The sequence below is a fragment of the Pseudomonas sp. E6002 genome, assembly GCF_013385565.1.
In the GTDB taxonomy this organism is placed as follows: Bacteria; Pseudomonadota; Gammaproteobacteria; order Pseudomonadales; family Pseudomonadaceae; genus Aquipseudomonas.
On the sequence record NZ_JACAPT010000029.1, the window covers coordinates 55,492 to 96,396 of the forward strand.

42 protein-coding genes (1 of these 42 only partly in view) are annotated in these 40,905 nt (G+C 61.1%); 16 read left to right on the forward strand and 26 right to left on the reverse strand.

From position 1 onward, the window contains the following. A protein-coding gene (locus HX815_RS23705) for a DEAD/DEAH box helicase (protein ID WP_177028971.1) crosses the window boundary here: on the reverse strand, positions 1-2,646 show its 5' portion. The gene continues 1,635 nt to the left of window position 1, outside the view; 2,646 of the gene's 4,281 nt are visible here — the first part of the coding sequence; it begins with the start codon at positions 2,644-2,646; the stop codon falls past the left edge of the window. 443 nt (positions 2,647-3,089) lie between these two features. Here HX815_RS23705 and HX815_RS23710 point away from each other — a divergent pair, with 443 nt between their 5' ends. From HX815_RS23710 to HX815_RS23725, 4 genes are all read left to right on the forward strand, one after another. Continuing rightward, positions 3,090-3,980 (forward strand): sugar nucleotide-binding protein, encoded by an 891-nt coding sequence (locus tag HX815_RS23710; protein WP_008436463.1) that lies wholly within the window; start codon positions 3,090-3,092, stop codon positions 3,978-3,980. A 243-nt stretch (positions 3,981-4,223) separates the two neighbouring features. Beyond that, the gene (locus tag HX815_RS23715) at positions 4,224-5,348 is read left to right on the forward strand and encodes a PAS domain-containing hybrid sensor histidine kinase/response regulator (protein WP_177028972.1); all 1,125 of its coding nucleotides are present in this window, start codon (positions 4,224-4,226) and stop codon (positions 5,346-5,348) included. 90 nt (positions 5,349-5,438) lie between these two features. Continuing rightward, complete coding sequence (locus tag HX815_RS23720; protein ID WP_177028973.1) at positions 5,439-6,881, forward strand: ATPase domain-containing protein; 1,443 nt, start codon at positions 5,439-5,441, stop codon at positions 6,879-6,881. Between the two features lie 24 nt (positions 6,882-6,905). Continuing rightward, entirely contained in the window at positions 6,906-7,268 is a 363-nt protein-coding gene (locus HX815_RS23725) for a response regulator (protein WP_102605740.1), read from the forward strand. 98 nt (positions 7,269-7,366) lie between these two features. On the opposite strand, the gene HX815_RS23730 is transcribed toward HX815_RS23725, so the two are convergent. The 5 genes from HX815_RS23730 to HX815_RS23750 form a co-directional block, all read right to left on the reverse strand. Continuing rightward, positions 7,367-8,065, reverse strand: coding sequence for an OmpW family protein (locus tag HX815_RS23730; protein ID WP_102369992.1), 699 nt, complete (start codon positions 8,063-8,065; stop codon positions 7,367-7,369). 96 nt (positions 8,066-8,161) lie between these two features. Then, a complete protein-coding gene (locus HX815_RS23735; RefSeq protein WP_008436468.1) occupies positions 8,162-8,683 on the reverse strand; it encodes a DUF3299 domain-containing protein in 522 nt (173 codons plus the stop codon). An 11-nt stretch (positions 8,684-8,694) separates the two neighbouring features. Next, positions 8,695-9,960, reverse strand: a complete 1,266-nt coding sequence (locus HX815_RS23740; protein ID WP_003210004.1) for an ABC transporter permease — start codon at positions 9,958-9,960, stop codon at positions 8,695-8,697. Between the two features lies 1 nt (position 9,961). Further along, a complete protein-coding gene (locus HX815_RS23745; RefSeq protein ID WP_008436477.1) occupies positions 9,962-10,672 on the reverse strand; it encodes an ABC transporter ATP-binding protein in 711 nt (236 codons plus the stop codon). A 148-nt stretch (positions 10,673-10,820) separates the two neighbouring features. After that, a complete protein-coding gene (locus HX815_RS23750; RefSeq protein WP_177028974.1) occupies positions 10,821-11,432 on the reverse strand; it encodes a DUF2796 domain-containing protein in 612 nt (203 codons plus the stop codon). 135 nt (positions 11,433-11,567) lie between these two features. Between HX815_RS23750 and HX815_RS23755 the strand changes: the two genes are divergently transcribed. Beyond that, positions 11,568-11,915, forward strand: coding sequence for a hypothetical protein (locus HX815_RS23755; protein ID WP_003209997.1), 348 nt, complete (start codon positions 11,568-11,570; stop codon positions 11,913-11,915). Between the two features lie 3 nt (positions 11,916-11,918). On the opposite strand, the gene trxA is transcribed toward HX815_RS23755, so the two are convergent. From trxA to HX815_RS23775, 4 genes are all read right to left on the reverse strand, one after another. After that, on the reverse strand, positions 11,919-12,791 hold the full coding sequence (gene trxA / locus HX815_RS23760; protein ID WP_003209995.1) for a thioredoxin: 873 nt from the start codon (positions 12,789-12,791) through the stop codon (positions 11,919-11,921). A gap of 72 nt (positions 12,792-12,863) precedes the next feature. Then, positions 12,864-13,865, reverse strand: a complete 1,002-nt coding sequence (locus tag HX815_RS23765) for an Abi family protein (protein ID WP_177028975.1) — start codon at positions 13,863-13,865, stop codon at positions 12,864-12,866. A gap of 269 nt (positions 13,866-14,134) precedes the next feature. Further along, positions 14,135-14,788, reverse strand: a complete 654-nt coding sequence (locus tag HX815_RS23770) for a methyltransferase (RefSeq protein ID WP_177028976.1) — start codon at positions 14,786-14,788, stop codon at positions 14,135-14,137. Further along, on the reverse strand, positions 14,785-15,243 hold the full coding sequence (locus HX815_RS23775; protein WP_003209991.1) for a YbaY family lipoprotein: 459 nt from the start codon (positions 15,241-15,243) through the stop codon (positions 14,785-14,787). Before HX815_RS23775 ends, HX815_RS23770 begins: the two co-directional genes overlap by 4 nt. A 139-nt stretch (positions 15,244-15,382) precedes the next feature. Here HX815_RS23775 and nrdR point away from each other — a divergent pair, with 139 nt between their 5' ends. The 10 genes from nrdR to HX815_RS23825 all read left to right on the forward strand — a co-directional run bounded on the left by nrdR (position 15,383) and on the right by HX815_RS23825 (position 22,801). After that, positions 15,383-15,853: a transcriptional regulator NrdR gene (gene nrdR / locus HX815_RS23780; protein WP_003209990.1), complete on the forward strand. Its 471-nt coding sequence runs from the start codon at positions 15,383-15,385 to the stop codon at positions 15,851-15,853. Then, positions 15,850-16,986, forward strand: coding sequence for a bifunctional diaminohydroxyphosphoribosylaminopyrimidine deaminase/5-amino-6-(5-phosphoribosylamino)uracil reductase RibD (gene ribD, locus HX815_RS23785; RefSeq protein ID WP_003209989.1), 1,137 nt, complete (start codon positions 15,850-15,852; stop codon positions 16,984-16,986). Before nrdR ends, ribD begins: the two co-directional genes overlap by 4 nt. A 34-nt stretch (positions 16,987-17,020) precedes the next feature. Then, entirely contained in the window at positions 17,021-17,698 is a 678-nt protein-coding gene (locus tag HX815_RS23790; RefSeq protein ID WP_003209988.1) for a riboflavin synthase, read from the forward strand. Positions 17,699-17,714: 16 nt separating this feature from the next. Continuing rightward, positions 17,715-18,806 carry a bifunctional 3,4-dihydroxy-2-butanone-4-phosphate synthase/GTP cyclohydrolase II gene (ribBA, locus tag HX815_RS23795; RefSeq protein WP_003209987.1) on the forward strand — a complete coding sequence of 364 codons (1,092 nt, stop codon included), beginning with the start codon at positions 17,715-17,717 and terminating at the stop codon, positions 18,804-18,806. A 90-nt stretch (positions 18,807-18,896) separates the two neighbouring features. Then, entirely contained in the window at positions 18,897-19,373 is a 477-nt protein-coding gene (ribE, locus tag HX815_RS23800) for a 6,7-dimethyl-8-ribityllumazine synthase (RefSeq protein WP_003209986.1), read from the forward strand. Continuing rightward, positions 19,370-19,870 carry a transcription antitermination factor NusB gene (gene nusB, locus HX815_RS23805; protein WP_003209985.1) on the forward strand — a complete coding sequence of 167 codons (501 nt, stop codon included), beginning with the start codon at positions 19,370-19,372 and terminating at the stop codon, positions 19,868-19,870. The genes ribE and nusB overlap by 4 nt, the downstream gene beginning before the upstream one ends. A gap of 18 nt (positions 19,871-19,888) precedes the next feature. Continuing rightward, complete coding sequence (gene thiL, locus HX815_RS23810) at positions 19,889-20,842, forward strand: thiamine-phosphate kinase (protein WP_177028977.1); 954 nt, start codon at positions 19,889-19,891, stop codon at positions 20,840-20,842. A gap of 128 nt (positions 20,843-20,970) precedes the next feature. Then, positions 20,971-21,588 carry a GTP cyclohydrolase II gene (ribA, locus tag HX815_RS23815; RefSeq protein ID WP_003209983.1) on the forward strand — a complete coding sequence of 206 codons (618 nt, stop codon included), beginning with the start codon at positions 20,971-20,973 and terminating at the stop codon, positions 21,586-21,588. Then, a complete protein-coding gene (locus HX815_RS23820) occupies positions 21,585-22,004 on the forward strand; it encodes a nuclear FMR1 interacting 1 family protein (RefSeq protein WP_003209980.1) in 420 nt (139 codons plus the stop codon). The genes ribA and HX815_RS23820 overlap by 4 nt, the downstream gene beginning before the upstream one ends. Further along, positions 22,004-22,801, forward strand: coding sequence for a cobalamin-binding protein (locus HX815_RS23825; RefSeq protein WP_177021479.1), 798 nt, complete (start codon positions 22,004-22,006; stop codon positions 22,799-22,801). Before HX815_RS23820 ends, HX815_RS23825 begins: the two co-directional genes overlap by 1 nt. 107 nt (positions 22,802-22,908) lie before the next feature. Here HX815_RS23825 and HX815_RS23830 read toward each other — a convergent pair whose 3' ends face one another. The 7 genes from HX815_RS23830 to HX815_RS23860 form a co-directional block, all read right to left on the reverse strand. Next, positions 22,909-24,804 carry a TonB-dependent receptor domain-containing protein gene (locus HX815_RS23830; RefSeq protein WP_003209975.1) on the reverse strand — a complete coding sequence of 632 codons (1,896 nt, stop codon included), beginning with the start codon at positions 24,802-24,804 and terminating at the stop codon, positions 22,909-22,911. Positions 24,805-24,946: 142 nt separating this feature from the next. Beyond that, the gene (dxs, locus tag HX815_RS23835) at positions 24,947-26,845 is read right to left on the reverse strand and encodes a 1-deoxy-D-xylulose-5-phosphate synthase (RefSeq protein ID WP_087692354.1); all 1,899 of its coding nucleotides are present in this window, start codon (positions 26,843-26,845) and stop codon (positions 24,947-24,949) included. Between the two features lie 110 nt (positions 26,846-26,955). Beyond that, entirely contained in the window at positions 26,956-27,843 is an 888-nt protein-coding gene (ispA, locus tag HX815_RS23840; RefSeq protein ID WP_177028978.1) for a (2E,6E)-farnesyl diphosphate synthase, read from the reverse strand. Then, positions 27,840-28,082 carry an exodeoxyribonuclease VII small subunit gene (locus tag HX815_RS23845; RefSeq protein WP_003209964.1) on the reverse strand — a complete coding sequence of 81 codons (243 nt, stop codon included), beginning with the start codon at positions 28,080-28,082 and terminating at the stop codon, positions 27,840-27,842. Before HX815_RS23845 ends, ispA begins: the two co-directional genes overlap by 4 nt. Positions 28,083-28,170: 88 nt before the next feature. Continuing rightward, the gene (locus tag HX815_RS23850; RefSeq protein ID WP_177028979.1) at positions 28,171-29,310 is read right to left on the reverse strand and encodes a Fic family protein; all 1,140 of its coding nucleotides are present in this window, start codon (positions 29,308-29,310) and stop codon (positions 28,171-28,173) included. A gap of 416 nt (positions 29,311-29,726) precedes the next feature. Continuing rightward, positions 29,727-30,119: a MerR family transcriptional regulator gene (locus tag HX815_RS23855; protein WP_177028980.1), complete on the reverse strand. Its 393-nt coding sequence runs from the start codon at positions 30,117-30,119 to the stop codon at positions 29,727-29,729. Beyond that, on the reverse strand, positions 30,058-30,702 hold the full coding sequence (locus HX815_RS23860) for an NAD(P)H-dependent oxidoreductase (RefSeq protein ID WP_177028981.1): 645 nt from the start codon (positions 30,700-30,702) through the stop codon (positions 30,058-30,060). The genes HX815_RS23855 and HX815_RS23860 overlap by 62 nt, the downstream gene beginning before the upstream one ends. Before the next feature lie 399 nt (positions 30,703-31,101). On the opposite strand from HX815_RS23860, the gene HX815_RS23865 reads away from it, so the two are divergent. Beyond that, positions 31,102-31,413 carry a DUF6124 family protein gene (locus HX815_RS23865; protein WP_003219377.1) on the forward strand — a complete coding sequence of 104 codons (312 nt, stop codon included), beginning with the start codon at positions 31,102-31,104 and terminating at the stop codon, positions 31,411-31,413. A gap of 123 nt (positions 31,414-31,536) precedes the next feature. On the opposite strand, the gene fic is transcribed toward HX815_RS23865, so the two are convergent. The 9 genes from fic to eat all read right to left on the reverse strand — a co-directional run bounded on the left by fic (position 31,537) and on the right by eat (position 40,814). Then, positions 31,537-32,658: a protein adenylyltransferase Fic gene (gene fic / locus HX815_RS23870; protein WP_008436517.1), complete on the reverse strand. Its 1,122-nt coding sequence runs from the start codon at positions 32,656-32,658 to the stop codon at positions 31,537-31,539. A 506-nt stretch (positions 32,659-33,164) separates the two neighbouring features. Further along, positions 33,165-33,941: an XRE family transcriptional regulator gene (locus tag HX815_RS23875; RefSeq protein ID WP_177021485.1), complete on the reverse strand. Its 777-nt coding sequence runs from the start codon at positions 33,939-33,941 to the stop codon at positions 33,165-33,167. A 214-nt stretch (positions 33,942-34,155) separates the two neighbouring features. After that, on the reverse strand, positions 34,156-34,683 hold the full coding sequence (gene ppa, locus HX815_RS23880) for an inorganic diphosphatase (protein WP_003219382.1): 528 nt from the start codon (positions 34,681-34,683) through the stop codon (positions 34,156-34,158). Positions 34,684-34,776: 93 nt separating this feature from the next. After that, positions 34,777-35,607, reverse strand: coding sequence for a zinc-dependent peptidase (locus tag HX815_RS23885; RefSeq protein ID WP_177028982.1), 831 nt, complete (start codon positions 35,605-35,607; stop codon positions 34,777-34,779). Positions 35,608-35,613: 6 nt separating this feature from the next. Further along, positions 35,614-36,270 carry a DedA family protein gene (locus tag HX815_RS23890; protein WP_177008861.1) on the reverse strand — a complete coding sequence of 219 codons (657 nt, stop codon included), beginning with the start codon at positions 36,268-36,270 and terminating at the stop codon, positions 35,614-35,616. 240 nt (positions 36,271-36,510) lie between these two features. After that, positions 36,511-36,969 carry an N-acetyltransferase gene (locus HX815_RS23895; RefSeq protein WP_003219389.1) on the reverse strand — a complete coding sequence of 153 codons (459 nt, stop codon included), beginning with the start codon at positions 36,967-36,969 and terminating at the stop codon, positions 36,511-36,513. 92 nt (positions 36,970-37,061) lie between these two features. Then, positions 37,062-37,910, reverse strand: a complete 849-nt coding sequence (gene eutC / locus HX815_RS23900) for an ethanolamine ammonia-lyase subunit EutC (protein WP_134327368.1) — start codon at positions 37,908-37,910, stop codon at positions 37,062-37,064. Next, complete coding sequence (locus tag HX815_RS23905) at positions 37,907-39,301, reverse strand: ethanolamine ammonia-lyase subunit EutB (protein ID WP_003219393.1); 1,395 nt, start codon at positions 39,299-39,301, stop codon at positions 37,907-37,909. The genes eutC and HX815_RS23905 overlap by 4 nt, the downstream gene beginning before the upstream one ends. 64 nt (positions 39,302-39,365) lie before the next feature. Next, positions 39,366-40,814, reverse strand: coding sequence for an ethanolamine permease (gene eat, locus HX815_RS23910; RefSeq protein ID WP_008436523.1), 1,449 nt, complete (start codon positions 40,812-40,814; stop codon positions 39,366-39,368). Positions 40,815-40,905: the final 91 nt, after the last annotated feature.

Here is a 40,905-nt window from a genome sequence, read left to right on the forward strand (position 1 = left end):
GGCATCCAGCGCGCCAAGGTCATCGGTGCTTTGCGGGTCGCTCCAGCGCCGGTTGAGCACGGCCTGGGTGCGGCGCTCCTCCAGCGGAGCGTCGTCGAGAAAGGTGTAGGGGCGGGCGCTGAGAATCTCTGCTGCCAGTGGCGACGGCGCCGGCAGATCACGGCTGATCAGGCGGATTTCGCCGCGCTCCATGCGCCGCAACAGGGCCAGCCAGCCTTCGCTGTCCATGGCTTCGTGCAGGCAGTCGTCGAGGGTTTGCTCCACCAGCGGATGCTCGGGCACTTCGCGCTCGCCGGCGAGGTTTTCCAGGCAAGCGATCTGGTCGGGGAACACACTGGCGATCAGGTCTTCACTCTTCATGCGCTGGATCTGCGGCGCCACCTTGCGCCCACCGGTGTAGCGCGGCAATGCCAGGGCCACCCCGGCATTCCAGCGCCAGCGCACGCCGAACAGCGGTGCATCCAGTACCGCCTGGATCAGGATGTGCTCGGCCGTGTTGCTGTTCAGGTAGCGCCACACTTCGTCCAGCTCAAAGCTGTGACTGGTGGACAGCGACAACACGATCGCATCCTCGCTGGCGGCGGCTTGCAGTTCGAAGTTGAAGGTGCGGCAAAACCGCTTGCGCAGCGCCAGGCCCCAGGCGCGGTTGATGCGACTGCCGAACGGCGTGTGGATGATCAATTGGGTGCCGCCGGACTCGTCGAAAAACCGTTCCATGATCAACGTGTCCTGGGACGGCAGCGCGCTCAGCGCCAGCCGCGCCCGCGCCAGGTAATCCAGCAGTTGTTCGGCGCTGGCCAGGTTCAGGCCGAGGGTACCGGTGAGCCAATCGAGCGCCGGTTGCAGGTTACCCGGCGTGGCGCCCAGCAGCGCGTCCAGTTGCCCCTGAAAACGCGCCACGGCAAACGACAACTCGGCACTGCGCCCCGGTGCTTCGCCGAGCCAGAACGGAATGGTCGGCGGCTGGCCGTGGGCATCCTCGACCCGCACCTTGCCGGGCTCCACTCGCAGGATGCGGTAGGAGGTGTTGCCCAGCTGGAAGATATCGCCGGCGATGCTTTCCACCGCGAAGTCTTCGTTGACGCTGCCGATGTTCAGGCTTTGCGGCTCAAGCAGCACGCTGTAGTCGGCGTTGTCGGGGATGGTGCCGCCGCTGGTCACGGCGGTGAGCTTGGCGCCCCGCCGGCCACGCAGGGTGCGGGTGATGGCGTCGCGGTGCAGGTAGGCGCTGCGCAGGCCCTGGCGCCCGTTGTAGCCTTCGGCGAGCATTTGCAGCAGCGCCTGATAATGACGTTCATCCAGCTCGGCGTAGGGCGAGGCGCGGCGGATCAGCGTGAGCAGGGCCTGTTCCTGCCATTCCTGGCAGCTGACTTCGGCGATGATCTGCTGGGCCAGCACATCCAGCGGCGCAACCGGGATCAGCAAGGTGTCCAGCTCGCCCCGGCGCACGCAGTCGAGCAGGGCGGCGCATTCGATCAGGTCGTCGCGGGTGGTGGCGAACAACCGGCCCTTGGGCGTGCCGCCGACCTGATGCCCGGAGCGTCCGACCCGTTGCAGAAAACCGTTGATCGAGCCGGGCGAGCCGATCTGGCACATCAGGTCGACATCGCCGATATCAATCCCCAGTTCCAGCGACGCAGTGGCGATCAACACCTGCAGCTCACCGGCCTTGAGCCGTTGTTCGGCGTCCAGGCGCATTTCCTTCGCGAGGCTGCCGTGGTGGGCGGCGACGGCGGTTTTGCCCAGGCGCTCGCTCAAGTGCCGGGCCAGGCGTTCGGCCAGGCGCCGGGTGTTGACGAAAATCAGCGTGGTGCGGTGTTGCCTGGCCAGTTCGGCGAGGCGGTCGTAGACCAGCTCCCACACGTCGTTGGCCATGACGGCCGACAGCGGCACCGGCGGCACTTCGATATCCAGGTCCCGTGGGCGTGCGTGGCCGATATCGACGATCTCGCAAGGCCGGCCGGTGCCCACCAGAAAGCGCGACACCGCCTCGATGGGCTTTTGCGTGGCGGACAGGCCGATGCGGGTCAGCGGTTCGCTGCACAAACCCTGCAGGCGCTCCAGTGTCAGGGCCATGTGGCTGCCGCGCTTGCTGGCGGCGATGGCGTGGATCTCATCGACGATCACCGTGCGGGTGCTGGCAAGCATCTGCCGGCCCGAGTCCGAGCCGAGCAGCACGTAGAGCGATTCCGGGGTGGTGACCAGGATGTGCGGCGGGTGCTTGCGCATCAGGGCGCGGTCTTTCTGTGGGGTGTCGCCGGTACGCACGGCGGTGCGGATCGCCAGCGGTGGCAGGTCGAGGCGCTGCAAGTGCTCGGTGATGCCGGCCAGCGGGGTTTGCAGGTTGATCTGGATGTCGTTGGAAAGAGCCTTCAGGGGCGAGACGTAGACCACCAGCGTTTGGTCTGGCAGTTGGCCGCCATTGGCCAGGCCTTGGTGCACGAGATCGTCCAGCACCGCGAGAAAGGCAGTCAGGGTCTTGCCGGAGCCGGTGGGTGCGGCGATCAGTGTGGAACGGCGCTGGCGGATCAGCGGCCACGCCTGGGCCTGGGCGGCGGTCACCGACGGGAACGTGCTGCGGAACCAGGTGCTGACGGCGGGGTGGAAACCGTTCAAGACCGTGTCCGTTGATTCTGGAAGGTTCATCCCCAATTTATGCGGCCGGCCCCGGCAACTTGCAACCCCGGGATGCATTCCCTGTGGTGAGGGATCTTGCTGCGGTAAGGGAGCTTGTTGTGGCGAGGGAGCTTGCAGTGGCGAGGGAGCTTGCTCCCGCTGGAGTGCGCAGCGCTCCCGCTTTTTTGGGGCCGCTACGCAGCCCAGCGGGAGCAAGCTCCCTCGCCACAAGAAGCTCCCTGGCCACAGCAAGCTCCCTGACCACTGCAAGGCCCCTAGCCACTGCATGCTCCCTAGCCATAAAAAGGCTCTCTCTGCCTAAAGCCCCCCGGCCGCAATCGGCGGCGCACTTTATAAGTGACGGTTGCGCTACAAACCCGCAAAATGCAACGATTCTGGCAAATGCCAACGGCATGGCTCACAAGCCTGTCGATAATAACCATCGTTCCAAACAGACCGGGCCTGCTCAATCTATGCGAATGCGCCTTATGTTACTGGGCGGCGGGAATGCCCTCGGGCAGGCGCTGATTCGCCTCGGTGCGGAGGAAGACATCGGTTTCCTCGCCCCGCGCCCGCCCCAAGACGGCTGGGATGCCGCGAGCCTCACGCAACTGCTCGACGACACCCGTCCCGATGCCTTGATCAATCTCGCCTATTACTTCGACTGGTTTCAGGCGGAGACGGTCAGCGAGACACGCCTGGCCGCCCAGGAATATGCGATCGAGCGCCTGGCTGAACTGTGCCAGCACCACAGCATCACCCTGCTGCAACCGTCCAGCTACCGGGTGTTCGATGGCTCCCGCGCCACCGCCTACAGCGAAAAAGACGAACCCGTGCCCTTGGGCCTTCGAGGCCAGGCGTTGTGGCGCATCGAGCAGAGCGTACGCGCCACCTGCCCGCAGCACGTGCTGTTGCGTTTCGGCTGGCTGCTGGATGACAGCGTCGACGGCACCCTCGGGCGCTTCCTGGCCCGTGCCGAAAAACCTGACGAACTGCTGATGGCCGACGACCGCCGGGGCAACCCGACGCCGGTGGACGATGCCGCGCGGGTGATCATTTCGGTGCTTAAGCAACTGGATTGCGCCGCGCCGTTGTGGGGCACTTATCACTATGCCGGCCACGAAGCGACTACCCCGCTGGCGCTGGGGCAGGCGATCCTGACCGAAGCGCGCAACTTCCACCCGCTGGCCGTGGAAGCGCCGACCGCCCAGGCCCACGCCGCCCGTCCGGATGCAGCCGACGAGCCGCAACACGCGGTGCTGGCCTGCAAGAAAATCCTCCACACCTTCGGCATCAAGCCACGGGCATGGCGGGCCGGGCTGCCGGCGTTGCTCGACCGGTTCTATCGACACGGTCAAACATAAAAAAGGCGCCTGAAACAGGCGCCTTTTTTTGTGGCGGTGCGCGGACGGTTAAAAGTGATATGTGTTGGCAAGTCGGATGCGCCACGGCATACGAAAAATTTGAAACCTTTGGTGCGCCCGGTCATCCATGCCAATAGGGATTGATTGTGCTTACGGCTCGTTCAGCAAAAGCAAAAGTCTGCATTCAGAAGAAGACTTCGCCCATCCAGCCATGGGCAGCCTAAAAGAGGAGCCCCACCCATCATGGCAACACATTCTCCGGTGAATGGTTCGCCGCCGCCTCACGATGATGTGTATGAGGAAGCGCACGACCTGCAGTTCGCTTTGAGTGCCGCCGGGCTTGGTATATGGCGCCTGGATTTGACGACGGGCGAGCTGAAGACCTCGGCCACTTGCCGCCTCAACTTCGGACTCGAACCACAGATACCGTTCAGTTATGAACACATGCAGCGCCTGGTGCACTCCGAAGACAGAGGCCGAGTGGCTGACGCATGGGATCGCTCGATCGCTCGACGCTGCGCCTACGACGTTTACTATCGGATCGTCACGCCCCACGGTGAAACTCGCTGGCTGCACGTGTGTGCCAGAGCCCGTTACGCCGATGACGGTCAGCCCGTCGCGATGACGGGAACCGTTCAGGATGCGACCCAGGAGCAGTTACTGCAGTCGCAGAAGATGGAAGCGCTGGGGCGGATAACGGGCCGCGTGGCTCATGACTTTAACAACCTGCTGACGGTGATCCGTTCTTCAGCAGATCTTTTGACGCGTCCGTCAGTATCGGAAGAGCGGCGGCTGCGCCTGGTGCAAGCCATTTCCGAGGCGGTAAAGCGTGGTTCTCACCTCACCAGCCAATTGCTGTCCTTCGCTCGCAGGCAAACCCTCCATCCCGCACCGCTGGACGTCAATTCAAGCACGTTGGCCATGGCCGATACCATCGCTTTGCGGGTTGGCACAGGCATCAACGTACGCATTGAGTCCACAGCAGCACCCTGCGTTGTTCACGTTGACCCAGAACAGTTTGAAACCGCCATTCTCAATATGCTCATGAATGCCCGAGACGCCATGCCTGATCACGGTGAGGTGGTCATCCGTGTTGAGTCGATGGACCTTATCCCTGCGTCCAATGGTCATGCCCTTATGAACGGAAGTTACGTTGCCGTCTCCATCACAGACAATGGTTCGGGTATCGCACCGCTCAACCTCGACAGGATCTTTGAACCGTTTTTCTCCACCAAAGGCAACGGCCAGGGAACCGGGTTGGGGCTCAGCCAGGTATTTGGTTTTGCCAAGCAGTCGGGGGGAGAGATCAGGGTAGAGAGTCGTCCTGGTCAGGGAAGTACGTTCACGCTTTATTTGCCCCGCGCTTGAACGGGCTGAGTGGATAGCCCGATTGCACAAATGGAGTTAGCATCGTAAACCTTCGGCTCAAGAGCCTGTTGTTCACATCAGGGTTGCATTGTGGAAAAGCTAAATCGCCTTCAAAGCGGAATAGAAGGGCTGGATGCTCTGCTCAAGGGTGGGCTAGTCGCAGGTGCCTCCTACATTATCCAGGGGCGCCCGGGATCCGGTAAAACCATCCTCGCCAATCAGCTGGGGTTTAACCATGCGCGCAATGGGGGCCGTGTACTGGTCGCCACGTTGCTGGCCGAATCCCACGACCGTTTATTTCAGTTCCTCTCGACCCTGAACTTCTTTGATGTTTCCCGGGTGGGGGCTGAAATTCAGTTCGTCAGTGCGTTTGACACCCTTGAGAACGACGGTCTCGATGAGGTGGTCAAGCTGCTTCGGCGTGAGATCAGTCGCCAGAAGGCCACCGTGTTAGTGGTCGATGGCTTGCTCAATGCACGCTCCAAGGCTGACTCGCCCATCGACACCAAGAAATTCATTTCCGAGCTGCAAGGGCACGCTGCGTTCGCCGGTTGTACGGTGCTGTTTCTCACCAGTTCCCGGTTGGACGACGGCAGTCCCGAGCACACCATGGTTGATGGTGTGATCGAGATGGGTGAAGAGCTTCACGGCAGCCGTTCAGTGCGCCGTATTCAACTGCGCAAGACTCGCGGCAGTGGTGCACTGACCGGATTGCACGAGTGTGAAATCACCGACGATGGCCTGGTAGTTTATCCGCGTCTGGAAAGCCTCTACAGCCATCCGTCTTTACCTGACAGTGCCGATCTGACGCGTATCACCAGCGGCATCGGTTCGCTGGACGCCATCATCGGCGGTGGCCTGCACAGTTCCTCCGTTACCCTCGTCATGGGGCCTTCCGGCGTCGGGAAAACCACGTTGGGGCTCAGGTTTCTCGCAGAGTCGACAGTGGAAGCGCCGGGCCTGCATTTCGGTTTTTATGAAAGCCCGCAGCGGTTACGTCTCAAAGGCCAATCGCTGGGGATTGATATCAAGGGTATGGAAGAAAGTGGTGCGCTGAATATTGCCTGGCAACCCACGACAGAAGGCCTGATCGACGGTCTCGGCGCACGGCTGCTGAAAATGGTTGAGGAAAAGGGCATCAAGCGCCTGTTCATCGACAGCTTGAGCGGCATGACCCGAGTGTCGACGAACCCGGCACGTATCACTGATTTCTACAGCGCCCTGATGAGCGAGCTTCGTGCCCGTGGCGTAACGGTGTTTGCCTCATGGGAGATGCGTGACGTTTTTGGTTCGGAGGTCAGCTCTCCAACCCCGGACCTCTCCAGTATTGTCGATAACCTGCTGCTGATGCGTTTCTTCGAGATTCAATCTGAACTAAGAAGAATGCTTTCGATTCTTAAGGTACGAGATAGCTTCTACGATCCTTCGCTTCTTGAAGTGGTAATCCATGAAAACGGCGTTGACCTGAAGAAGGCATCAAGAAATGCATTGGCTGTCCCTAATGATTCTTCGCTGCCGGGCTCAACGTCCTAAGTCTCTGATTCGGGTTGAATTGACATGACCACCATCCTGGTCGTCGACGACGAGTATTTGATCGCTGACATTCTCGGCTATGCGCTGGAGGATGAGGGGTACATGGTCGTAAAAGCGAGCAATGGCCAGAAAGCACTCGAGGTCCTGGAGCGCGAGCGGCCAGCGTTGATCATCACCGACTTCATGATGCCGGTCATGGATGGCCAGGAGTTTGCCGAAGCGGTTCGTGCTCTGCCGGCAGTCAAACACTTGCCCATCATTCTGATCAGCGGAGCCCAGGCACATATTGGTATGGAGCGGTCGGACTTGTTCAATGCGGTGTTGAAAAAGCCGTTCAACATTGACTTGGTCATCGCTGAAGTGCACCAGCTCCTGGCTGACGCCTGATTCGCAGCACACGGGCGTGTGCCTGGCCTCTGATTGGCGCTTGCCTCCAGGGGAAGCCTCACAAAAAAGGCCCTGTACTACAGGGCCTTGGGTAGAACCTAGAACTTGTAGCCAATACCGACCATGTACACCATCGGGTCAACATCCACATTGACCTTGGCCCGAGTGCCCTGGCCCAGGGCGTTGTTATCCACGGTGGCCTTGGTGCTGATGTCGATGTAGCGCGCCTGGGCGTTGATCATCCACTTGTCGTTGATCATGTAGTCCGCACCGATCTGCGCGGCCCAACCCCAGGAGTTTTCCGCCTTGAAGTTGCTGAAGCCGGCCTGCTCGGCGCGGCTGCCGACGTGCTCGTCGTAGATCCAGGTGTAGTTGATACCGGCGCCGATGTACGGTTGGAATACCGACTTGCTGTCCAGCGGGTAGTACACGACGCTCAGGGTCGGTGGCAGGTGTTTCAGCGTACCGAGCTTGCCGTTGGCAGCGCCCAGGGCGGTGTTCTTGATCTTCACATCGTGCTCGAACGGTGTGGCCGCCAGCAATTCGATACCCCAGTGGCTGGTGAACATGTAGGCGAAGTTCAAGCCCAGCTGGGTGTCGCTGCTCATGGTCGCCTTGCCGCCCAGGTTGGTCCCGGCCAGCGGGCCCTGGTCAACCTTGACACTGCTGCTGTCCGCTTTCGGGTTGACGGTGATGGCACCGGCGCGAATCAGGATGTCACCCGCTTCGTGAGCGTGGGCAACAGGGGCGACGAGGGCGAGCGCGACAAGCGACGCGCCGAGCAGGGACTTGTTCATGGGAGCTCCAAAGGACGTTATTAATTGCTTGTGTCCAATGGTAAAGATCGTAACGTTCGAGCTTTTGACTCAGCTCAATGAAAGCGCAATCACGGGTTATTCCTGCAACTCGTACACATAGATCTTGTCGGCATCCATCTGGTAGCCGGCGTCGGCCAGTTCACTGCTGGACGGTTTGACCTGCATCTGGCCTTCGATCCAGTACGGTTGATACAACTCGTCGAGCTTCACGCCGACTTCGCTTTTCACATGCACGATCTGGTTCGACGGCGGTGGCGGTACATGGATGCACGCGCCGAAATACGGCACCAGCAGGAACTCCGTGGTGCGACCTTCTTCGCTGACTTCCAGCGGCACGATATAACCCGGCAGGCGGATGTGCTTACCGTCCAGGCTCTGTACGACCGGCGCGTTGGGCAGGTCCTGCTTGGCGGCCGGCGCTGACTCCACCGACAACGCATCGGCCATGCCCGACAAGTCGTGCAGCGGTTTCATGTTGGGGATTTCCGGCGGCGCGTCCGGCGGGATCATCTCCTGCCACGACAGGTCCTTGGGCTGGTCTTCAGCCCACACGGGCAGGGCCACCAGCAGTAACAGTGCGAGCACGACGCGACGCATCAACAGCTTCCTCATAAACGTATCGACAGGCCGTCGGCCAACGATTGCCGGTAGGCGCGCCAGGCCGGCACGCTGCCCATCAGCAGGGCTGCGACGAGAATACCGCCCAACAAAGTCCATTCATATTCGCTCGGCAACGACAGCGGCAGGTCCAGGCCGTAGTTGGCCTGCAAATACCCGCGCGACGCGGCGATGCACACATACAGCAGCCCGACGCCGGCGATCACGCCCGACAATGCCAGGGCAAAGGCTTCGAAGATCAGCAAGGTCGCAATATGCCAGGGCCGCGCGCCCACTGAACGCAGGATTGCCATTTCCCGGCGGCGCTCGTTGAGGCTGGTGAGGATCGCGGTGAGCATGCCGATCAAGCCGGTCAGCACCACGAACAGCGAGATCACGAACAGCGCTTTTTCAGCCGTGCCCATCATGCTCCACAGCTCTTGCAGCGCCACGCCCGGCAGGATCGCCAGCATCGGCTCGCCACGGAACTCGTTGATCTCCCGTTGCAGGGCGAAGGTGGAAATCTTGTTGTTCAAACCGAGCATGAACGCGGTGATGGCTTGTGGCGTCAGGTCCATGTTGCGGGCCTGATCGGCGCTGATCCGACCTTTGCCCTGGGCCGGTACGCCGTTGTGCCAGTCGATGTGAATCGCTTCCATGCCGCCGAGGCTGATATGCAGTGTGCGGTCCACCGGAGTGCCGGTGCGCTTGAGAATGCCGACCACGGTGAACGGCTTGTCATCGTGCTTGACCAGGCTGACCACCGCCACGCCGTGGGCCAGCACCAGCTTGTCGCCGAGCTTGTAATGCAGCGCGTCGGCCACTTCGGCGCCGAGCACCACTTCGAATGGATCGGTGGCGAAGGCGCGACCGCTGGCCAGTTCCAGGTTCTGCCGGCGGCCGTATTGATAGTGTTCGAAATAGGATTCGTTGGTGCCCATCACGCGGTAGCCACGGTGGGAGTCGCCGAGGGAAATCGGGATCGCCCATTTTACCTGCGGGTTGGCCGCGAAGTGTTCGTAGCTGTCCCAGCGAATGTTGTTGGTGGCGTTGCCGATGCGGAACACTGAATACAGCAGCAAATTCACCGAGCCGGAGCGCGCGCCGACGATCAGGTCGGTACCGCTGATGGTGCTGGCGAAGCTGGCGCGGGCTTCGGTGCGTACCCGTTCCACCGCCAGCAACAGGCACACCGACAGGGCGATGGCGAAGGCGGTGAGGATCGCGGTAAAGCGGCGGTTAGCCAGGCTGGCCATGGCTAGTCGAAACAAATACATCTCAAACCTCTGCGGGCGTGGCGGCGCGATTGAGTTCGGCCAGCGACAGGTTGCGGTCGAACAGCGGCGCCAGGCTCTGGTCATGGCTGACGAACAACAGGCTGGCGCCTGCTTCGCGGCATTCGGCGAACAGCAACTGAATGAAGGCTTCCCGGGCGTCGTAGTCCAGGGCCGAGGTCGGCTCGTCGGCGATCACCAGCTCCGGCTGGCCGATCAGCGCACGGGCAGCGGCCACCCGTTGTTGTTGGCCGATGGACAGGGAGTCGGCGCGGCGCTCCAGCAGGCTCTTGTCCTTCAGGCCCAGGTGGGCGAGCAAGGTCGCGGCAGCCTGGTCGACGCTGCCGTGACGCTGGATTGCCCGCTGTGCCCGTAACGTTGAAAAGTGGCAGGGCAATTCGACGTTCTCGCGCACCGAGAGAAACGGCAGCAGGTTGAACTGCTGGAAGATGTAGCCGGTGTGGTCGACCCGGAAACGGTCGCGGGCGCCGGCCGAGAGTTCCGTCAGTTCCTGGCCCAGCAGGCGAATACTGCCGCGGCTGGGCTTTTGCACACCGCCCAACAGGCCGAGCAGGGTGGTCTTGCCACTGCCGCTGGGGCCCTTGAGGAACAGGGTTTCCCCCGGCTCCAGGCGGAACGTGGGGATGTCCAGCAACTGTGGGTGACCGGGCCAATTGAAGCCCAGGTCAGACAGTTCGATAAGTGCTTGGGTCATAGGGAGGTCAGTGGTCTGGCTCGATTTGGATGATGACACCGATCAACTGTAGGAGCTGGCTTGCCTGCGATGGCATCACCGCGGTGTTTCTGGAGCACCGCGGCGTCTGCATCGCAGGCAAGCCAGCTCCTACAGTGTGGTGTTTACATCAGAATTTCAGGGTGGCTGCTGTGGCCGTCGCTTCCACACCCTGCTGGCCGCTCGGGCCAATGAGTTGTACCTGAATTTTCTGGGTGGCGGGGAAGGTCTTGAACACCTGGGTCAGGTCAAGGTTGCTCAGCGCGGTCGGCGTGGCGCAAGTGAACTGGTAGTGAGCGTGGATTTCGCTGTGGTCGTGGTGATGTTCGTGGGCGGCGGCGCCTTTGCCATCGGTGGCGTGGTCGTCATCGTCTTCATCGTGGTCGGCTTCAGGCTTGTCGCCGAACAGCGGGCTGTTCAGTTCCTGGGTGCTGATCACGCAACCGGCGGCCTTGGGCAGGCTGAACAGCACCAAAGGTTGTTCAAGTTGTTTGCGGGCAGCGGCGACCTTGGCTTTATCGGCAGGGGTGGTGGCGAGATGTTCGAAGCCCACCAGGTTCATCGCCGGGCTGTCCAGTTCCAGCTCCAGGGCCTGGCCGTCGAGCACCGCATTGAGGCGACCCACGCCGTGTTCGTGGGCACCGAGGCTGCCGTGCTCGTGATCATGGTCGTGCTCGTCGGCAGCCTGGGCGATGGCCAGTGGCAACAGGGCAAACGGCAAAGCGAGCAGCATACGGCGCATGGTGGAGCTCCCGGACAAAGATGAAAGTTTTGTTATGTGATCTTATAACAATTTTGCGAGGAGTTTGACCGCCTGCTTGGCGTAGCGCAAGACGCGTGGGAGCATGCTCGTCAGAAAAGTGCGGGAGTAAGTGCGATGTTGAGAATTCGTGGAACCGTCGGTGACCTGCCGGTGGACTTGACCCTGGAGCTGGATGACGGCGACTGGGCCCGGCTGGGCGCGCAGTTGCAGGCCAGCAAAACCCCGAGTGCGGAACCGGTAGTGACGCCGGCGGCGGGTAACCTGGACGAGAGCCTGTGGCAGGCCGCCCAGGATTTGCTGCGCAAGGCCGGGCAACTCAACGGCCTGGAATTGCTTGATCAGCTGGAAGGCCTGGCCGGCAGCGCCTCGGCGGGCAAGCGCCTGCTGGTGCGCCTGCGCCATAGCGCCAAGGTCAAGGTAGCCAGCGGCGGGGATACGCCGCTGTACAGTTGGATCGAGTAACGATCAGTAAAGCGCGGCGAACAGCTTGCGGCGGTATACGGTGACCAGCGGGTGATCGTTGCCGAGCAGTTCGAACACCTGCAACAGCGTCTTGTGGGGCAGGCCTTCGCTGTAGCTGCGGTTGCGGATGAACAGCTTGAGCAAGCCATCCAGCGCGGCGTCGTATTGCTGGCGCGCCAGTTGTTGCACGGCCAGTTGGTACACCGCCTCGTCATCCTGCGGGTTTTGCGCCAGGCGGGCTTTCAGGTCTGCGGCGTCCGGCAGGTCGGCGGCCTGGCGCAGGAAAGTGATCTGCGCCTTGGCGCCGGCCAGTGCGGCCTTGTGATCATCGCTCTTGACCGCGTCGAGCACGGTTTGCGCTTCGCCCAGTTCACCGCGCTCGGCCAGGCAGCGTGCGTACAGGATCAGCGCGGCGGCGTTGGTGTTGTCTTCGCCAAGCAGGGTGACCAGCACGGCCTCGGCGTCGGTGATACGGCCTTCGGCAAACAGCGCCTGGGCCTGCTCCAGTGGATCGGCAGCCGCCGGTGGTGGCATCTGCACATGGGGCTCCAGCATCGCGCGCACGGCGGATTCAGGCTGCGCACCGGCAAACCCATCCACTGGCTGGCCATCCTTGAACAGCACCACGGTCGGCAGGCTGCGAATGCCAAAGCGCGAGACCACGTCCGGCTCGGCATCGCAATCGACCTTGGCCAACAGCAACTCACCCTGATAACTCTCGGCAATCTGCGCGAGCATCGGCATCAACGCCTTGCACGGCGCGCACCACTCGGCCCAGAAATCCACCAGCACGGGTTTTTCGAAGGAGTTCTGGATCACCGCCTGATCGAAGGTGGCGGTGGTGGCATCGAAGATGTACGGCGTGGGCTCACTCATGGGGAATCTCGAAGAAAGCAGGAATGGGGCAACTATAAAGACTGGAGGAGGCGACCGGAAGCTATGCCGCGATTAAGCGCGTACAGGATGCCAGAAAGGGTCTTGGTACCAGTCTTGAGGAAAACCCATCGCTTTGAGGCTGACATCGGGAAAGTCTTCAGTCAGTTGATGCAGGCGCCGGTCCCAATGAGCGTGTGGACACACTTTATGCATTAGGTGATTAAGGATGCAGAGTGCTGCGAACATACGGGCATGAGTGCCCGGATGAACAAAGTGCCTGGGCCATGGGAAGTTGGCTTTTTTGGGCAGTTCTGGGCGAATGCCCAATTCTCGATTCCACATTCGCGCATGGTGTGCGCAGATGTTACGAATAGTGGTCAGGGTGTGCAGCCAGGACTGCATCAAAGGGGCGGGGAGTTCCAGGCGTCTGGCGATAGCCTTCTTGTCTGAATCCCTGGCCAAGCCTTTGTAGAGATGGGACAGGTCGCCGAGTGTGAGTTCTTCCAGCATTGCCCAGCCGGGCATGAGTGGTGGTTGGTCGTAGGTGGTGGGGTAGTGTCGGGCGTAACTCTCTTTTGCTCTCTGGCGTTTGAGATGGGCTTTGCGACCGCTTTCGGCTTGCAACCGATCTATTCGCAGGCATTCGCGCTCATAGTCTCGGATAGCGGCACATTGCTTGGACTGCAATGTTGCGAGTAGGCGTTGGTGGTCAAATGCCTGTTGAAACATTCCGATATCGGTATACCAATGGCTGCCATAGTTGGGCCCCATATGGTTACTGATCATCGAGCGGGTCGCTATTTCCACGCGTTCAATGGCATCCATGCTCAACAATCGAAGCCTGCGGTCAAAGTCGTAGAGTCGAGTTAACTGACGAAAACCTGTGCCATCGCGAAATCGATGATCGACATCCCCCGATTGCTGAAAAGGGCGCATGTAGGGGCTCAATCGGAAAAAACTGACGGACTGCAAGAAACACTGCGCACGAGCTTCATCTTGAATGAGCAAGCCACGTTGTTTGAGCAGTTCTATCTGGGAGGGGACATCAATGGCAGGTTTGTCGAACGTTCTCATGCCCAAAAAACGCCAGGCATAAAAAACCCGCACAATTTGTGCTTAGTCACTTGCGCGACCAGAGGCATGGCGGGTGTATTGCGGCAAAGATTAGGCAGTAGCGGTAACGTTTGCAAGCTTTTTGAGCAAGAGGCGACGGATGCAAATCGGGGGTTTGGCATACCGTTTGGTCGTCCAGGTAGCGTGCGAGAGGCGGCCATTTTCCACGCTACGCTGAAGACTGTCTTAGCCCATCTGTTACTGGAGATTTGCGGGTTTGATAGGCGCGACTATCGCCGCGAATGGTACAGGCTCACCTTGCGAAACTCCCACGGCTCGGCCAGGTCGGGCAGTGTCAGGGCGTCGAGGATACCCAGGCGCTGATACTCCGGGTGCTGGAAGTCCCGAACCCGGGAATCGGCGACCAGCGCTTCGCGGCCGCGTGTCAGGAATTGATCCAGCAGCGGCAGGTTCGCCCGGTCGTACAGCACATCGGCGACCAGGATCAGGTCAAACCGGTCGGCTTCGGTGAAGAAGTCTTCTGAATAGCCCAGTGTTACGCCGTTGAGTTCGGCATTCGCCCGGCAGGCAGCCAGGGCCAGCGGATCCAGGTCGCACGCCACCACTTCCAGCGCTCCGGCCTTTACCGCGGCAATCCCGGCAACACCCGAACCTGCGCCGAAATCCAGCACCCGCTTACCCGCGACCCACTCGGGGTTGGCCGCCAGGTATCGCGCCAGCGCCAGGCCACTGGCCCAGCAAAAGCTCCAGTACGGCGGCTCATGCAGGATGCGCCGGGTTTCTTCGGGGCTGAAGGCGCGGTCCATGTTGTCGGCGTCCAGTAACCACAGCGACAACTCGGTGCCCGGCAGCGGGCAGGGCACCAGTTGGGCGTCGCCGATCAGTTCGCTCAGTGCGCGTTGCAGGCCCAGCGGTGGCGTCATGGTGCGGGAACGAGTTGCAGCGGCCCGGTGGTCTGGGTGATCGCCTGGGTGATGCGCACCGGCGGCAGGTGCAGGATCAACTGGCCGGACTGGCTGGCGCGACCACGCAATTCAACGCGCCCGCCCGCCGGGAACGCTTGCGGGTTGAAGCGCAGGCGGAAGGCCAGGGGCTTGTTGTTGCCGATCAGCACGCTGCTTGCCAGCAGTTGTTGCGGGCGCGAACGGTCGTCGATCACCAGCAGCGCCAGTTCGACTTCCGCACCCGCCGGTATACCGTTCAATTGGCCGCTGACTTCACGCTGATAAGCGGGCAACGGGCCGAGATCTTCTTCCACACCCGGCAGTTTTTTCTCTTGTTGCGGTGCCGGAGCCGGCGCCGCAGGTTTTGGGGCATGGCTGCTGCAGGCGACCAGAAAACCGAGCAACGTGAGCAAAACAAGTGGTCGTAACTGCATGTACGGCTCCAGAAAGGACAAAATCCGTGGCTTAAAAAATATGAAACATAATAGTCAGCCTATATACCGTAAAGGCTATGGCTTGTCTTGCCACAGGGATGCGCTACCATGGCCCTCCCATTTTTTGTTGCCTGCCACCATGCACTGTCCCTTCTGCGGTGCCAACGACACCAAGGTCATTGACTCGCGTCTGGTCGCCGAGGGCGAACAGGTGCGTCGCCGGCGTGAATGCCTGGCCTCTGGCTGCGGTGAACGTTTCACCACCTTCGAAACCGCCGAACTGGTATTGCCACGTCTGATCAAGACCGACGGCAGTCGCCAGCCTTTCGACGAAGAAAAACTGCGCGCCGGAATGCAGCGCGCCCTGGAAAAACGCCCGGTGAGTGTCGAGCGGCTGGAAGCGGCACTGGTGCATATCAAGCACAAGCTGCGCGCCACCGGCGAGCGCGAAGTCAAATCCCTGGTGGTTGGAGAACTGGTGATGGGCGAGCTGCAAAAGCTCGACGAAGTCGCCTATATCCGTTTCGCCTCGGTGTATCGACGCTTCCAGGACCTCAACGAGTTCCGCGAAGAGATCGACCGCCTGGCCCGTGAGCCGGTAAAAGAATGAACCCACCTTCGGCAGAACAAGCGGTACTCGACGCCCATTACATGGCCCGTGCCCTGGAACTGGCGCGCAAGGGCCTGTACACCACCCACCCCAACCCCCGGGTTGGCTGCGTGATCGTGCGTGACGGGCAGGTTGTCGGCGAAGGCTGGCACGTGCGCACCGGCGAACCCCATGCGGAAGTCCACGCCCTGCGGGCTGCGGGCGACAAAGCCCGGGGCGCCACGGCCTACGTGACCCTTGAACCGTGCAGCCACCACGGGCACACACCGCCCTGCGCCGATGCCTTGGTGAATGCCGGCCTGGCCCGTGTGGTGGCAGCGATGCAGGACCCGAATCCGGAAGTCGCCGGGCGTGGCATGCGCCGCCTGGCCCAGGCCGGGATCGAGACCCACAGCGGCTTGCTGGAAAACGAAGCGCGGGCGCTTAACCCGGGCTTTCTCAAGCGCATGGAGCATGGCCTGCCGTTTGTGCGGGTCAAGTTGGCCATGAGCCTGGACGGTCGCACCGCCATGGCCAACGGCGAAAGCCAATGGATCACCGGCCCGGCCGCGCGTGCCGCTGTGCAGCGCCTGCGTGCCCAGGCCAGTGTGGTGCTGACCGGCGCCGACACGGTGCTGGCCGATGGTGCTCGCCTGACCGTGCGCGCCGCCGAACTGGGCCTGGATGAAGAAACCACCGCCCTGGCGATGTCCCGTCCGCCGCTGCGTGTGCTGATCGACGGCCGCCTGCGGGTGCCGCTGAATGCGCCGTTCTTCAAGGCTGGCCCCGCGCTGGTCATCACCTGCGTGACGCCGGACAACCAGTACCCCACAGGCCCCGAGTGCCTGGTGGTGCCGGGTGTCGACGGCCAGGTCGACCTGCGTTCCGCGCTGGTGGCCCTGGCGGCCCGTGGTGTCAACGAAGTGTTGGTGGAAGCCGGCCCAAGCCTGGCGGGTGCCTTCGCCCAGCAAGGGCTGGTGGACGAGTACGTGATATTCGTCGCCGGCAAGTTTCTTGGCTCTGCCGCCCGGCCTTTGCTGGACTGGCCGCTTGAGAAACTGGCCGACGCCCCCCAACTCAAGATCACTGAAATGCGCGCTGTTGGCGATGACTGGAGAGTCACTGCCATCCCTCTGCCATCAGCGAGCGTATAATTCCCGGCCTGCGCCACGTCTTCAGGAGAACGGCATGTTCACCGGCATTATCGAATCCATCGGCAGCATCCGTGCAATGACCCCAAAAGGCGGCGATGTACGCCTGCTGGTTGAAACCGGCAAGCTCGACCTGAGCGACGTCAAACTGGGCGACAGCATCGCCGTCAGCGGTGTGTGCCTGACCGTCATCGAATTGCCTGGCAACGGCTTTGCCGCCGATGTCAGCCGGGAAACCCTGGACTGCACCGCGATGAACGACCTCAAGAGCGGCAGCCCGGTGAACCTGGAAAAAGCCCTGACCCCGACCACCCGTCTCGGTGGGCACCTGGTCAGCGGCCACGTCGACGGGGTCGGCGAAGTGGTTGCCCGCAGCGAAAACGCGCGTGCCGTGGAATTTCGCATTCGCGCACCGAAAGAGCTGGCCAAGTACATCGCCCACAAAGGCTCGATCACCGTCGACGGCACGAGCCTGACGGTGAACGCCGTGAATGGCGCCGAATTTGAACTGACCATCATTCCCCACACCCTGAGCGAAACCATCATGGCGTCGTACCAGCCGGGTCGCCGGGTGAACCTGGAAGTGGACTTGCTTGCCCGTTACCTGGAGCGCCTGTTGTTGGGCGATAAGGCCGCAGAGTCTGACTCTCTTCAAGGGCCCGCCGGGAACATCACTGAAAGTTTTTTAGCCGCTAACGGCTACCTTAAATCCTGACCCAAGGGGGTGCCGCGTGGCGCTCAACAGCATCGAAGAACTGGTTGAAGACATCCGCCAAGGCAAGATGGTTATCCTCATGGATGACGAAGACCGCGAGAACGAAGGCGACCTGATCATGGCCGCCGAGTGCTGCCAGCCGGAACACATCAACTTCATGGCCAAGCACGCCCGTGGCCTGATCTGCATGCCGATGAGCCGCGAGCGCTGCGAGTTGTTGAAGCTGCCGTTGATGGCGCCGCGCAATGGTTCCGGGTTTGGCACCAAGTTCACCGTGTCCATCGAAGCCACTACCGGTGTCACCACCGGTATCTCCGCTGCTGACCGCGCCCGCACCGTACAAGCCGCTGCCGCGAAAGACGCCAAGGCCGAAGATATCGTCAGCCCTGGCCACATCTTCCCGCTGATGGCCCAGCCGGGTGGCACCCTGGCTCGCGCCGGCCACACCGAAGCGGCCTGCGACCTGGCGCGCATGGCCGGTTTCGAGCCGAGCGGTGTGATCTGCGAAGTGATGAACGACGACGGCACCATGTCCCGTCGCGCCGAGCTGGAAGAATTTGCCGCGCTGCACAACATCAAGATCGGCACCATTGCCGACCTGATCCACTACCGGATGATCCACGAACGTACCGTTCAGCGGATTGCCGAGCAGCCGCTGGACAGCGAACTGGGCCAGTTCAACCTGGTGACCTATCGCGATTCCGTGGAAGGCGACGTGCACATGGCCCTGACCCTGGGCACCATCTGCGCTGAAGAGCCGACCCTGGTGCGGGTGCACAACATGGACCCGCTGCGGGACCTGCTGATGGTCAAGCAGCCGGGGCGCTGGAGCCTGCGGGCCGCGATGTCCGCGGTGTCCGAGGCCGGCAGCGGTGTTGTATTGCTGCTGGGCCATCCGCTGGATGGCGACGTGCTGCTGGCGCATATCCGCGAAACCGCCGACCACGCGCCGGTGAAAAAACCGACCACCTACAGCATCGTCGGGGCCGGTTCGCAGATCCTGCGGGACCTGGGCGTGCGCAAAATGCGCCTGATGAGTGCGCCAATGAAATTTAATGCCATATCCGGTTTCGACCTGGAAGTAGTAGAATACGTGCCCTCCGAATAAAGGCCGGCGTTGTTTGCCCCTTGTTCGCGGTTCAAATATCACTGAGGGGCGCGCACTAAGCGCGTCCCGGCTCTTTAAGAGATTTGTCGAATGACCCTGAAGACCATCGAAGGTACCTTCATCGCCCCCAAAGGCCGCTATGCCCTGGTGGTTGGCCGCTTCAACAGCTTCGTGGTTGAAAGCCTGGTAAGCGGTGCCGTGGATGCCCTGGTTCGCCACGGTGTGAGCGAAAGCGACATCACTATCATCCGCGCTCCTGGCGCCTTCGAAATTCCACTGGTTGCGCAGAAAGTTGCACAGCAGGGTGAATACGCGGCGATCATCGCCCTGGGCGCGGTCATTCGTGGCGGCACTCCGCACTTCGAATACGTGGCTGGCGAATGCACCAAGGGCCTGGCCCAGGTGTCCATGGAGTTCGGCGTGCCGGTCGCCTTTGGCGTGCTGACCGTTGATTCCATCGAACAAGCCATCGAGCGTTCCGGCACCAAGGCCGGCAACAAAGGTGCTGAAGCTGCCCTGTCCGCCCTGGAAATGGTCAGCCTGCTGGCGCAGTTGGAGGCCAAGTGATTAGCGACGACAGCGATCAGTTCAACCCCCAGGACCCGCGCCCGGCAGACGCCGGCAAGCCATCGAAAAGCGAAAAGCGTCGTTCGGCCCGCCAGCTCGCGACCCAGGCTTTGTACCAGCGCCACATGGCGAAAACCTCGCTGAACGAAATCGAGGCGCAGTTTCGCGTCGACAACGATTTCAGCGCGGCCGATGCCAGCTACTTCCACGACATCCTGCACGGTGTTCCGGCCAACTTGGCGGAGATCGACGCTGCACTGACGCCGTGCCTGGACCTGGCGATCGAAGAGCTGGACCCGGTTGAACTGGCCGTACTGCGCCTGTCCACCTGGGAACTGCTCAAGCGCGTCGACGTGCCTTACCGCGTTGTGATCAACGAAGGGATCGAACTGGCGAAAGTCTACGGTTCCACCGACGGTCACAAGTTCGTCAACGGCGTGCTCGACAAGCTGGCCCCGCGCCTGCGTGAAGCCGAAGTGAAGGCGTACAAGCGCTAACTGGCGCTTGCTGACGCAATGGGCGAGTTTGAGCTGATCCGCAACTACTTCGCCGCCGCGCCCTGTGCGCAGGGCGGCGAAGGCATTGCACTGGGGATTGGCGACGACTGCGCCTTGCTGGCTGTTCCTCCCGGGGAACAGCTGGCGATTTCTACCGATACCCTGGTGGCCGGCGTGCATTTTGCCGACCCCTGCGATCCGTTTCTGCTCGGCCAGCGCTCGCTGGCCGTGGCAGTCAGCGATCTGGCGGCCATGGGCGCCAATCCCCTCGCGTTTACCCTTGCCCTCACCACCCCGACGGTTGATGCCGATTGGCTGCAACGCTATGCCCAGGGCTTGAACGCCATGGCGCAGGGTTGTGGCGTGGTTCTGGTAGGTGGCGACACCACCCGTGGGCCGCTGAGCCTGACCATGACCGTGTTTGGCCGGGTGCCGGCGGGCCAGGCCTTGACCCGCAGCGGCGCGCGGCCTGGCGACTTGCTGTGTGTGGGCGGTGAGCTGGGTAACGCAGCGGGCGCCTTGCCGCTGGTGCTGGGGCAGCGCACGGCGGAGGCGGCTATCGTCGAGCCACTGCTGGCCCATTACTGGTCGCCGCAACCGCAGTTGGCGCTGGGCTTGGCGTTGCGGGGCAAGGCCACGTCTGCCATGGATATTTCCGACGGCCTTTTAGCTGATTGCGGGCATATCGCCAAGGCGTCGGCTGTCAGCTTGTTGATCGAGCAGCAAAAACTGCCGTTGTCCGCCGCCTTGCTTGCGTTCGTCGGTGAGGCGGATGCCCGGGTGGCCGCGTTGAGCGGGGGGGACGACTACGTACTGGCGTTCACCTTGCCGCCCGCCGAACTGGCGCCGCTGTTGGCCGCCGGTGTGCCGGTCCATGTAATCGGCCGGGTCGAGGCGGGGCAGGGCGTTACCGTGCTGGATGCGTCTGGCCAGGACGTCACGCCGGCCATTCGTGGCTATCAACATTTCTGAAAGGCATAGAACCAAGCTGAAGGCCAATCGAACCTATTGATCTTTATCAGCGATAATTCAGCTTAAGCGTCTGTAGGAACCTACTGTTACAATCCCTCCCCTGTGAAATCTGAAATCAGGAGCACAAGGTGCCCGTCGTTTTCGTCGCCGCTTCCAAGCTGCCAACCCCTTTTGCCACGTTCACCATGAATGGCTTTCTTGAAGAAGCCACCGGGCGCGAACACGTTGTTCTCAGCCTCGGTGACGTGGCGGACGGTGCCCCGGTCCTCGGCCGCGTGCACTCCGAGTGCCTGACCGGCGATGCGCTGTTCAGCCAGCGCTGTGACTGCGGCTCGCAACTGGAAGCCGCCCTGCAGGCCATCGCCCGCGAAGGCCGTGGCGTGTTGCTGTACCTGCGTCAGGAAGGCCGTGGCATTGGCCTGCTGAACAAGATCCGCGCCTATGAGCTGCAAGATGGCGGCGCCGACACTGTGGAAGCCAACGAGCGCCTCGGTTTTGCCGCTGACCAGCGCGACTATGGGATCTGCCTGCCGATGCTCCAGCACCTGGGCGTCAAATCCCTGCGGCTGATGACCAACAACCCGCGCAAGGTCAAAGCCTTGACCGACATGGGCATCACCGTCGCCGAGCGCGTGCCGCTGCACACCGGCCACAACCCGCACAACAAGCTCTACCTGGCCACCAAGGCCAGCAAGCTCGACCACATGATGGGCAACGAGCACCAGGGCGAGGCCGACCGGGCGTGACGCGCGGCCAGGTCAAGCGGCGACTGTCGTTTAACTGGTGGCAATACCTGGCGTTGGCGTTGGTGCCGTTGTTTGTGATCAACCTGGTGTTTGGCAAGGCCGAGCCCTTGCTGCCGGTGCTGGCGATGCCGTTTTTTATCGCCGGCGTAGCCTCGATGTTTGTCAGCCTGCGTTACTTCCACGGCTATAAACACGCGCTGATCGCCACCGGCAAAGCCCTCGATACCCCTGAAGAGCCGGCTGCCTGGATCACCCTCGCGGCCCGCCGTCGTGTGGCGTTGCTGGTGGCTGCACTGCCGGCCTGGGTCGGCGCGCTGGCGGTGTTTGTCGGGCTGGAAGCGGTGCCGCTGTTTCTGTTGGCATTGTCGACCCTGGTGCTGTTCTATCTCTACCGCATCCCGCGCCAGTTGGGTTGATGCGCGGCTGGCTGGCGGTGTTGTTGCTGGCAGTCGCGGCCCAGGCTGCGGCGGTTGAGCGGGTGGTCAGCCTTGCGCCTTCCTTGTCTGAAATCGTCGTTGAGCTGGGTGCGGCCGAGTTACTGGTGGGCTTGCTGGATGGCGGCGAGCGGCCACAGGCGTTGGCGAACGTGCCGTCTGTGGGCAACTACGGGCAGTTGGACATGGAGCGGCTGCTCAGCCTCAAGCCCGACCTGATCCTGCTTTGGCCCGGCAGCGTCGGCCCGGGCCAGCGTGAACAGCTGCAACGCCTGAACATCCCGGTATTTGTCGCCGAACCCCACAGCCTCGAACAACTCACCTCACAGGTCGAAACCATTGCCCGGCAACTCGGGCGGGATGACGCCGGCCGGCAATTGGCCGCGCAGTTGCGTCAGCGCTTGGCCGAATTGCGCTCGCGCTATCACCGGGCCGAGCCGTTGCGGGTGTTTTATCAGGTGTGGAACCAGCCGCTGTACACCGTGGGTGGCGGGCAGATCATCAGCGATGCGCTGAGTGTGTGCGGCGCGCGCAATGTGTTCGATGACCTGAAATTACCGGCACCGCAGGTCAGCATTGAGTCGGTGTTGCAGCGTAATCCCGAGGTGATTCTGGCGGGCGATCAAGCGCAGCTGGATGCCTGGAAGGCCTGGCCCCAGGTGGCGGCGGTAGCGAACGGGCATTTGCTGCTGGTGCCTGACAAGGGCCTGGAACGGCCCAGCGGGCAGATGCTGGAAGCGGTGGCGCGGTTGTGTCAGGTTCTTGCTCCGGGGCTGTGAGACCGCTATCGCAGGCAAGCCAGCTCCCACATTTGGCCGAGTCGTCTGGATAAGCACGGTCCCCTGTGGGAGCCGGGCTTGCCCGCGATGAGGCCGGTGCAGACGACTTAGAGTTCCGGCGTCCAGGTCACCCCGAACATCAGTGCCCGGCCTTCTTCCCGATAGCCATATTGCTGGCCTTGATACTGATACAGCGCCCGGCTGTAGTCCTTGTTCAGCAGGTTATCGAGCTTCATTTCCAGCGTGACTTCATGGTTCACCGCCCAACTGCCCCGTAGCCCCAGCAAGCCATACCCGCCCAGGCGTTGCTGGTTCGCCGCATCGTCGTAGCTGCTGCTGACCGCTTGCCAGCTGGCGCCGACGCCGAATTGATCGAATTGGCGATCCAGGTCCAGGCTCAGGGTGCGCCGGGCTCGACGCGCCAGTGTGCGCCCGGTGTCGCGGTCGCGTGGGTCGATCAATGCAACGGCGAGGCTGCTTTGCCAGCCGAACAGTTCTTGCTTGAGCGCCGCCTCGAAGCCGTTGATGCGTGCGGCGCTGACGTTTTGCGGGCCGTTGCTGGCAAACACGATCGCATCCTGAATATCGGTGCGGTACAGCGAGGCTTCCAGTCGGCTGCTGTCGCTGAGCTGGCTGCGCCATTGCACTTCGTAGCTTTTCGATGTCTCGGGCTTGAGGTTCGGGTTACTGTTTTTGAAGCCGAATTCGTCCGGGTAGTAGAGGTCGTTGAACGTAGGCGCGCGGAAGCCTTCGCTGTAGCTCAGCAACAGATCATTGTCCGGGTTCAGCGGCAGGGTGAAGGTGCCGCTCCAACTGTTGTGGCCGCCGAACTGTTGGTTATCGTCGCGACGCAGGCCCAGTTCGGTGGAAAAGGACTGGGCTTGAAAACGGTGCTGGATAAACGCCGCTCGATTCCAGCGACTGTCTTCGGCGAACGCTGTGCTGCTGTTGACCTGGTCCTCGTACCAGTCGCCGCCCAGTATCAGGCTGTTCTGCTCATTGAGGGTCAGGTCGTTCTGCCAATTCAGTGAGTTGCGGTAAGTGTTGAACACGCTGCGTTCGGTGCTGAGCTTGTCCCGGGTTTCTTCGCGGTTTTCGCTGTGGCCCGCTTCCAGCCGGGACTTCCACGTGTCATTGATACGCGCGTCAACATAGGTGCTGACACTGCTCACGGTGAAGTGGGTGTAGGGCTTTTGCTGGAAGCTTTGGAAGGTGGTCGAATCGAAGCGACCGAACGGGTTGTCGAATTCGCTTTTGCCGCGGTTATCCAGCACGTTCACACCCGCTTCGAGGTCATCGTTGAAGGCATGGCTCAGGCTGAAACTGATGGCCTGGTTGCGATAGGCGTCATGGTCACGGTCGCTGGGATAGGAGTCGTACGTGCGATTGATTCCGGCCGTGTCATCCAGGCTGGCGCCGAGGTTGAAGCGGGTTTGCGCATCGCCGCCGGACAAGCCCAGGCTGCGTTCCCACGTCTGGTTGCTGCCAAATCCCACATGCAGGCGGGGTTGCAGGCCGGACTCGTTACCACGCCGGGTGAAAATCTGGATCACCCCGCCAATCGCATCGCTGCCGTAGATCACCGAGCGCGAACCACGCAGGACTTCCACGCGTTCGATCTGCTGGATGTTCAGGTGCTGCAGGTTGCTGTCGCCGGAAGTCGAGTTGCCGATGCGCTGGCCGTCGACCAGCACCAGGCTCTGGGCCGACTTGGTGCCACGAATGTAAACGCTTGCCAGGCTGCCACGGCCACCGGCCTGTGAAACCTGCACGCCGGGCACGCGGCTGAGCAAGTCGGTCACGCTGGTGGGTTGCAGGCGGTCGATGTCGTCGCGGGTGAAGACGGTGTTGGCGGCGCTGCTGTCGTTGCGCGCCTGGACCTGGCGGTTGGCGCTGATCACCACGTCGGGCAGCTTGAGGGCTTGGTCGCGTTCGAAACTGTCGGCGAGCAGGTCGGTGGCGGGCAGTAACAGAAGGGGCAGGGCAAGGCGAAGGCGGTTCATGGGCTGTCCGTAGCATTTGAAGTTGGCATAAAACAAATGTGGGAGCGGGCTTGTTCGCGAAGGCGCAGTGTCAGTCAATGCATCTGTCGACTGACCCAGCGCTTTCGCGAGCAAGCCCGCTCCCACATTTTTAATCGCGTTTCTACAGGCCCAGCAGGGCCATGCGCTGACGAACCGAAGCTTCAATCCCGGATTCATCCAGCCCGCACTCGGCCAGCATCTGCGCCGGCTTGGCATGCTCGACATACACATCCGGCAGGCCCAGGTGCAGCACGGACTTGAGGATATTCTCCCGCGCCAGAAACTCACTGACTGCCGCACCGGCGCCGCCCATGACGGCGTTTTCTTCGATGGTCACCAGCAGCTCATGGCTGCCGGCGATCTCGCGCACCAAGGCCTCGTCCAGTGGCTTGACGAAACGCATGTCTACCACCGTGGCGTCGATCTTCTCGGCCACTTTCAAGGCTTCAGCCAATTGCACGCCGAACACCAGCAAGGCAACCCCGCTGCCCTGGCGGCGGACGATACCCTTGCCGATTTCGATAGGCTCAAGGTCCTTTTCGATCACTGCATTCGGACCATTCCCCCGCGGATAGCGCACAGCCGCCGGGCCGTTGTACAGGTGGCCGGTGCTGAGCATCTTGCGCAGTTCGTTCTCGTCGCTCGGGGTCATCACCAGCATGCCGGGGATGCAGCGCAGGTACGAGAGGTCGAAGCTGCCGGCATGGGTCGGGCCGTCTTCGCCCACCAGGCCCGCACGGTCGATGGCGAACAGCACGTCGAGGTTCTGCACCGCGACGTCATGAATCAACTGGTCATAACCGCGTTGCAGGAACGTAGAGTAGATCGCGACTACCGGCTTGGCGCCTTCACAGGCCATGCCCGCGGCGAAGGTCACCGCGTGTTGCTCGGCGATGGCCACGTCGAAATAGCGCAGCGGGAAACGCTCGCTGAACGCCACCAGGTCGGAACCTTCCTTCATCGCCGGGGTGATGCCCACCAGGCGCGGGTCGGCGGCGGCCATGTCACACAGCCATTCGCCGAACACACCGGAATACTTTGGCCCGCTGGGCTTCTTCGGCGCGGCGGCCGGGGCGTTCAGCGGTTCCAGCTTAGTGATCGCGTGGTAACCAATCGGGTCGACTTCCGCCGGGGCGAAGCCTTTGCCTTTCTTGGTCACGATATGCAGGAACTGCGGGCCTTTAAGGTCACGCATGTTGCGCAGGGTGGCGATCAGGGTTGGCAGGTCATGGCCGTCGATCGGGCCGATGTAGTTCCAACCCAACTCTTCGAACAGGGTGCCGGGAACCAGCATGCCCTTGGCATATTCTTCGGTACGACGGGCAATTTCCCACGCGCCGGGCAGACGCGAGAGCACCTTCTTGCTGCCTTCACGCATGCTTGCGTAGGTGCGGCTGGAAAGGATTTTTGCCAGGTAATTCGACAGGCCACCGACATTGCGCGAGATCGACATGTCGTTGTCGTTGAGGATCACCAGCATGTTGGCGTCCACTTCCGGCGCGTGGTTCAGCGCCTCGAAGGCCATGCCGGCGGTCAACGCGCCATCACCGATCACCGCAATCGCCTTGCGATCGCTGTTTTGCAGGCGGGCGGCAATGGCCATGCCCAGCGCTGCACTGATAGAGGTGCTGGAGTGGCCGACGCCAAAGGTGTCGTACTCGCTCTCGGAGCGGCGCGGGAAGGCGGCGATGCCATCCTTCTGGCGCAGTGTGGCCATGCGCTCGCGGCGTCCGGTGAGAATCTTGTGCGGATAGGCCTGATGACCCACGTCCCACACCAGCCGGTCGTCCGGAGTGTCGAATACGTAATGCAGCGCAATGGTCAGCTCGATGACGCCCAGGCCGGCACCGAAATGCCCACCGGTCTGGCCGACCGTGTAGAGCAATTCCAGGCGCAACTCATCGGCCAGGGTTTCCAGCTCGGCTTCACCCAGGCGGCGCAGGCCGGCTGGCGTGTTGGCACGGTCCAGCAGGGGCGTGGCCGGGCGCTTGCGGGGAATCTCTTGAAACGTCGTGGGCATCAGGCGAATCGTTATAGGTATAGAAGAGGCGGCAGTTTACCTCAAGCATCGCAAACTGCCCACGCAGAGCGCCGAACTTGGCTGATATGCGGTGGAAAAGGCCGCTGTTGTCAGTGGCGACGTTCGACGATATACCGCGCCAGGTCACGCAGTGGCTCGGCAGCCGCGTCGAAAGGTCGCAGGGCATCCAGGGCCTGGTCCCGCAGCTCCAGGGCGTACGCCTTGGCGGCTTCCAGCCCGAGAAGCGAAGGATAAGTCGGCTTGTCCCGTGCGATATCAGCACCCTGGCGCTTGCCGAGGGTCGCGGTATCGCTTTCAACGTCGAGAATATCGTCCTGCACCTGGAACGCCAGGCCGATGGCCCGCGCGTAGGTTTGCAGCGCCGCCAGTTGCGCAGCTTCGGCACGGCCACTGGCCAGGGCGCCGAGGTGCACGGCGGCCTCGATCAGCGCGCCGGTCTTGTGGCGGTGCATGTATTCCAGGGCTTGTTGATCGAGCTTCAAACCGACCGAGCCCAGGTCAATCGCCTGGCCGCCGACCATGCCGGCAGGCCCTGCGGCCAGCGCCAGCGCGGTAACCATGCGCAGACGGATCTCGGCGTTGACGCTGCTCAGGCGCGGGTCCAGCAAGGCGCTGAACGCCAGGCTTTGCAGGCCGTCACCGGCGAGAATCGCGCAGGCTTCATCAAAGGCTTTATGGGTAGTGGGCTGGCCGCGACGCAGATCGTCGTCGTCCATCGCCGGCAAATCGTCGTGTACCAGGGAGTAAGCGTGGATCAACTCCACGGCACAGGCGGCGCCGTTGGCTTCCTCCGGCTGGGCGCCGAGGGCTTCACAGGCCGCATAGGCGAGCAACGGGCGAACCCGCTTGCCACCGTTCATCACGCTGTAGCGCATGGCCTCATACAGGCGGTTCAGCTCAGGGCTGGGCGCGACAAACAGCGGATCCAGCGCAGCATTGACCCGGGCCTGGCTGCCGGCCTGATAAGCGTCGATCATTCAGGCTGTTCCGCATCGAAAGGTTCTTCGGCCAACTCCCCATCGCGTTCCAGCAACACCTGGACCTTCTGCTCCGCCTGCGCCAGGGCGCTCTGGCAGTCGCGGGTCAGGCCGATGCCTTGCTCGAATGCGGTCAACGAGTCTTCCAGCGACAACTCGCCGTTCTCCATCCGCTCGACCAGGGTTTGCAGGTCGGCGAGGGATTGTTCGAAATCGAGTGCAACTTTTTTGCGGGCCATGGCGGCTATTCCGGTAGACGGTAAACCGGCGCGACACTAGCAGACATGGGGGATTGGGGCAAATGAGTGGGGGGATTTGCCTTGTAAATCAATCGCCTTGGGTGTTGATTTGATAGCGGGTGCTGCGGCCGCCGCCGGGTAGCCGAACCAGGCAGTTTTTTTCCAGAAGATCGGCCAGATGTCGGGTCGCCGTGGCCTTGGACACTTTGGCCACTGCCTGATACTGGGCGGCGCTGATCCCGTGCTCAAAGCCCTTTTCGCCACCGTCGAGCAGGCGATTCAAGACTTTGGTCTGTTCGGCGCTGAGTGCGTGGTCCCGATGCTGCTGCCAGAAGCGGGTTTTGCCCAGCACCCGGTCAATCCGCACCATGGCCTGCTGCAAGCTACGAAGCAGCGTTTGCAGGAACCACTCAAGCCAATCGGTGATATCCAGCGTGGCCTTTTGACTGGTTTCCAGTGCACGGTAATAGCCCGCCCGGTCTTCAAGGATGCTCGCCGACATCGCGTAGAAGCGGATCGCTTGATGCTCTGCCTGGGCAAGCGCGAGGTCGGTAATCGCCCGCGTCAGACGACCATTACCATCATCGAAGGGATGCAGGGTGACGAACCAGAAATGCGCCAGGCCTGCGCGCAGCAATGGGTCAAGGGCCGCATGATGGCGACTGGCTTCAAACCATTCGATGAAATCGTCCAGCGACTGCTCTAGCCCTTGGCGGGGTGGGGCCTCGAAATGCACAGTGGGTCGGTCCAGTCGTCCCGACACAACCTGCATGGGCTCATCCCCCCTTAGCGCGCCTACGTTCAAGCCGTGGGTGGAAAAGCGGGCCTCCTCGGCGGGAAACAACCACCGATGCCAGTTAAATAGACGGGTGAGGGTAAACGGTTGAGCAAACTGTTGCGTGGCGTCCAGCATCAAGTCAGCCAGACCCTCGCTGCGTCTGCTCACTGAGCCGTCTTGCAATAGCTCCAGGCCCAGGCGCCGGGCCAAAGAGGAACGTACCGAGCCCACATTCAACTGCTCACCCTCGATTGCCGAGGAGGTCAGAATGTTTTGCAGCAACGCATCCAGTTCATTCTCCGAACTCTGTGCCTGGCTGACCGAACCGAGCATGCCCAGCAACTTTCCTTGCGCCTGCGTGCACTCGCGCAACAACGCTGCGAGGCGCTCTGGTTGCCAGTGAAAGTGCGGCCAGTCCGGTTGTTGCCAGATCCAGTTCGGGTGATCCATGGAGGCATGCTCGGTATGTGAGCCGAATAGAAGGCTTATTCGGCTCATTTGGTGAGCCGATTGTGTGAGCTATTCGGCTCACTGTCCAGTCAGATGCGCACATCAGGTACAGCGCCGCCTCATCACTGGCCAGCAGGATCGCCTGTTCCATAACCTTTGGCGCAGTACTCGCCAGCTCCATTGATTCGCTGGCTGTCGCCCCCAGGCTTTCAAACAGCTTGCCGGCGTCCTTGAAGATCTCCTGCGCTTGCTTGATGGCGTCCCACACGCCGGTAATCGCCGTCCAACTTCCCGCCAGCACGCCATTGCCAATCGCGCTCGAAGTGGACCTTTCCCAGTGCGGCCGGAAACCACTCCATTTTTTGCGAAGCTTTTTCTGTTCCGAGCCGCTGCCCGGTACTACGTAAAACAGCGGTTCAGCTCATTGACGGCAGTGACGTTTTCAGTGGTGCGCTGCATTGACCCTGAGCGTCCTTGAGACTGGCCTCAAATTCGACCAATCCCCCGTGCATCTTCTGCAGCGCTTCGATTTGCTTCATCAGTTCCTGCTTTTTGTTGGTGATTGCCTTGTCCGCCAGCTCCCAGGGCAACCCATCACCAGGATGCCCACCCAGAATCGCCTGCAACTCCTTGAGCTTGAAACCCAACTGCTGGGCGCACTTGATGAACGTCAGCAGTTCGACACTTTGTGTGGAGTAAATTCGATAACGACCTTCCCGCTGCGGCGGCGGCAACAGGCCGATGGCCTCATAGTGACGAATCGCCTTGATGGTTGTGCCCGACAGTTGCGCGGCTTTGCCGATGTACATGAAAAGTCCTTTTCCCAAAGAGTGCGCCGGCCTGTTTCAGCCACTGTTCCCGCTGTGCTGGCGTAGAGCCCAACACCGGCCCGAACAGCAACGTCTTGATCGGCTGAATGCCACAAAACGCCAGTGTTGTCTTGCGTATCTGGTGCAGCGCGGGCATGCGGTAGAACCACCTGTAATACCACGGCGGCGTGTCCAGGGTCACCAGCAAGTGCGCGGTTCTGCCCTTCAGGAGTTTGTCGGGGAAGGCCTTTCCCTTGCGGTATTTGAAGGCGAAACCGGATAGGAAAATTCGGTCGATAAAACCTTTCATCAACGCAGGGATTCCACCCCACCAGATGGGGAAAACAAACGTCAGGTGATTGGCCCACAGGATGTCGGATTGAGCGTTGAGCAGGTCGGGTTCCAGAGGCTGGGCCTGGTTGTAGCCGTTGTGGAGGATAGGGTCGAAGGCCAGTTCACCCAGACGCAGGATGCGTACTTCGTGGCCGGCGTTTTTGGCGCTGGTGATGTAGGTGTCGGTGAGGGCCGAGCAGAAGCTGGTGCTGGAAGGGTGGCCGAGGATGACCAGGATGCGTTGGCTCATGGTGGTGCGGTCCTGAAAACTGGGGTTTCAGGGTGAGGTGTGACCTTAGGGGGAGAGTCAAGAAGATGCAGTGATTGGGAATGGCCAGGAAGACTGATCCCTTTCATTTGCAGGACGTTTCCTAGAGAATTCCAAGCGCTTGCGCCAGCAAAATCCCGCGACTAGTCTGCGTTCCGTCACTGCATATTCGGTGATCGGGTTTAGTCGCCCGGATTCGATTGGCGCACGATCAGTTCATGAGTCAGGCCGTTTTTCGCCTGCACTTTTATGGTGGCTGTGCGCAGGGCGCCCTCGGGCGCGCCGGGTTTCCAATCGACCGGTCGACTAACCTGCGTACAGCTGCCGCCTTCGTTTAGTCGCGAGGAGTGGTGGCTCCAAATGTTTGATTGGAGATTTACCATGGTCAAAGTTACCCCCGATCCACCCGCATTCCATAAAGCCTTACTCCGCGACACTGATGCCTCGCGTCGAGTGATCGATCACTACCTTAAAGCGCCGGACGCGCAGCCTTCACCCAACCCGTTTACCGTCGATGACGAACTGAGTTTCGAAGATGCGCTGGCCCATGCTGCCGAGTTGCTGCATTGCGCCGTAGCAACCGCCCAGGCGTCGACCGAGCCGCTGAATGGCGCACAGCGGGCGGTGATGCATTTGGTGGAAATGTCGAAGGTGGTGGTGGATCGAGCGCTGGACTGTTTGCAGCCGAGGTGAGGACCTTAAGCCTACGCTGAGGTTGCGATGCATTTGGTCAGCGATCTACTGACCAAATGCTCATCATCCTGGCTCAGGGGCGGAAATCCCGGCAGACGATCGCCATGGATTAAAGCGGTCTCCTCAGGCGTATGGCTTGAAGTCATTGCTGTCGCGAGTGAGTAGCTGCATCAGTTTGGGATGGATGAAGAGCTTTTCCTTGCCAACCTGAACCTCTTGCAGAACGCCGATGGCGACTAGTTCTTTGAGGTAACGGGAGGCTGCTTGACGCTGGGCAATCTGTTTGTCGACGACGTTGCTGATGCGGCAGTAGGGCTGTTCGAAAATGACGTCTACCAGCTCGCGGGAATAGGTTTTCGGCAACTGCTCACGAACAAACTGGGTGGTGTGCTCGGACAGGCTGCGAATAGCGGCAATTTTTGCACAAGTCCAGCGTGCTGTTTCTTCCACAGCGCTGAGCATGTACAGCAGCCAAGGCTCCCAGGCTTGTTCGCGAGTGACATCAAGCAACAGGCGGTAGTAATCGGCTCTATGGGCAATGATGTAACGGCTAAGGTAGAGAATCGGTAGATTCAGCAGGCCTTCCTGGATCAGGTACAGGGTGTTGAGCACTCGCCCGGTACGGCCATTGCCGTCGGTGAATGGGTGAATGGCTTCGAATTGATAGTGACTAACCGCCATACGTACTAATGGATCCAGGTCGGTCTCGTTGTGCAGGAAGCGCTCCCAGTTGGCGAGCATGTCACGTAAGCGATCTTCGCCTTCCGGTGGGGTATAGATGATCTCGCCGGTTCGGTCGTTGGCTAGCTGGACTCCTGGCACCCGGCGTATATCCATGTTCACGCCTTTAAGCGTGCGGCAGATTTCGACTGCAGTACCGGTGGAGAGTGGGCGGTCGGCCAACGATTGATAACCTTTCTGCAGGGCTTTGCGGTAGCGCAGTGCTTCCTTGGTCGCTGGGTCTGCGTGGCTATCTCCATCCTGAGCATGCTGAAAGAGCAAATCCGTGGTGGTGACGATACTTTCGATCTCTGAGCTGTCCTTGGCCTCCAGCAATGGAATGGTGTTGATCAGCATTGTCTGGTTAGGGATCAGCTCAGCCGCTTGCTTCAATTCGGCCAGGGCTGTGCGGGCCTCAATGCAGCGTTTGAGCACTGCATGGGTTTCCAGAACAGTTGCCGGTGGCAAAGTGGGAAGCTGGTTGTAGGGCTTGTCAGCCTGCCAGGGAAGGTGGGATGCGGTCATGGATGGGGCTCGGTCTTTGACTTATCCGTCTAAAGGTAAGAGGGGCTCATCAGGGCGCCCTTTCGTGGCGTCAGTGTAAACATGCGTGCACTACGTGTCGCTATATTTTGATTTTTGCGACACGTCTTGATGTCATGTCGTTGGTAACGACAGGTATGCGAAACGTGTTCTTGGAACGGGCTTTTAGCGACGTATCAGGCGAATGTCCTGAGGATGGAAAAGACGGCTTGCGTGCCTTGGAGCGGTTGGCGCGTTCTCAAATAGCTCGATGCCTGGCAGGTGTAGCGCATTTCTTCCAGGCATTAAAAAGCCGGCTTGTGGCCGGCTTCTCGGGGACTGGTTCAGCTTATTTTTGGTAAACCTCACCAGCCTTCAAATCGTTCACCCAGGCTCACACTCAGGTGATAAGGGGCATCAGCGGGAACTCCTCCGCATCGCCAGGCAGGGCGGACCGGCTTCACGCCAACCCCCTGCCAAATGTGCGGCGGATAATACCCACATTCGCCTCAATTTCCCAGCTCCGGATCCGATTTAGAGCCTTCGTAGCCCAATAAATGCTCATCCAGCGGCACCGGCGGGCGGCGGTTATTCAGTGTCGCCCACCAGAACACCCAACCCAGAATCTCAAAGTTCTGCTCATGCCGCTGCTCATAGGTCAAAAACTCGTCCGGATGCTCGGCGCTGTTGTGGCTGCGCATCCGCAGGCCACCTCCTGGACGGTTGTAGAGGTATTTGATCCGCAGCATTCCGTCGTGCTCTACCGCGTAGATTTCGCCATCGATGATCTGTTTGCGACCACAGTCGATGGCAAGGGTACTTCCGTCCTGGATGATGTCGATCATGCTGTTGCCGACCATGTAGGCCCCGAGTGCCCGCTCCGGGCTTACACCGATGGCTTCAAGGGTGTGCAGGGAGAGGCGGATGCTTTCGGTCGAGGTGAAGGTGGGGTGGAGGGGGATCTCCACGTCGATTTTTACCGGGCCCGAGACCGGGTGGGTGATGTAGTTGCCGCTGGTCTCGCGGGCGATACGGTGGGAGGTGTCTGCATCGGATCCTTCCAGCAGGTAGTTGGCGGGTGGATGTTTGGGGCCTTCGCCTGTGCGCAGCCAACGGCTGGTGACGCACAACAATTCTGCGAACTCGTTGAGCCGGCCCATGGGGACGCCGCGTTTGAACCAGTTGTTTACGTGTTGAGGCGTAACATCGCGGTTCTTGGCGAAGTCGGAAGCGGAAAGATGAACTTCCCGTAATAGCGCTCTTAAGCGATCACCTGATGTATTCATAAACGCAGAGTTTACTGGCCGTAAAATCAGATCAAATAAACCATGCGTTGAGTTGCTGTATGTAGGTGTTTCCTTATCGCAGGACTATTCTGCTAGTTGATTAAGCTAGTTAAACAATTGCTGTAAATATGTTTATTAAAGTAGCCGGATGTTTATATTTTTCCCACAAAAAAAGCCCCGTTTAATCGGGGCTTTTTCAGAGCGAATAGCGGTATCAGCCTTTGTAGGCAGCGACCGACTTCAGGATCTCGGCGCGGGCGGCGTCTGCATTGCCCCAACCGTCGATCTTCACCCATTTGCCTTTTTCGAGGTCTTTGTAGTTCTCGAAGAAGTGTTTGATCTGTTCCAGCAGCAGTGGCGGCAGATCGGTGTATTCCTTCACGTCGACATACAGCTGGGACAGCTTGTCGTGTGGTACTGCGATAACTTTGGCATCGCCGCCGCCGTCGTCAGTCATGTTCAGGATGCCGACCGGGCGGGCGCGGATAACCGAGCCTGGGGTAACCGGGTAAGGGGTCACGACCAGCACGTCGAGGGGGTCACCGTCGTCTGCCAGGGTGTTGGGGATGAAACCGTAGTTGGCCGGGTAGAACATCGGGGTGGCCATGAAACGGTCAACGAACAGGCAGTCGCTGTCTTTGTCGATTTCGTATTTGATCGGCGCGTGGTTGGCCGGAATCTCGATGGCGACGTAGATGTCGTTCGGCAGGTCTTTGCCAGCCGGAATCTTGCTGTAGCTCATTGGGCGTTGCCCCCGTAGTTGGCCATGGAACATGGCCGGATTGGCCTAAAAGTGGCGGCGATTATAGGCATATTCTGACGCCGATGCCATGCGTCAGACGTCGTAGGGCGCTTGGCGTTCCGTCTGATACCGCACGTCGCCGGCCTGCAGTTGGTGCAGGCGCGCCAGGGGATCCTGACGGTAGAAGTGGCTCAGTTGCTCGTACACCTGTGGATAACTGCTGACCAGTAAATCCGGGGCACTGAAGAAATATTCGCTGGTGACGGCAAAGAACTCGGCCGGGTTTTCCGCGGCGTAGGGGTCGATGGCCGTTTCGGCGTCAGGGTTGCGGTCGAGCTGGCGGTTGAGGTCGTCGAAGGCGCTTTGCATGACGCTGGCCCATTCCTGCACGCGCATGTCGTGGTGCAGGGGGGGCAGGCCGTTGGCGTCGCCGTTGAGCATGTCCAGCTTGTGGGCCAGTTCGTGAATGACCAGGTTGTAGCCTTCCCAGTTGCCGCTGCCCAGTACGCCGGGCCACGCAAGGATCACCGGGCCCTGTTGCCAGGCTTCGCCGCTGTGCTCGCCGTCCCACTCGTGTTCCACGCCGCTGGCGTCGCGATGGCGCTGCGGGCTGAGGAAGTCGTCGGGGTACAGCACGATCTCGTGGAAGCCCTGGTACCAGTCGAGGTCGCCAAGGTTCATCAGCGGCAGCTGTGCCTGGGCGGCGAGCAGCAGGCGCTGTTCCTGGTGCAGTTCGACGCCGGGCAGGGCGGTGAGGTGTTTTTCGGCGAGGAACACCACGCAGGCTTCCCGCAGCCACTGGTCTTGCTCGGCAGTGATGCCGTCGAGGAACGTCAGGTGATGGCGCACCCGCTGCCACGTTTCATCGGCAATCGGGTGCTTGGCCAGCAGGCGCCGGCGACGCCAGGCGCTGAGGGACCACATAGCCGGTTACTGCGGCTTTGCTTCGGAAGAGCTGCGGCCGAAGCGGCTGCGGAACACACCGATGATCATCGGTACCAGCGACAGCAGGATGATGAACACCACCAGCAGCGACAGGTTTTTCTTGATGAACGGCACGTTGCCGAAGAAGTAGCCCAGGGTTACCAGGCCGCCGACCCAGAGGACGGTGCCGAACACGCTGAAACCGAAGAAGCGCGGGTAAGGCATCTTGGCGATGCCGGCGACGAACGGTGCGAAGGTCCGCAGGATCGGCAGGAAGCGCGCCAGGGTCACGGTTTTGCCGCCGTGCTTGTCGTAGAAATCGTGGGTTTTTTGCAGGTAGTCGCGGCGGAAGATCTTCGAGTTGGGGTTGCTGAACAAGCGTTCCCCGGCCGTTCGTCCGATCACGTAGTTAGTACTGTCACCCAGGATGGCCGCGAGCATAAGCAGGCCGCCCAGCAATATCGGGTCCATGCCGCCGCCCGCTGCAACAGCGCCGGCGATGAACAGTAAGGAATCACCCGGCAGAAACGGCATGACCACCAGGCCGGTTTCGCAAAAGATAACCAGGAACAGAATGGCGTAGATCCACACTCCGTAGTTTCTCACCAGCATGTCGAGGTACACGTCGAGATGCAGGATAAGGTCGAGCGGGTTGAAATCCATGGAGGGCACCTGTGTGAATGGCCTGGCTCAGCGGGCCTGTGCGGAGGCTTCGGGTAATAAGGGCTACAAGGTAGTGGCGTATTTCTTACGACCCTGAAAGGTCCGCATTATACGGATAGAGTTGTGAAAAGCGTGCTGGTTTTGTAGCGGGGAATGTCGCGAAAGCGATCTGATTGTAGACACAGCGTCAGTGTGGGAGGGGGCTCCCACAACAGATGTATGAGGTTTGGTTAATAGTTGTCAGTCATCGCTGATCGCAAGCACGTAGTTCTTGAACTCGGTGTCTTCCCGAAAACCGATGGACTCATAGGTTTTCTGCGCCACCTGGTTGTCGCTGCTGGTGGACACACGCAGGCGCACGGCTTGAGTTTCCTTGGCCATCTTCTTCGCGGTACGCATCAGGTTGTCGGCCACCAACTGCCGGCGTGCGTCTTCGGCGACGTAGATGTCGTTGAGGATCCACACCCGCTTGAGGGACAACGATGAAAAGCTTGGATACAGCTGGCAAAAGCCAAGCAGTTTCTTGTCGTCATCGTCGGCCAGCGCCAGGTAGATCACGGACTCCTTGCGGCGCAGGCGTTTTTCCAGGAAGGCGCGGCTCGAATCAGGAAACGGCAGCGCGCCGTAAAACTCGCGGTATTTGACGAAAAGCGGGGTCAACAGGTCCAGGTGTTCCAGGGTCGCTTGAGTAATCCGCATGCCAGGCCTCAACTTCCAAATGGGGTATGACCACACAAGCGGCCGTGTCTCGATGCTGCCTAAAGCAGAGAAAAAGCGCAATCGTGCAGGGATCAGTCCTTCGGTGGGCTGAGCAGGAAGTTTCCTTTCATCAGGTCGGGATCATCCGACTCGAGAGTTTGTACCTGCGCTTCATCCTTGAGGTTGACCCCCGACAACTGCCGGCGACAGGCCTCCCGCATCAAGTAAAGCAGGCGGTGAGCGGCCATGCCGTAGCTCAAGCCTTCCAGGCGCACATTGGAGATGCAGTTGCGGTAGGCGTCAGTGAGGCCGACCTTGGGGTTGTAGGTGAAATACAGTCCCAGGCTGTCCGGCGAGCTGAGCCCCGGCCGCTCGCCGATCAGGATCACCACCATTTTTGCCCCGAGCAACTGGCCGACTTCATCCGCGACAGCGACACGGCCCTGCTCCACCAGAATCACCGGTGACAGCGACCAGCCTTCAGCGTGGGTTTGTTCCTCCATGCGTGTAAGAAAAGGCAACGTATGTTTATGCACCGCCAGGGCCGACAAGCCGTCGGCCACCACCACCGCCAGGTCCACGCCGCCGGGGTTGGCTTCGGCATAGTCCCGCAGGGCCTGGACGGATTCATCACTGAGGCGGCGCCCAAGGTCCGGGCGTTGCAGGTAGCTGTGGCGGTCGACGGCGGCGCTGTGCAGCAACAGGCTGTCGCGGCCGCGCTCCGCCAGTTGGCTGCTGAGTCCTGCATGATCAAACGGCAGGTGTACCGCGTCGCGGGCCTGGGCATGGGCGAACTGGAAATCCAGCTGAGCGCCGGTAGGCATGCTGGTGCCGGTGCGGCCCAGGGCAATCCGCGCCGGGGTCAGGCGCCGCAGCTCAAGCCACGGGTTGTCCACGTTGTTTTCCGGGGTGTCGATGTGCACGGGCGGTTCCTTCTTCATCCCAGTTGCGCCAAGGCGTGGCGGAATGCCGGTGGCAGGCTGTTGCCGAAGTGCACCTTGCCGTCGGCTTGCGTGAAGATGCCCATTTTCGCCAGCCACTGTTCAAACTCCGGTGCCGGCTTTAAACCCAATGTTTGGCGGGCGTACAGCGCGTCGTGAAATGAAGTGGTCTGGTAGTTGAGCATGATGTCGTCGGAGCCCGGGATGCCCATGATGAAGTTGATCCCGGCCACGCCCAGCAGGGTGAGCAGGGTGTCCATGTCGTCCTGGTCGGCTTCGGCATGGTTGGTGTAGCAGATGTCGCACCCCATGGGCACGCCCAGCAGCTTGCCGCAGAAGTGGTCTTCGAGGCCGGCGCGGATGATCTGCTTGCCGTTGTACAGGTACTCGGGGCCGATAAATCCTACGACCGTGTTCACCAAAAACGGCTTGAAATGCCGGGCAACGGCATAGGCGCGGGTTTCGCAGGTTTGCTGGTCGACGCCAAAGTGTGCGTTGGCCGACAAGGCGCTGCCCTGGCCGGTTTCGAAATACATCAGGTTTTGCCCGAGGGTGCCGCGATTAAGGCTCAGGCCCGCGTCGTAGCCTTCCTGCAGCACGCTCAGGCTGATGCCGAAGCTGGCATTGGCCGCCTCGGTGCCGGCGATCGACTGGAACACCAGGTCCAGCGGCACGCCACGGTTGATGGCTTCGATGGAGGTGGTGACGTGGGTCAGCACGCAGGCCTGGGTCGGGATTTCATAACGCTGGATGATCGCGTCGAGCATTTCCAGCATCGCGCAGATCGAGGCGATGCTGTCGGTGGCCGGGTTGATGCCGATCATGGCGTCGCCGTTGCCGTAGAGCAGGCCGTCAAGAATGCTCGCGGCGATACCGGCCGGCTCATCGGTGGGATGGTTGGGCTGCAGGCGGGTGGACAGGCGCCCGCGCAGGCCCATCGTGCCGCGGAACTGTGTGACGACGCGGATTTTCTGCGCCACCAGTACCAGGTCCTGCACACGCATGATCTTCGACACGGCGGCGGCCATTTCCGGTGTCAGCCCGGGCGCCAGGGCGCGCAGGCTCTGTTCGTCGGCCGCGTCGCTGAGCAGCCAATCGCGCAAACCCCCGACGGTCAGGTGGCTGACCACGGAAAACGCTTGTTTATCGTGGGTGTCGATAATCAGCCGGGTGACTTCGTCGCTTTCGTACGGGATCAACACTTCTTCGAGAAAGTGCTTCAACGGAATGTTGGCCAGGGCCATTTGCGCCGCGACCCGCTCGCCATCGTTCTGGGCGGCAACACCCGCCAAAAAATCCCCGGAGCGGGCCGGGCTGGCCTTGGCCATCACGTCCTTGAGGCTGTCGAAGCGGTAGGTCAATGCACCGACCGCGTGGGAAAAGCTTGCCATACAGAGTCTCCTTGTCGACGCGGGCTGAATGTGAGTAAAGCGCCCGCGTCGAGGTTTATGGCAGTTAGTGCAAGGCGGCCTCTGCGGCCTGGATCGCCGCAAATTCTTCTTCCGGCGTGCCTGCTACCAAGTGATGCCGACTGTAGAAAGCAAAGTAAGCAATTAATACTCCATAGATGATCGCGGCGCCAATCACCACGCGCGGATCCACCAGAAAGCCCGCCACAACGGCGATGCAGGCCAGTACCAGGGCGACGCCCGAGGTGAAGATGCCGCCCGGAGTACGGTAAGGGCGGTCCATTTTGGGGCGGCGGATGCGCAACGTGATGTGCGCGGCCATCATCAGCACGTAGGAAATGGTTGCGCCGAATACGGCGACCAGGATCAGCAAATCGCCTTGGCCGGTCAGCGACAGGCCGAACCCGATGATGCCGGGGATCACCAGGGCCAGTACCGGTGCCTTGCTTTTGTTGGTCTGCGACAGCTTGCGCGGCAGGTAGCCGGCGCGGGAGAGGGCGAAGATCTGCCGGGAGTAGGCGTAGATGATCGAGAAGAAGCTCGCGATCAGCCCGGCCAGGCCCACCAGATTGACGAAGTGGCCCATCCACGTGGAGCCGCCGTAGGCTTTGGACAAGGCTTCCACCAGGGGATTGCCCGATGCCATCAGCGCGTAGGCGCCAGCACCGCCGGGGGCGATTACCAAAATCAGCAGGGCGAAGCTGGTCAGCACCACAATGGCGCCGATCAGGCCGCGGGGCAGGTCGCGTTTGGGGTTCTTGGTTTCTTCGGCGGCCAGGGGCACGCCTTCGACCGCAAGGAAAAACCAGATCGCATAGGGAATCGCCGCCCACACGCCGACATAACCGAAGGGCAGGAAAGTGCTGGCGCCCTTGGCCTCGGTCACCGGGATGTCCAGCAGGTTGGCGACACTGAAGTGCGGCACCATCGACACCAGGAACACACCCAGGGCAATCGCGGCGACGGCGGTAATCACAAACATCAGCTTCAGCGCTTCACCCACGCCGAAGATGTGGATGCCGATAAAGATGATGTAGAACGCCAGGTAGATCATCCAGCCGCCAATGCCGAACAGCGACTCGCAATAGGCGCCGATAAACACCGCGATGGCGGCGGGGGCGATGGCGTATTCGATAAGGATCGCGGTGCCGGTGAGGAACCCGCCCCAGGGGCCGAACGCGCTGCGGGCAAAGCCGTAGCCGCCGCCGGCGGTAGGGATCATGGAAGACAGTTCGGCCAGGGAGAAACACATGCACAGGTACATGGTGGCCATCAGCAGTGTGGCGAGGAACATGCCGCCCCAGCCACCCTGGGCCAGGCCGAAGTTCCAGCCGGCGTAGTCGCCGGAGATGACGTAGGCAACACCGAGACCGACTAATAGTACCCAGCCGGCAGCGCCTTTTTTCAGTTCCCGTTGTTGGAAGTATTCGGTGCCGACCTTTTCAAAGTCGACGGAAGACCCGGACGCCGGAGCGCCATTCGGTTCGCTGGGCATGATGGAATCCCTTTCTTATTGTTTTATCCCGGCTTACTTAAGTAAGCCGAATGAGTAGCAAGGTCTTGTGAAGATCAAGTGTGGGAGCGGG

Excerpts from the sequence above, each read along its gene's own strand:
- HX815_RS23750 (WP_177028974.1), bottom strand. The coding sequence starts at position 11,432 with ATGCGCCGTATGCTGCTCGCTTTGCCGTTTGCCCTGTTGCCACTGGCC.
- HX815_RS23865 (WP_003219377.1), top strand. The coding sequence starts at position 31,102 with ATGGTCAAAGTTACCCCCGATCCACCCGCATTCCATAAAGCCTTACTC.
- HX815_RS23790 (WP_003209988.1), top strand. The coding sequence starts at position 17,021 with ATGTTCACCGGCATTATCGAATCCATCGGCAGCATCCGTGCAATGACC.
- dxs (WP_087692354.1), bottom strand. The coding sequence starts at position 26,845 with ATGCCCACGACGTTTCAAGAGATTCCCCGCAAGCGCCCGGCCACGCCC.
- HX815_RS23845 (WP_003209964.1), bottom strand. The coding sequence starts at position 28,082 with ATGGCCCGCAAAAAAGTTGCACTCGATTTCGAACAATCCCTCGCCGAC.
- HX815_RS23740 (WP_003210004.1), bottom strand. The coding sequence starts at position 9,960 with ATGTATTTGTTTCGACTAGCCATGGCCAGCCTGGCTAACCGCCGCTTT.
- trxA (WP_003209995.1), bottom strand. The coding sequence starts at position 12,791 with ATGAGTGAGCCCACGCCGTACATCTTCGATGCCACCACCGCCACCTTC.
- HX815_RS23855 (WP_177028980.1), bottom strand. The coding sequence starts at position 30,119 with ATGTACATCGGCAAAGCCGCGCAACTGTCGGGCACAACCATCAAGGCG.
- HX815_RS23830 (WP_003209975.1), bottom strand. The coding sequence starts at position 24,804 with ATGAACCGCCTTCGCCTTGCCCTGCCCCTTCTGTTACTGCCCGCCACC.
- HX815_RS23875 (WP_177021485.1), bottom strand. The coding sequence starts at position 33,941 with ATGAATACATCAGGTGATCGCTTAAGAGCGCTATTACGGGAAGTTCAT.
- HX815_RS23735 (WP_008436468.1), bottom strand. The coding sequence starts at position 8,683 with ATGCGTCGCGTCGTGCTCGCACTGTTACTGCTGGTGGCCCTGCCCGTG.
- nrdR (WP_003209990.1), top strand. The coding sequence starts at position 15,383 with ATGCACTGTCCCTTCTGCGGTGCCAACGACACCAAGGTCATTGACTCG.
- ppa (WP_003219382.1), bottom strand. The coding sequence starts at position 34,683 with ATGAGCTACAGCAAGATTCCGGCTGGCAAAGACCTGCCGAACGACATC.
- HX815_RS23890 (WP_177008861.1), bottom strand. The coding sequence starts at position 36,270 with ATGGATTTCAACCCGCTCGACCTTATCCTGCATCTCGACGTGTACCTC.
- HX815_RS23905 (WP_003219393.1), bottom strand. The coding sequence starts at position 39,301 with ATGGCAAGCTTTTCCCACGCGGTCGGTGCATTGACCTACCGCTTCGAC.
- HX815_RS23765 (WP_177028975.1), bottom strand. The coding sequence starts at position 13,865 with ATGAGAACGTTCGACAAACCTGCCATTGATGTCCCCTCCCAGATAGAA.
- HX815_RS23730 (WP_102369992.1), bottom strand. The coding sequence starts at position 8,065 with ATGAACAAGTCCCTGCTCGGCGCGTCGCTTGTCGCGCTCGCCCTCGTC.
- HX815_RS23895 (WP_003219389.1), bottom strand. The coding sequence starts at position 36,969 with ATGCGGATTACTCAAGCGACCCTGGAACACCTGGACCTGTTGACCCCG.
- HX815_RS23825 (WP_177021479.1), top strand. The coding sequence starts at position 22,004 with ATGCGCGGCTGGCTGGCGGTGTTGTTGCTGGCAGTCGCGGCCCAGGCT.
- eutC (WP_134327368.1), bottom strand. The coding sequence starts at position 37,910 with ATGAAGAAGGAACCGCCCGTGCACATCGACACCCCGGAAAACAACGTG.
- HX815_RS23770 (WP_177028976.1), bottom strand. The coding sequence starts at position 14,788 with ATGACGCCACCGCTGGGCCTGCAACGCGCACTGAGCGAACTGATCGGC.
- fic (WP_008436517.1), bottom strand. The coding sequence starts at position 32,658 with ATGACCGCATCCCACCTTCCCTGGCAGGCTGACAAGCCCTACAACCAG.
- ribD (WP_003209989.1), top strand. The coding sequence starts at position 15,850 with ATGAACCCACCTTCGGCAGAACAAGCGGTACTCGACGCCCATTACATG.
- ribE (WP_003209986.1), top strand. The coding sequence starts at position 18,897 with ATGACCCTGAAGACCATCGAAGGTACCTTCATCGCCCCCAAAGGCCGC.
- HX815_RS23755 (WP_003209997.1), top strand. The coding sequence starts at position 11,568 with ATGTTGAGAATTCGTGGAACCGTCGGTGACCTGCCGGTGGACTTGACC.
- HX815_RS23710 (WP_008436463.1), top strand. The coding sequence starts at position 3,090 with ATGCGAATGCGCCTTATGTTACTGGGCGGCGGGAATGCCCTCGGGCAG.
- HX815_RS23725 (WP_102605740.1), top strand. The coding sequence starts at position 6,906 with ATGACCACCATCCTGGTCGTCGACGACGAGTATTTGATCGCTGACATT.
- HX815_RS23885 (WP_177028982.1), bottom strand. The coding sequence starts at position 35,607 with ATGTGGTCCCTCAGCGCCTGGCGTCGCCGGCGCCTGCTGGCCAAGCAC.
- HX815_RS23745 (WP_008436477.1), bottom strand. The coding sequence starts at position 10,672 with ATGACCCAAGCACTTATCGAACTGTCTGACCTGGGCTTCAATTGGCCC.
- HX815_RS23775 (WP_003209991.1), bottom strand. The coding sequence starts at position 15,243 with ATGCAGTTACGACCACTTGTTTTGCTCACGTTGCTCGGTTTTCTGGTC.
- HX815_RS23860 (WP_177028981.1), bottom strand. The coding sequence starts at position 30,702 with ATGAGCCAACGCATCCTGGTCATCCTCGGCCACCCTTCCAGCACCAGC.
- thiL (WP_177028977.1), top strand. The coding sequence starts at position 19,889 with ATGGGCGAGTTTGAGCTGATCCGCAACTACTTCGCCGCCGCGCCCTGT.
- ispA (WP_177028978.1), bottom strand. The coding sequence starts at position 27,843 with ATGATCGACGCTTATCAGGCCGGCAGCCAGGCCCGGGTCAATGCTGCG.
- eat (WP_008436523.1), bottom strand. The coding sequence starts at position 40,814 with ATGCCCAGCGAACCGAATGGCGCTCCGGCGTCCGGGTCTTCCGTCGAC.
- HX815_RS23715 (WP_177028972.1), top strand. The coding sequence starts at position 4,224 with ATGGCAACACATTCTCCGGTGAATGGTTCGCCGCCGCCTCACGATGAT.
- HX815_RS23850 (WP_177028979.1), bottom strand. The coding sequence starts at position 29,310 with ATGGATCACCCGAACTGGATCTGGCAACAACCGGACTGGCCGCACTTT.